Consider the following 57,671-nt stretch of genomic DNA (forward strand, 5'->3'; position numbering starts at 1 on the left):
AGTTTTGGTCAACAAACGCCGCAAGAATCGGATTTAGCGGTATTAACCCCAGAAATGGAATTGCTGCTGGATATTTGTAGTTTTGAGGGCAATGCGCAAGCCATTCGGGTTATTCATACCTTGTCTGAGCTTAATCTCACCTATTCGCAAACCGCCACCATTTTAAAATATACCCGCGCGGCGACAACGCCTAAGTCTACGGTGGCCGATGCCTTTAGTACGCTGCAAAAGAAAGTAGGATATTACTACAGCGAGAGCGAGTTTATTTCGGAGCTGTGCGACAAGCTGCAAATGCCGCTGGGTCATCGCCATCCTGTGGCTTATATTATGGAAGCGGCTGATGACATCGCTTATTGCCTTGCCGATATGGAAGATGCGGTAGAAAAAGGTATTTTAGGGGTCGATGAGCTCACCGCCCTGTTAATTGAAGAATATCAGACCATTGCCACCCGCTTTGGGATCAGTGACGACAAGCACTTGGAGCTGATGAGTAAAAAGCTTCATTATGCTAACGATAAGGCCAGTAAGCACCCGGATAACTTTGAAAACGAGTTCTTTATTTGGTTGCGGGTGGGGTTGTTGCATCCTTTGGTTGAGCATGCCAAAGACCGCTTTATTACTAATCTTGAGGCCGTATACGACGGCAGCTTTAATGGGGCTTTGCTAGAAGACAAAAGTCACCTGCACGCCATTGCCAAAGCGTTAAAAGTGGTGGCGGCGAAACGGGTGTTTTCTGATAAGGAAGTTGAGCAGCTAGAGCTGCAGGGATACAAGATCACCAGTGGTATTTTAAATGAATACCAACGGGTGTTGGATTTGGATGAGTCGGCCTTTCAAGCTGCGCTTGCTGGTGATAATGGTTTTGCTGTGGAGTCGCGGTTATTAAATCGCATTTCGAAAAAGTATGTTGCCGTGTATCGGGCTGCGGTTGCCGAGTTGAGCGAGTCGCAGCGTGAGCAGGCTGTTTATGAGTTTTATTATCGCTGCCGCTTGTTGCAAGACTTTATTAGCGGCATGACTGACCAATTTGCTTACGATACCTATCGGGTGTTGACTGCGATTGATTAGGTTTTATCGCCGCGTAAAGCGGCGCCTACCTTCTTCTGTTGCCCTCATTATTTTCTGGTGGCTTTGTAGTCACTCTTTTCGCTTTCGCTTGTGGACCCTGAATTAAGTTCAGGGCGACGGTGTTTTTTAGTTTAGAGTGGGTGTCCTTATAACGCTTTGCTTCCTGATAACGCTGTGCTCTATAAAAGATCGCCGCGTAAAGCGGCTCCTACCATCACCTGTTGCTTTCGTTGTTTTGGGCTTGATGCGGAGTCACTCTTTTCGCTTTCGCTTATGGACCCTGAATCAAGTTCAGGGTGACGGTGTTTTTTCAGGTTTTAGTTGGTTTATTTAAGGTGATAGTTGTTAATACGGAATGGCCTTGCAAGCTATAAAGATCGCAGTGTTAAGCGGCTCCTACCCTGCTTTTTTATTAATTGCTTTGTGAATTGAGAATTTGTTTTATATAAAGCTCAAAGTCGCCCAAATGATGTTTAACCACCGCAATAACAATGTCGATGTTGAGTGCCTGATAATCATGGACGGCAATGTTTCTTAGGCCGACCATTTTTTGTAAGTTTTGGGCCACGGTGGCATCGATAAAGTTACCTGTCTCTATTAGTTCGAAACAATGTCTTGAAGATTGTGGAATGCCAAGCTGGTGCTGTTTTATTAATACATTAGCGATATCGATTGCCGCCTCACAGGCGCGCTGGAGGTTTAGAATAACAGAGTCTTGCTTGGTAAAGTTGGTTTTAAACTCAGCTTCATCGCTAAACTCTTCGTTTATGCGTGTTAAACAGCGTTTAATGTTGGCTATTTTATTGAGGATGACATCATTCATCTTTAACACCTTGAATGTATGCATCAACCACATCGCGACGCTGCTCTTGCAAATGCGCATACATTGAATAAGCTGCGGCACTGAATGTATCGTCTTCGATCTTCTCGCCAAATAGTAGCCTTCCTGTACTTGCGACCTGCATTTTTAGCACCGTACTTGCCTGGCGTAAATCGACTAAGTCAACATCGCAGTCTAGTCTAATGGCGAGCTCTTGAGCAATTGTGAACCTTTGATAGTTATCAAGTGGTTGGCTGGTTAATATTGCCACGTCGTAGTCGCTTTTAGTGGTGTTAGAGCCATCAGCGCGAGAGCCAAATAAATACACCAAAGTCAGTGTGGGGATCTTTTCGCGTAAGCACTGAACAATGATTTTTTCTTTTTCTATCATAGCCTTCACTTTTGCTCGTTTACTTTGGTAAGTATACCGCTTTTTGCTAAAAAGATAAGCCTTGTTAGGAGTTCGGTCAGATAGTGATTTTGTGGCTTTTAGTTTTTGGAAGCGATTTATGAAAACAATGTCCATTTTAGGTTTGGTTATGATTGCTTGTTTATAGGTAGCACCTTGATTGATAGCTGGTTTCACCAGGTGAAGCGGTGCAAAATTGGGGTTTTTAATACTTGGTTAAAAGTGGGTGTCTTGATAACGCTTTGCTCTATAAAAGATCGCCGCGTAAAGCATCGCCTTCTTTACAGTTTGGTGCTTAGCTTTTAACGGGTGTCCTGACAGTTTATTCTAAAGCTGCCACTTCAAGTGGGTGTCCTGATAAAATCATCCCTGACTATAAAAGCTCGCCGCATAAAGCGGCGCCTACCTTGCAGTTATGGTAATTAGCTTTTGATGATGTCCTGGCAATTAGCTTTAAGGTTTCACAGACTCCAAGTGAACTTTTAAGTCATCTCGAATATACTCATAGTCCAGTGCGCCATTTTTGGCTTGTGCAACATAAACCGGTAATCCAAACTTGTCATAAACTGAAACTTGAACACTCTGGCTTTGTTTTGCATTTAAAGTGCGCTTTATCCATACACCGTTCTCAAACTCAATATTGTATTGAGTGCGGCGAGTGCTAGTTTCTCCTGACGGAAACCGTCTTGTTATATTTTCAGTACATTTACCCAGCTGAAATCGGCACTTACTGCCCTTATGTGTATTATTAACATATGTACTTAAAATTTTACTGGGCTCAGAAATTTGCTTACCTGATGCCGTAAATTCAGCTTTCATTACTGCATAAACATCAGGGTGAAAAACATTATAAGTAATTAGTTCATCGCCTTGCTGTGCAAGTACATAAGTGTAGCCTTTTGAAAATAGCCCAGTTGGAGATAAAACAAAACTTTTGGGTAAACCGGGTTGTGTAAGATTTATGTCTTTCACTGATTTAGGGCTGAGTAAATTGTCACCTAAATAAGACACTGCTTGAGACAACAAGTATGCTTGATTTTCAAGTGATGCTTTGCGTATCACTCGGTTTTGTATTAACCACTTAGCAGCCAGTTTCGAGGCAGCTTCATCAAGCTCAGCTTTGGATTTATATTTTTTTGCCGTTGGTTTATTTGGCATTGGGTTATCACAATCAACCTTTTGCTCTTTTATATAGCAATGGTTATTGTCTTTCGCATCTATTTTACTCCAACCGCTTAATGTGCTGAACGAAGATGGATCAGATCCAACAATCAATTTATCTTCATAAAAAGCGTGATTATTATCGATACCGTAGTTTAAGTTTAGTACTTCGAAAGAATCAGGATCTGCATCATCAACTTTTTTACCCTGATAATGTACACATAATTTATCTTTTGACCAGCCATAAGAGGGATCACCATCGTATTCGTAAGCAACAGATAATGAGTCAAGGTCGCATGCATAAAACTGAACTGCGTTTATATAAGCGAATTGGTTATCTTTTCCAAGCGAGTCACCGTATAAAGGATGCCCACCTACAAATTGGAAAGTACTGGCCTTTGCACCCTTTACGACTTTTCCGTCATGAAAAACATGCTTATCATCAGCGTAAAATTCACCACCAAGATGCTTAAAACTCTTGCCATCTGCAAAAGGTATCGGTACACCAGAATAATATGCATGAGCGTTATCTTTCGCAAACTTTGGATCTGTCATAACTTGAAAAGACTTAACATCGGCACCATAAATTTCTTGGGTAACTACTTTATTATTCATAAAGCGCGCTGGCTTTACCCAATAAGCCTTGTGTTCGTCAACTTTGTAGACATAAGCACTATTTGATTTGCAGCCTGCGATAAATAAAAAGAGCAAGGTTAGCATTAAGGCCAGGATATGATTCTTGTTTGTCATGTAGGTTTAATCCAGAGTTGTAAATGAATTATCGGCTTATTCAAATAAGCACTTCAAGCAAATATATAATTGAAGGAAATAGGAGCTGGTGAGGTTACAGTAGAGGCACCACTTTTTAGGTACATATCATATCAACTAACCACCACACTATCAATTATGTGGTGAACCTTGTTAGAAGGTGTTATGACACGTAAACAAGTTGGCGACATCAGCACAAAGCTAAAGGTTACTTCAGTCTTAAATTTCGCTTGTAGCTCTTAACAGGCGTCCATTCAGAGCTCCATCTCTCAGAGCCCCAGATAGGCTATTTATATCAAGATTTAAACGATTCGATAAATCTAAAGACCACACAGGAAAGTTTTCCTCTTAATAGATGTACTTTTGATATTTGCAGTTTTCGTCATTTCAAACGTACTCTTAGGCTTAGATATTAACAATAAAGCTCGGCGCTCCGCACTTAATTTGCATAATAGAGCTCATGTGCTTCTGAGCATCTGAATCAAGTTCAGGGTGACGGTGGTGGTTTTATAACTGGCGTGAAGTTGATGGTTTTTAGTGGGTGTCTTAATAAAAGCATCGCTAGCTTTAAGAGAGCGGCGCATAAAGCGGCGCCTACGTTGCAGTTTGGTGCTTAGCTTTCGATGGGTGTCCTATCAATTCGTCCTTTGCTCTATAAAAGATCGCCGCATAAAGCGGCTCCTACCATTACCTGTTACTTTCGTTATTCTGGGCTTGCTCCGGAGCCAAACTTTTCGCTTTCGCTTATGGACCCTGAATCAAGTTCAGGGTGACGGTGGTTTTTGATTTTAAGTAGGTGTCTTGATAACGCTTTGCTCAGTAAAAGATCGCCGCGTAAAGCGGCTCCTACGTTGCAGTTTGGTGCTTAGTTTTCGATGGGTGTCCTATCAATTCGTCCTATCAATTAATTCTAAAACCACCACCTCAAGTGGGTGTCCTGTTAAAAACGCCCTCTGTAAAAGATCGCCGCGTAAAGCGGCTCCTACTCCTTTGGCTGGTATTATGTTTTTTTGGTTTAGGTTTTGTTAGTTGCAGAGGTTGCTGGTAGAACGCTGAATGTCTGCGCTAAATCAATGCAATGCTGGTGAGGTTTGCTATATTTTTTGGTAAAAAATAAGGGATTGAGTATGGCTTCTATTGTGGCGGCATTGCCAAGTACACGTCCGCCGTTTTTAGTTTTGGCGCCGCTTTGCGTTTGTTTGGGTACGGCGGTGGCTCATTATCATGGTTTAAGCTTTAACCTACTGCACTTTGTGCTGGCGGTGGTGGGGGCAACGCTGTCGGCGGTGGCGGTGAACACGCTTAATGAGTACCAAGATTTTCATAGCGGTTTAGATTTAGTGACTCAGCGCACGCCTTTTAGTGGCGGCAGTGGGCTGTTAAAAGAGCAAGGGGAATTGTCGCAGGCGGTGTTGCGTTTATTTCAAGGCTCACTGGTTGGTGTCATAGTCATTGGCCTCTATTTTGTCAGCCAATACGGTGTTGCTATGGCGGCCATTGGTTTGCTCGGTTTAGCGGTTGTGGTGAGTTACACCCAATACCTCAATCGCAGGCCCTGGATCTGTTTTATTTCGCCGGGGCTTGGCTTTGGTTTACTCATGGTGCTAGGAAGTTATTTGGTGCAAGGTGGTGAGCTTAACGGCGCGGTGTTTCTGATTGCCCTGATCCCCTTTTTCACTATCAATAACTTACTGTTGGTGAATCAACTCCCCGATATTCAGGCCGATAAACAAGTTGGTCGTAATCACCTTGCAATCGCTTATGGCGTCAATACTGCGGTGATCACCTTTGTTGTCAGCGCGGTTTTGGCAATCAATGCTTTGCTTGGGGCCGTGGTGGTTAAGGTATTGCCACTTAGCGCGTTGATTGTGTTTCCGGTGTTGTTGCTCAGTTTTGCGGCCATACCTAAGCTCCGTGACCTGGGCGCAAATATCGCCGAGCACCCACCTAGCATGGCGGTTAATGCCGTTGTTGCCAATGTCGCGCCGCTTTTATTAACTATCAGCTTAGTGCTTTAACACCAGATTACTTCACTTCGCGAGCAGATTAAACGGTAAACTCTCTGGCGTTTTCGTTTAGTCGCTCGCTGGTTTGTTCCAGTTGCTCAACAATGGTCATAAACTCGTTCATGCGTTTTACCACCTCTTTTGAGATGTCACTGAGCCCGGTAATGTTGGCATTAATATCTTCCGTTACTGAGAGTTGCTGCTGTGAGGCGGTGGCAATCCCTTGTGTAAGATCTTTAATTTTGCTCACCGCTTCAAAAATGCTGTCTAACACCTCTGCCGATACCATTACTTGCTCTTTGGTGGCTTCAACTTGTTGCTGGCTCTGTTGAATGGCGTTATTGGCCCCTCCCGCTTTGCTTTGCAGCAACTGGATAATGTCGCGAATTTCTTCGGTTGATTGCTGAGTGCGCTGTGCTAAGGTTCTTACTTCGTCGGCAACCACGGCAAAACCACGACCTTGCTCACCTGCCCTGGCCGCTTCAATGGCTGCGTTTAAGGCCAGCAAGTTGGTTTGCTCGGCAATGGCTTGGATCACACTCACCACATTAGAGACCTGATCGCTTTGTTGGGTTAACTCTGAAATGATATTGGCCGTGTCATCAAAGCGCTCCGACAAGTCATTAAACTGCTCGCTGGTTTGCGCCATAACCTCCATGCCACGCTGTGCTTCTTGCTCTACCTGATTGGCATAGTCTGCCGTGCTCACGGTGTTTTCAGTTACTTCGTTGAGGGTGACGGTCATCTGCTCCGCAGCGGTGGCAATGGTATCTAAGCGGGTATTTTGCTCTTCGCTGATCTCTTTATTACTGCGAATAAAGTGCGCCACTTCTTGCGACGATTGCGACATCTGCCCGCCCGCGGCACCTATGTTCGAGACCGTATTTTTAAAGCTTCCTAGCATGCGGTTCACTATGCTGGCTACGCTTTTAATTTCAATGGCGCCGCTTTCATCCACGGTTTTGCGTAAATCGTTGCTGTTGCCAATTTCTTCAAAAGCATGCCCTAACACTTCAATGGGTTTAACAATGCGGCGGCGTACCAAATACACCCCAAATAAACTAAAACATACAGTGCCCACCAGCATGATCACCACCCAAGTTAAATTGCTTTCTACTGCTTTGTGGGCGTTTAACACGTTTTGCTGAGTACGTTGCTCGAGCTCAGAGAAAAAAGCATCCACTGGCTTCATAATATTGGCTTTATAACGGTGGTAAGCCTCACTGTGAGTGAGTTGAATGGCTTTGTTGAGGTCGGGTTGTCCTTGCACTGTGTAGTTGCCGGCGCTGTCTTTAAATTTACCTTTTACGGCGTTCATGGCCTCTACTTCTAATGCCACAAGGCCATCTGAGTTGGCTTGCGCTTTGGCTAATAGCTGTAACTCTTTTTGGCTAAAACCTGCGGCTTTCATGGCCTCCAGCAGCTCCACCTTTCGGCCATTGGGTTTGGGTTGATCGCCATATTCCAACACCAGATCCCAGTAAACTTTGTGATAGCCCTCTGGCCGTGGCTTTTCACCATTGCGAATGGCCAATACATCCATGTACATCTTTTCGTATTTGTCTTTGCCTGTCACGGCGTAGGTTCTGCCTAAACGGGTAAGGTCGTCTGAGCTTTGTCTTAGCTCATCAGCAAGTTGATAGGCTTGATAGCGATTATCGGCCATTTTCTCTACTTGCAGCAGTGCGTTATACATATTAATAACGAGTATGGTGACAATCACCACAAACACGATAATGCCACCAAACACGGCGGTCATTAGAGCACGGATGGAGTTTAGCTTCATTGTTAACGCCTTTTTTCAGCATTTCACAATAAAGGGTAGTGCAAAAATGACCATTGGGCTATAAAATATCTCGCCGCAGCCAAATGGTCATAGGGAAAAGCTTAAATACTTGCGGGCAGCCCCATACAGCTGGCGTAGTAAGTGGTGGTAGCAGGCCAATCAGAGAACACACCAATTACTCCTACGTCTTGAGCAAGTACATGTAAGAGTTCAAAGGCATCGCCCTCTTTGCTAATGACATTATCGCCACCCAGGGTGCCGTTTAGGCTTTGATAATACCAGCCGCCGCCCTCCACTAAGTGACCAGAACGCTCTAATGTCCAAGTAATAATATCCAGCCCAGCTGCTTTTGCCGCTGTGGCGTAAGGTGACGGGATTATTTTGTTATTATCAACAGTTACCAACATCCATAACGGTGGCGCTATAACATTAACGCCAGCCGCCTTTAACTCGGCCATGGTGGGTTTAAGCAGCTCGGGGTTGTGAATGATTTGCTCTGCTGCTAAGGCGTTTTCAGCACTGGCTGATTGGTTGCTGTATCTATCGTCGAGGTAAACCGCTTGTTGGCCAAATTCCGGCGTTTGGTTTATCCAATATTTTACATCGGCCAAGTTAAAGGATTGCGGCCACACCTGCGACGGCGATACGCCCGCGGCTTTGTATTCATCTATCATTTTTTGGGCGTAATCTTGTTGGCTAAAGCCATCAAATGGCATGCTAACCGCGGGGGTTTTTAGCTCCGGCGTCATTTTCACACCTAGCTGTTTAAATAACTCGATGCTCTCGCTGTGGGTCATCAAAGTGCCCCGACTGGCGTACAGATCAGTGCGCCAATCTGCGGTGCCTTGCATGTACTCTGCTACCGTGGTGGCATTGGGGTTGGCGGCATCCATTTTTCCTTGCAAGGTTTTAAACTCGGCCAAAGTAATATCGCTGGTGCAACACTGCGCCTGCGCCGCTACGCCATTGTCAGGGTCGGCTGGCACAAAGGGAGTGCTGCATTTTTCTGCTAAGTCTGTGGCCAATATGTTAGTGGTGGTATGAAGGTCGCATTGCGAGTGACGACACACCAGCTCTTTGTCTTTGGTGAAGGCAACATCGCATTCCACAATACCTGCGCCCATTTTGGCTGCCGCCACATACGACTCTTTAGTGTGCTCAGGAAATTGTAACGGCGCGCCGCGGTGGCCAATTGAAAAGTCGGTTTTGTAGAGATTATTGTTGCTACACTCGGCTAAGGTATTTTTAAGCGCGCTGTCAGCCATGTCGGCAATTAAAAACTGCGGTCGCGCGCCAACCTGCATGGTACTTGCACTGCCAGCGGGCACTTCTACAATTACTGGCACTTCCACTACTTGTGTCTTAGTTTCAGTGATCACCACCGGCTTTTCAACGCTCACCAGTTCGACGCTATCATCATCACAGCCCATCAGTAATATGGCTGCACTTAGGGCTGTTACAATGCTTACTTTATTCATCTTAATAACCATGGTCCTTGCATTGGGTGGTAAAGGTTACTGAATTTTAATCAGTATAGGGGCCAAGGATGATAACTTGGTGACAAAGGGGTAATTAATATTAACTCGTCCGTGAATTCAGGCCCACATTGCGCAGGCCTGAATTTGGTGTTTTATTGAATTTGCCCGCGCAGCTCACCGCTTGGGTTGGCTGGGGTGTGAACGTTAACGTAATGACCGCCACTGGCAAGTACAGCAAAAATTTCTGCCGTTAATGCCGCATCAGCAGGTGCCATCCAGCGGTTAACATCACTTTGGCTTTGCTCTAGCCCCAACAATACCGGGCCATTTTCCCCGGCAAAGCCGGTATGAATATGTGCCATGGTAGCGTCTTCGACTCCTGACGTAAGTACCTGTAACTCTAGGGCAAAGTCGTTACGATTAACTAATGCATAGCCACTGCCCATGGCGGTGGTGGTTACCGCAGGCACTTCTTGTTCGCCACTTAAAGGAAACGCCACCAGGGTGTAGTTGTCGGTTAAAATCTGCCCACGCAGTTCACCACCGGTGTGTGCAGGAGTATGGACATTAACATAATGGCCACCGGATGCGAGCACCGCAAAGGTTTCAGCGTCAATGGTTAAGTTCTCTGGACTCATCCAGACATTCATGTCGTCACTGCTTTGCTCTAAACCAACCAGCACATCACCGTTCATGCCAATACGGCCGGTGTGTATGTGTGCTGCCGTGGCATCTTCCACACCCGAGGTGACTACGCGTAGCTCAACACCGTAGTTAGTTGTATTCACCAAGGCATAGCCATCGCCCGATCCCATGGTAGACACTGCAGGCACTTCTTGCTGGCCCGACAGCTTAAACGTGGCTAAGGCATAATTGTCGGTTAAGATTTGTCCGCGCAGCTCACCACTTGAGTTAGCTGGAGTATGCACATTAACGTAATGTCCGCCAGAGGCCAGCACTGCAAAGGTTTCAGCGTCAATGGTTAAGTTCTCTGGGCTCATCCAGACATTCATGTCCTCGCTGCTTTGCTCTAAGCCCACCAGTACATCGCCGTTCATGCCAATACGGCCGGTGTGTATGTGGGCTGCCGTGGCATCTTCTACACCCGAGGTCACTACACGTAATTCAATGCCATAGTTATTGGTGTTAACCAGTGCGTACCCATCGCCAGAAGCAGAAGTGCTCACCGCAGGGACTTCTTGGTCGCCGGCCAGCTTGAATGTAGCTAAGGCATAATTATCAGTTAAGATTTGTCCACGTAGCTCACCACTTGAGTTTGCTGGAGTATGCACGTTAACGTAATGTCCGCCAGAGGCAAGCACTGAGAACGTCTCAGCGTCAATCATGGTATTCTCTGGTGTCATCCAGACATTCATGTCGTCCATGCTTTGCTCCAGCGCAACCAGCACATCGCCGTTCATACCTACACGGCCAGTGTGAATATGAGCAGCAGACGCGTCTTCAACTCCCGAGGTGTTTACTCTTAGCTCTACTTCATAATCGTCGGTATTTACCAGTGCATAGCCTTCACCAGAGGCCATGGTGTTTATAGCTGGCACTTCTTGCTCGCCTGAGAGCTTAAAGGTTGCTAGAGCATAGTTATCGGTAACAATTTGGCCGCGTATTTCACCGTCTGGAAATTCTGGAGAATGAACGTTGACATAATGCCCTCCGGAAAGCAGCACGTTTAATGTCTCTTCATCAATCATGGTGCCTTCTGGTGTTACCCAGTCCGACATGACTTGGTCGTCTTGCTCTAGCACCACCAGCACATCACCGTTGGCGCCAATACGGCCAGTGTGAATGTGCGCTGCGCTGGCATCGTCCACTCCTGAAGTGACCGCACGAAGATATAACTCGCCACTAGTGCTGTCGTAGGCGGCATAGCCATCCCCCATGGCACTGGATTGGTTCATCGGCACTTGCTGCGCGGCGTTTAATTTAAAGGTAATAATGCTCGTGGTGTCTGGCACAATTTGTGCGCGTAGCTCACCATTTGGGAAGCGCTCGGTGTGTAGGTTAATGTACCAATCACCGTCTAACATATCTGCCATTAGCGCTTCTGAAAGCTCAGTTTCAGGAATGCTCACTTGGTTCTCACTGGCCGCTTCAAAAGCAAACGCCACATCACCATTTTCGCCTAGGTCGCCATCATGAATGTGTGCAGCACTAAAACCTTCCACACCATCGTAATCCAAAGTAGCGCGGAACTGCATTAAGTTCTCGTCCAGCTCAACGCTGGCAGTGGCCGTTTGCATGGAATCGTTCATGGGTACTTCTTGCTTGCCGCTTAGGGTTAGCTCGAAGGTTTTAGTCGCTGAAAACTCAGGGGCCGGTGGCGGCGTTGGTGGGGTTACGGTTACGTCGTCATCGCTATCACTGCATGCTGCTAGCAGCATCAGGCTAGCGCTTACTATATACTTTTTCATTATACTCATCCTGTAGATTCGATTAAAAAGGATGACTTTTTAGTCATCCTCTCAAACCCTACGGGAGGTAATGAACAAAAGTTCATCAAAATAATAATAAATTTTATTACCACTTTAATTATTTTGTTGCTGGGCTCAGCAGCCAAACACTTTCCTCAGCCTCTTTTAATCCTTTAAGGCCACCTTCTACCGGAGCTCGGGCCAATAAGTCTAGCTGGTAATGGGGGTGATAGTAGTCCGTCACCATGCTCGGCATAATGGCAAAAGGAGGACCCGACATGGCGGTTTGATCATATTCAAAGCAAATCAGCAGTTGCTTTGCGTTATTGCTTAACCGCATTAACTGTTTGCTGTAAGCCGCTCTCATGGTGTCGGGTAATGCCACCAGCGCCGCCCTATCGTAAATCGCGTCTATGGACTGAATTTGCTCGGGGGTTAAGGTAAAGAGATCGCCCACAAAAACACACAGATTGCCGTATTGGTATTGTTTATGTTCGCCACAGGTGGTGACGTGGGGATTGAGTCCTAACTCTTGAAATAACGCCACTATAGCCGACTCGTTCAGCTCGACGCCCACGACCTCATGACCTCGAGATAAGAACCAGCTTATATCTAGGCTTTTACCACATAATGGCACCAATATTCTGCTATTTGCTGCTAAGTTTAACTTTTCACCAAAACTGGCCAGCATTCGATTTACCTTGCCTTCGTGGAAACCTATGTCGCCCTTTTCCCACATTTGATGCCAAAACTCTGCTTCCATCTTTTTCTCCTTTAACGTTTCTGAACCAGCACTGTAAAACCTCAAGCTTACTATAGGTCAAGTGGGTATTTTCAAATTCTCGCAATAATTTTGACAACTTGCTGCCACATCAAAGTCATCTCAATGTGATTAAGTACCAGCAACGATAATAATATGCAGGAAATCACCATGTTTAAACATTCAGTTATTGCTTTAGCGCTGTCTTCTTTATTAGTGGGTTGTTCACTGGACGGAGACGATGGCGCTCCAGGACCGCAAGGGCCTCAAGGTAATGCCGGCGTCGATGGCAGCAATGGCCAAAATGGCGTTGATGGCCAAAACGGCAGCGATGGTGCCGACGGTCAAGATGGTCAGGACGGCGTTGATGGCAAAGATGCCAACAGCCGATTGAATATCAACCTTATTGGTCGCGCCGTATTAAACGCACAAAGCCCTGAAGGCGCAGCAGAAATTGTCGCTTATCAGGCTTCTAAGCAGTGGATATATGCCATTAATAGCTCTGGCGATGCCGCAGTGGTGGATATTATCCCGGCGACAAGCTTTGATAGCGCCGCCTTGGTGAAAAACAATCAAGGGGTGATCACAGCAACCAACCTCAACTCAGCCATCACCCTTGAGCTCAACGCCAACACGCCCGGAGAGGCCAACAGCATCGCCATTGATGAAAATAACCAATTACTAGCGGTGGCCATGGCGGCAAAAACCACAGGTGAAAATGGCCAGATTGCGTTTTACGACATCTCAGGCGAAACGCCTAGCTTTATTAAAAACGTTATGGTTGGCGCTTTGCCAGATATGGTGACCTTTAGCCACGATGGCAACAAGGTGGTCGTGGCTAACGAGGGCGAGCCTGCAGGGGATTACAGTGTTGACCCCGAAGGCAGCATCAGTGTTATTGATATCAATAATGGTGTTATTAGCAATACTGCCATCCAAATCGATTTTACCGTTTTTAATGGCCAACAAGCTGAACTAGAAGCAAAAGGCATGGTGTTTGCCAATCCGACCGGCCGCACCATTAATGGCAAGCTTATCAATACCACGGTGGCGATGGACCTTGAACCTGAGTACGTCAGTATTTCTAAAGATAACCGCTATGCTTACGTTTCTATTCAAGAAAACAATGGCCTAGCAGTAGTTGATTTAAGCGATAACAGCCTCTCTTTAATGGGTCTTGGCTTTAAAGATTGGTCCAATTTAGTGATGGATGCGTCTGACAAAGACGGTAAAATAAACCTCAAACAATACCCTGGTCTGTACGGCATGTATCAGCCCGATACGATTTCAAGTTACACCTGGAAAGGTGCAAACTTTATTGTGACGGCAAACGAAGGGGACGGTCGCGAGTACTTTTTCGACGCCACAGATGCAGCTGATTGTACAGCCAAAGGCGGCCTTGACTATGATGCAGACGATGGCTGTCTTGCTTATATTGATGAGTCACGCACTGAAGATTTAACTCTTGCCAGCAATTTCGCTTATTTGAACAATGATGACGACGACATTGGTCGCTTAAAAGTCACCACTGTAAAGGGGGATGACAATAATGATGGCCAATATGAAACACTATATACCTATGGCGCGCGTTCTTTCACTATTTGGGATAGCAATGGCTTAGTGGTATTCGACTCCGGTGATGACATGGAGCGCATCACGGCATCCGTGCACGGTGCCAGCTTCAATAACGACGAAGATGAAAACGAAGGCGACACTCGCTCAGACGCGAAAGGCCCAGAGCCTGAAGCATTAGCACTCGGTGAAGTTGGCGACCGTACGTTTGCCTTTATTGGTCTTGAGCGAATGGGTGGGATCATGGTGTATGACATTACCAACCCTTATGATGTTCAGTTTGAAGATTACTTTTATAACCGTGGGGTGATTGAGGGCGAAGACATTAGCGGAGACCTAGCCCCAGAAGGGATGCGCTTTATCCCCGCCGCACAAAGTGCCACCGGCGAAGCGTTATTGGTGATCGGAAATGAAATTTCCGGCTCTGTTGCCGTGTGGCAAATCGCAGAAAAATAATCATTATCGAACCCTATGTGGCGCGAAGCAATTTGCGCCACACTTTTATCAAGCCACACCTTAATCAATTGATGATTTAGCGCTCTAGTAAGGTCCGTATTGTGTCTGAAAGCTGCTCAGCGCTGGTTCTTATCTCGGTCATCACATCACTTACTGCGTGAATATTTTCTAAGCCGTGCTCTGTACTTTCCGATACCAACTTCATCATGTCATTCACTTGATTAGTCAGTACTTCGTTGTTCTTGACGACCTCATTAATTTCATCGGTTGAGGTTGTTGTTCTAGCCGCAAGGTTTCTAACCTCATCTGCTACCACCGCAAAACCGCGACCTTGTTCCCCTGCTCTTGCCGCTTCAATTGCTGCATTAAGAGCTAACAAATTGGTTTGCTCCGCGATAGCACTGATAGTAGATACGATTGCAGAGATCTCTTTTGATTGCTCGTTGAGCTGCATTATTAGGTTAGAGGCATCGAGCACCTTTTTACTGGTCGTGCTTGCTTCATCCACAGCATCAGCTAATTGTATTACCGCGTCTTTTGCAGTCTCTTCAGTCTTTTCTGATGTTTGTTGGGCAATCAATGTTGCCTCTTTGATTTGCTCGGCATTTTCAACACGTGATGTTATATCGGTTGCAAATTTGATGACTTTTTCAACTCGCCCATCACTGTCAAAAATAGGGTTGTATGTGGCTTCTATCCAGGCGTCACTGCCGTTTTTACATACTCTTTGAAAACGGCCAGACTTATGCTCGCCACGCGCTAGCTCTTGCCAAAAGTTGGGATGTTGCTGATAAAAGGATTCTGTGCAGAATATTTTATGATGTTGCCCTTTGACTTCTTGCTCGGTGTAACCCATCAGGTTAAGAAAGTTTTGATTCGCAGTTACGATTGTACCATCTGGCATAAACTCAATAGTGGCCATTGATTTATCTAACGCTTTTGCCAACGCTTGTTGCGCTGCTAACTGCTGCTTTTCTTTAGTAATATCCGAAGCTATCTTTACTACTTTGGTAACAATGCCATTTTCTGCTATTGGGAAATAGGTAGCGTCGAGCCATATGACCTCGCCATCCTGTTTTATACGCTCAAAATGACCAAACTTCGCTGTGCCTTTTTTGAGGTCTTGCCAAAAGGCGCGATACTCTGCCGTCTTGGCGTAACTGGGTAGACAAAAAATACGATGATGCTGACCAAGCACTTGTTCTTGGCGATAGCCCACCGCAGCTAAAAATAAGTCATTCACGGCGATGATTTCACCATCTGGTGTAAACTCAATCTTCGCAACGCAATTTTCAACAGCTTTAATAAATGCTTTTGCATCATTTAACTCTTTGACTAGCGCCTGTGTTTCAAGGGGCTGCTTTCTAAATATGTTCACACGCTATCCCAACGTAAAATTACGAAAAAAGTATTACACACAAACTAGCCATCAGCAACTAATTATAGATAAAACCCAGAATTAAAGCGTTATTTTTCACAAGTAGTTAGGTCAATTCCGAGCCATTTTGAATAAGCTTGATAGAAGAGATAAAAGACACCCACTTTAAAGTGCTGGCAAAGAATAAAAGAAGAGTTAAAGATAGAAAATTTAATAAGACACTGACCTCGAGTTTAGGTTCGAGTTAAATAAGTTAGGAAGACAACCACCTCCCCCCTCATCGAATAAAAAAACTGCAATTAAGACAAATACCAAAAATAAATGTTTACAACTGATAAACAATAAATTAGCATTGTTTTGTTCCATTGAGACAATCCCTGATTGGATATTTAACCGTCACAATTGGACTCCCGAGAAGTAGAGCTTGCTGACTAGGATGTTGGCATTATTGGGATTTCCTTGGCACGGCTTGTTGCTATTGGAGTTTTTATGCAGGCCAGGTTGGCCTGCTTTTTTCGTTGTTGATGACATTGGATAAGGCTTGCTCAGCACTAACGACCTAGTTACACTTGTACCTGCGTTTCTTAAACTTAAGTGAATAATGTCTGTACTAAGAAAACCTTTCTCAGTCCTCGTTGTTATTTATAATGACGCAGGACGATTTCTATTGCTGCAGCGGGCCGACGACCCAAACTTTTGGCAATCGGTAACAGGAGGAATAGACGAAGGTGAAACACCGTTACAAACGGCTTATCGAGAGCTGAAGGAAGAAACGGGTATTGACTGCCATGCTCTAAACCTATCGCTCACGGATCATCAAAGAACGCACCATTATGAAATTCGCCCACAATGGCGACATCGTTATCAACCAGGGAGTTTGATAAACACCGAACATGTTTTTAGCGTTAAGGTGCCCAATTCAATCACCATCACGCTAGCAGCTGCTGAACACCTCCAATTTGAATGGTTAAGCGCCGCTGAAGCTCATCAACGCGCATGGTCGGACAGTAATAAAATGGAAATTATGCAGTTATCTTCTGGCTTATTTATAGCTGAGTAGATTTCAATTTATTATGACAGGAGAAATACAATGCTCCCCACCTTTCAAACGCTTGAGACGCCCTGTTTACTGGTAGATAAGGTCGCTTTTTTACATAACATATCAATGCTGGAGTCACACTTGGACCACTTTGAGGTCGCCTTTCGCCCACACCTTAAAACCGTCAAATCCATCGATGCCGCCAGCTATATCACACAGCCTAACGGTGGCTGTACCGTTTCTACCTTAAAAGAAGCTGAAGTATTTTCCGCAGCTGGATATAAGGATTTCACTTATGCAGTTGGTATTACTGAAGATAAATTACCTCGTGTGCTCGACCTAATTAATCAAGGTAGCCGAGTGACCATTTTGCTCGATAGCCTTGCACAAGCTCAATTTATGCACCGTTTTTGTGAGCAACAAGACTGCACAATCCCATGCTTAATAGAAATAGACTGTGACGGTAAACGCGCGGGGCTGAATGCCAGTGATAAGAGTCTTATTGCGATTGCAAAAATACTTGCAAACAAAGGGTTATATCAAGGTTTACTCACACATGCTGGCGGCGCTTATAGCTGTACCAGTAAAGAAGAAGTAGCACAATTTGCTGAACGCGAGCGCAGTGCTGTAGCAACTGCGGCCAAACTGCTTGAAAATGCCGGCATAGCCACCTCGATTACCAGTATTGGTTCTACCCCAACCGCCCTTTGCACAGAAAACCTCGACGGTATTTCTGAGGTTCGAGCCGGTGTCTATCCGTTTTTTGATTTGGTGATGGCTGGAGTGGGTGTCTGTGATATTGAAGATATTGCGTTATCGGTGTTAACTCGCGTAACTGGGGTGCATAGCCAAGATAAGCGTTTGTTTATTGATGCCGGTTGGATGGCTCTTTCTCGAGACCGTGGTACGGCGTCACAACAATACGATTGTGGCTATGGCCTAGTATGTGACGCGCAAGGTACTCTTATTCCAGGTTTAAAGGTAGTTAGTGCGAGTCAAGAACATGGCATTATAGAGTGCGAGCCTGGTTTTCCATTACCCGATATTCAACACGGAGAGTTGCTGCGGATATTGCCAAACCACGCCTGTGCAACCGCCGCTCAGCACCAAGGTTACCATGTTTATAGTCACGATGAAGTGACATATTGGCCACGATTTACCGGCTGGTAACAGCATTGAGTAATACTTTAGCCAGCTGTGGGAGAAAAGCTGTAAACACATTAAACCTGCAGTTTTTTCTTAAGTAAGCATTAATTACTCAGCTTTAAAGATGAGATAGTCTGCTTTATTAGTTGTTTAATTTGCGGATGATCTTGCTCTGGTAAAAAATTCAGGTGCGCATTTAAAAACTCAGGTTGTTGATACAGCTTATTGAGGGCAACATTTATGCTCCTTAAAAACGCTTCGCTGTGACTATGCTTGTTGCACATGAGATGGCCAATGCTGGACTTTGGCGCACCAGCCACCGTGTAGGCTTGGTACATAGCTTGATTATTTTTGCCATAACGCAACACTTCCACGGGAAAAGCCAAGATAAAATCCACTCTTCGCGATTCAAACATACGATGGGTGGTTTCGTAGTAACTGCTTCCACCTCTGAAAGTTTTATTTTTGCTATCGAGTGCCGCTAGAGCTTGATCATAAAAAACTCCATACGAGATAGTGTCGGAGATCACCAGTAGTTTGTCCGGATAAGCTTGAAAAAGCTTTTCGAGAGAAATGATTTCGCCGTCTTCATTTAGCACCTCCTTTGATAGGGGCGGTAAGCTTGCGTGTTGGTATAGCCGCCTGCTTATATATATATTTACTGGTTGACTGAACATATACTTTGCTTCCCGCTGGGTGTTTTTCACTTTGTTTAAGGTACACGCAGCGAAGCGACTAGAGTCTAAAGCTATCAAGGTACGATTATAACTGCCACCAATGAATTCGATATCAACGCTGTTTAACCTTGAGAAAAGTAAATAGTTGGTCGCCGCAGCAATATTTTGTGGCTGAGCCTTATTGGAGAGCACCGCAAGATCCTCCTCATCATCCAAGTAAATACGGATCGAAATGGGCTCAGCGTATACCGACCAAGCAGTAAGACAATATAGTGACACTATCCATGTTATACGAAGAACGTATTTTATAGTAGACACATTGGAGCCGCTGACTTTGCTAAATATTAACTAAAATTTAGTTCAATGCTGGTTGCTTGTAAAAGTTCGCAGCATTATTGGCCTGATAGGATGGTTTTAGAAAATACTAACCGTCTGGTTACGATAGCTTTTTTATATTGATTATTCTATATTAGGAACGGGCAAAAAATTATGCCTTGTATTTTAGGAGTTTTAACATGGATCCAGTCACACTTATTTTTCAATACTTGCTCACTATTGAAGCCTTCTTATTGGTTTTAGTTATTGTCACATTAAAAGGCAGTATCAAGTTTGTGCCGCAAAACCGCGCATGGCTAATAGAGCGCTTTGGCAAATATCAATCGACCAAAGAAGCGGGTTTAAACTTTATTGTTCCTTTTATCGATCGCGTAGCAGCTGATCGCAGCCTTAAAGAGCAGGCGGTAGATGTGCCATCGCAGTCGGCCATCACCAAAGATAACATTTCGCTGATAGTCGATGGCGTATTGTATTTTCGTGTTATGGATCCCTACAAGGCCACTTATGGCGTCGACGATTACATCTTTGCCGTAACACAGTTGGCGCAAACCACCATGCGTAGTGAACTTGGCAAGATGGAGCTCGATAAGACCTTTGAAGAGCGTGACCTGCTAAACACCAACATTGTGACGGCCATCAATGCTGCTTCTGATCCCTGGGGGATCCAGGTACTGCGTTATGAGATCAAAGACATAGTGCCTCCTAATTCTGTAATGGAAGCCATGGAAGCGCAAATGAAAGCCGAGCGGGTAAAACGTGCACAAATTCTTGAGTCTGAAGGTGATCGTCAAGCTGCCATCAATGTTGCCGAAGGTAAAAAGCAAGCACAAGTCCTTGCCGCTGAAGCGGAGAAAGCGGAGCAAATCCTAAGCGCTGAAGGTGAAGCAAAAGCCATTTTAGCAGTTGCAGAAGCCCAAGCAGACGCCTTGCGCAAGGTAGGTGAAGCGGCTAATACCGAAGAAGGCCAAAAAGCCATTCAATTGGATTTGGCCACCAAAGCAATAACGGCCAAAGAAGCCATCGCCAAAGAGTCTTCTGTGGTCCTGCTACCAGAAAATGGCACCGATCCAAGTTCTTTAGTAGCGCAGGGGATGTCTATCATTAATTCGCTGAATAAAAAACAAGGCTAGTCACCATGGAACTACTACTCGATTATTTACCGCAAACCCTTGTCGTGCTGGGTATTGCCTGCTTAATTGTTGAAGTGGTGGTTCTTGGCTTTGCCACCTTTGTGTTATTTTTCCTGGGGATGTCATTGGTGATCAGTGGCGGCCTCATGTACGCAGATGTCCTTGAGGCATCATGGCTAACCGCTTTGTGGTTTAATGCGCTCGTCACCACTTTATTGGCAGTATTTCTTTGGAAGCCCTTAAAGCGCACGCAAGAAACCTCTGATAATAAAGAAGTTCACAGTGACTTTGCCGAACTGACGTTTACTCTTGAAAAAGATCTTAATGCCGATAGCCGCACCTTTCATAGTTACTCTGGTGTTGCTTGGCAACTAAAAAGTAAACAGCCAATTGCTGCAGGTACAGAGGTCAAAGTAGTAAAAAAAGAAGTCGGAGCCTTTTGGGTAGAGCCTGTATGAGGTAATAACACTGTTGCAGGGATTAGTTAACGACTTCCTAAAAAAGGTGCTATACCTTCCAAAGTTATATAGACACCCACTGCAAATAATGGAAATAAAAATCAACTTCCTAGAATTTCGACTTAGCAAAAGTTATCTGGACACCCACTACAAGCAACACTAATTTGCAAAGTAAGTTGGTTTAACAATTAGTTTTGTCGAAAAATATAGCCATTACATATAGAAAGTAACTTGCACACTACCCAAACAGTACTTCTTTGATTAGTAGATACTTAGGGTGTGAGTAATCTAGCCACAGACTGTAAACTGAGTATGCTTGGCTTGTTATGCAAGTAGACGTTCAGAGTTTTTAATATCTTTTCGTCGTTTTTTACTCATGGTTTCGCAATAGCTGGTGATTGCTTGTGGCCGGCCTGCAGCGCCATGAAATACATGGGAAAACTGCGTTGTGAGTTTAGCCCAATTCTCGGGTTCAATGTTTAACCTTGCAAGAATGGGTTGTGTTTCGTCGATGTACCCGGCTTTATCGCTCCGTATGCTTTGCCCTGTTAATTCAATTAGCTCCAAGTAATACTCGAATTCAAAGGGAATTCCTTTCGTCATGTGTTTTTTAGGGTTTCCGGCAAAACGCAATAAACTGCTTGGCTGCTTACCATGCTTTGCATGCTCGATGCGTTTTTTAATGCTGGTGTAATCTGAAGTTTCAGGTGTTTTGGCCATGTCAGCACGAATAGGATTCAAGTCTACATATGCCATACAAGCGGCAAGTGCGGCTTCATCGAGTAATGCTTGTGACTTAAATCGCCCTTCCCAAAAGCGCCCTTTACAGCCATCTTCTTTATTTGCTCTTCGAGCAATGTCTTCATTGAGTACACGCATAAACCAACTGATACTCGCCAGCCTTTCCCTGTATTGACTGATTTGCACAGCAAGCATGACGCGCTCTGACTCATTGAGAGCCTCACCATTGATAAACTTGTTCGTGAGCCAACTTCCTTTATATAGCTTATGCCAACGCATAACTATGGCCCTATCTGACAAGCGTTTTGCTTTGTTATCATCGACATACAGAACAATATGAGTGTGGTTGCTCATCACGGCATAAGCACAAACATCAATGCAAAAAGCATTGGCCAGAAGTAAGAGCTTTTGTTCCACCCAATTGCGGCGGTGCTCATAAGATTTGCCAGTGACCATGTCTTTACCACACAAGTAGGCTTGCCTTACGCAGCGAGAAATACAGTGGTAGTACTTGGTATCGGCTAAACTGATCTGTCTTTTTCTGGCTGTTGCCATGGTGATGTCTCCTCAATCCTTGAGTACATAGCTAACAGTAGACAAGTTTTCGAAAAGGAACAAATTAGAGGTGGGTGTCTAAATAAAAGCTTTTCAACTTAACGCTAAACATAACAAGTAAAAAAAGCCACGCATTTGCGTGGCTTTGGAGCATTGCATGGGTGTATTATCAAATGGCTCGCATTTGATGTTGCAATGATTCTTTCCGTTAATGAGTTAAGCGGCTTGCTCGTCTTCTTGTCCTGAGCGGATCAAGTGGTCAAAAGCACCTAGGCTTGCCGTTGCTCCAGCCCCCATTGCAATAATAATTTGCTTAAATGGTGTGGTAGTGGCATCTCCGGCGGCAAACACGCCTGGAACATTGGTGGCGCCTTTGTCATCAATTTCTATTTCACCAAAGCGGTTTAATGTCACAGCGCTTTCTTTTAACCACTCTGTGTTTGGTACTAAGCCAATTTGAACAAAAATGCCAGCAAGCGTTAGTGACTTTGCCTTGCCTGTCACACGGTCAGTGTAATTAAGCCCGGTGACTTTATTGCCATCCCCTACCACTTCTGTGGTTTGGGCATTTTTAATAATCGTCACATTGGCAAGGCTCTTAGCTTTTTTGATCAAGACTTCATCGGCTCTTAAGCTGTCAGCAAACTCCAATACCGTAACGTGCTCAACAATGTTCGCAAGGTCTATGGCCGCCTCAATTCCTGAGTTACCACCGCCAATCACTGCAACCGGCTTGCCTTTAAATAACGGGCCATCGCAATGTGGGCAATAAGCAACGCCGCGACCTTTGTATTCAGCCTCGCCTGGCACATTCATGCTTCTCCAGCGAGCGCCGGTGGCTAATACCACCGATTTGGCTTTGAGAACTGCGCCGTTTTCCAGTGTAATGTCTAGGGTGTCCCCTTTGGTAATACCAGCAGCGCGCTGGTTTTTCATTACATCGACCTGATACTCATTAACATGCTCTTCAAGCTGAGCGACAAGCTTAGGCCCTTCGGTTTTCTGCACTGAAATAAAGTTTTCAATTCCGAGTGTATCGGCTACTTGACCACCAAAACGATCAGCCACTACCCCAGTATTCAATCCCTTACGAGCGGAATAAATTGCAGCGGAAGCGCCAGCGGGCCCGCCTCCCACAACCAGAACGTCGAACACGTCTTTGTCATTAAGTTTGGCCGCTTGCTTTTCGCCCGCTTTACTGTCTAATTTAAGGAGGATGTCCGCCAATGTTACCGCGCCTTGACTAAACTGCTCGCCATTAAGATACACCGTTGGCACAGCCATGATATTGCGCTCATCCACTTCTTGCTGGAACAAAGCACCATCAATCATAGTGGCTTTAACATTAGGGTTTAGCGCCGCCATGAGGTTTAGCGCCTGCACCACTTGCGGGCAAGTTTGGCAACTTAATGATATATAAACCTCGAAATTAAGCGGCCTATCGATAGTGGCAATTTGCTCAAGCTCATCGGCACTGGCTTTAGTTTCATGACCGCCTGAGTGCAATAGTGCCAACACTAGGCTGGTGAACTCATGCCCCATAGGCACACCGGAAAAGGTGATCTCACTTCCAGACTGCACACCTTTTACCACCATTTGTGGAATGCGTTCAGCCCCTTCAGCTTTGGTTACTGTAATTTTTTCACTTAGCGTTGCTAAGTCTTCAGCCAAGCTTTTTAGCTCTTGCGATTTTTTACTGTCATCAACAGCTATGCTCAGTTCAATCGGGTGTTGTAGAGAGCTAAAGTGGCTTTGTAATTGAGTTTTAATTTGATTGTCTAACATGTCGGGAAACCCTCTAAGTAAAAATTCGCAAAAACTAAATTAAGTAATGTGGAGCGCGCGAGGCGCTCCGTTTGGCTATTTAGATTTTGCCAACTAGGTCTAGTGAAGGTGCTAATGTTTCTTCACCTGGCTGCCAAGATGCTGGGCAAACTTCGCCATCGTGCTGAGCGATGTATTGTGCCGCCTGCACTTTACGAACCAGCTCTTTGGCGCTACGGCCGATGCCTAAGTCGTGGGTTTCAACTACTTTGATTTCACCTTCTGGGTTAATTACAAAAGTACCGCGTAATGCTAGGCCTTCTTCTTCAATCATCACACCGAAGTTGCGAGTGATTTTGCCAGTTGGGTCGCCAATCATTGGGAACTGGATTTTCTTGATGGTTTCAGAGGCATCGTGCCATGCTTTGTGCGTGAAGTGGGTGTCTGTTGAAACTGAGTACACTTCAACGCCCATTTCTTGAAGCTGTGCATAGTAGTCTGCAAGGTCGCCTAGCTCAGTTGGGCAAACAAACGTGAAGTCTGCTGGATAAAAGAATACGATTGACCATTTACCAAGTAGGCTTTTTTCTGATACATCAATAAAATCACCATTGTGATACGCGGTTGCATTGAATGGTTTGATTGTTGTGTTGATTAATGAATTGCTCATTGTTTTCCTCACTATGGTTTAGTTTGAATTAAGTTAGCGAGTCATCTCGCCTTGGCTTGATTACTAAGATAAGGAATGCTGAGCTTTAAATAAAACAGATTGTTTGGATTGTGGTAATCGAAAAAACTGATTACCTAACTTTGTCATGGGAAATAAGTGATCACAGAAGGCCCCTTTGCGGTATAAATGCCTAACAGATAAGGTATGATCACCTTGCAATCTAACTGCTGAGAGAATTTATGCACCCCTACTTCAATCATATTCAATTGGGATACCTAGGTTTTTTACCTTTTTTAGCCTGTATCGCTGGCACGCTGATGCTCGGTGCCACCAGTGAAATCCTCAATGCTTTTGTGTTTTACAGTTTAGGCATTTTAGCCTTTATGGCTGGCAGTTTGTGGCGCGCAGGCGAGCAAAGTCAAAGCCATGCCATCCTAGCCGTATTAGTGGTGATCCCCTACCCATTGATCAGCGCGCTGGCGCCACAGTGGCTCTTATCTTACTTAGCGGTGGCTTACTGGATTGTGTATGGCATCGAGCGCGCCATGCCGCGCTGGCAAGACTACCATAAAGATTATTGTAAGATGCGCACGGTATTAACCTCGTTGGTGTTTGTCAGTCACTTATTTATGATTTCGCAAGCATTAGAATTAACATAATAGGTGCTTACAACCAGTGAAACGTTTACTGATTGCCTTAACTTAGCTATACCTAAGATTACCTAGTCACGATTTTCGTCGACCTCGATGCCATGAAATATTACTTTCCGCTGTTGTTTATTTGGCTTATTGTTGCCGCTCTGCTGTGGCTGCAGTGGTCCATTGGGGTCGGACATTTTGAAAGTTATGAAGAAGTCATTTGGCTAGGCTTATCACTCACTTTACTTCGGATTATGCTCTATACCATAAGTAACCGCTTGATAAAAATCGCCATTGCCATTTACACAGCGGGGCTCGCCTTAGATGTTGCTGAAGATTTCTATGCAGGCCAAACCATTTCCTTGTTTTTGTTAGATACTTCCCTGAAAAACATTGGTTTTCTGCTGCTCAGTTACAGCCTTTTTGGGCTCTTTAAAAAACAAAAACAGATTAACCAAGAGTTGCAACAAGAGATTGTCAAACGCAAAGAGCTTGAAGCAAAAATGCACTATGAAGCCAACCATGATGCCATGACCGGTGTTGGCAGTCGCAAGTCTTGCTTTGAACATTTGCGCGACCACAGCTTCGACAATCAGTGGCTGCTGTATTTGGATCTCGATAACTTTAAACAAGTGAACGACACTCATGGTCACCACGCAGGCGATCAGGTATTAGTGCAATTTTGCGACAATATGCGGGCATTTTTTGGTGATAAGCAAGGCTTTCGGATTGGCGGTGATGAATTTATCGCGTTTGCCGATGGCGCTCGCCCCAAATTAGATGATGTAAGAGCGGCACTGATGAAGGGATTAGAAGATTACGACATCAATGTCAGTGTCGGCGTTGTCAGAGTCGAGCCTGGCCAGCCGCCCGATGTAATCATCCATGCGGCAGATGAAAAAATGTACCGTGACAAAAGCGGTAAAAATGTCCGCTCTAGCATTCGCAACTCTTCTGACTGAAATTAAAAAAACACTAGGTTCAACTAAAAAGTAATACATTGGTATGGTAGAGGTAATCAAACATTGCTAAGCTTCCGTTAATACCCAGTTAGTAGGAACAATCCGGTGTTTGCAAAACTCTTCTCAAATAATGAATCAGAACAAGCGCTTGTCGCAGCACAACAAGAAATCCTCCAGCTTCGTCAAGACAATGAACAGTTGGCAGCAGAAAACGAAAGCTTAAAGCAACAAGTTATCGAAGCCCAAAGTGAGCTCAACGACAACACCGACAACCAACTCTTGCAGTGTGCCTTAACAGGGCTCAGTCAAATTCAAGGGATCAGAGAAACCGTACTTGCCAGTTTTATGCACATCGAGCAAGAGAGTCAATCCATAGAGCAAGTTAACCAAGCTTTTGATAAATCAGAAAAAGCCCTAAAGAATATTTTAACTGGCATGGATGGGCTCACCAGCAATATGGATAGAATGACAGAGAACATTTCTGGGTTGTCGGAAATGGCAGACAACATCAACACCTTTGTTACTACCATCTCAAAAATTTCTGATCAAACTAACTTGCTGGCTCTAAACGCCGCAATTGAAGCTGCACGAGCTGGTGAAGCCGGACGTGGCTTCTCTGTAGTAGCAGATGAAGTCAGGGCCTTGGCCAATAACACCAATGAATCGGCCAATGAAGTGTCCGATTTGGTGAAAAAAATCATTGATACCACCCACACCACCGTCGGTGCGGTTGAGGAAATTCAAGCTGCAAACATTAATTTGTCAGACAGCATTGGTCATTTAAATGATGAGTATGAAGGGATCACCCGCTCTTGTGATTCGATGAAAAACACCATTTCCAGCTCGACCACGCAAACTTTTGTGCAAACGGTGAAACTTGATCATGTGGTATGGAAAGGCGATGTCTATAACGTCATTATTGGTAATAGCCACAAAAGCATTGATGACTTTGCCGACCACACAATGTGCCGATTGGGGCAGTGGTACGGTCAACAAGGTGCTCAGCAATTTGGTAACCACAATGCCTATAAGCGCCTTGAGTCTCCCCATCGTGAAGTACACCGCGCCGGAGTTGAAGCCATGAAACGCTTTCAGGCTGGTGACACACAAGCTGCAGTCAAGTTACTGAACCAGATGGAACACGCCAGCATGGAAGTAATGGAGCTTCTGGACCAACTAGCACATTAAGCGTTTCGCATGTGAACACCACCCGCTTCTCAATCAACTCGTGTGGGTAAGACAGCATTGTTGCTGTTTCCCACCATCGCAGATGTGCGTTGGTTTATTGCCGGCGCAGTATGTTTAATAGGCTATCGCTGTACGCTAAAAGCAGGTCATGAATAACCAGTGCTACCCTGATCTGTACAGGTTTGCTAAAGTAGCCCTTTTTTAGATTGACGAGCATTATGATTGTAGATAAACAGTGGCGTATTCTTACGGTGGGAGATGGCGACTTAAGCTTTTCACTGTCTTTGGCTAAACACCTTAAACCCGCTTATTTATGTGCCAGTGTCTACGACAGTGAAACCACTCTAAAACAAAAATATCGTCACAACGCCTTCGATGCGCTGCGCGCGCTGAATATTGAGGTACTCACAGGCTTTGATGTCACGCAACCGAGTAGCTGGCAACAATTAGGCACACAGCGCTTTGATGCCGTTATTTTTCAATTCCCATTACTGCCTGGGTTTGCTTCACACGCAGAATTTCAACAGCAAGCATTAACCATTAACACCCTAAACCGTCGCTTATTGCGACTGTTTTTACTGAACTCGACTCACTATGCCCTTGACCCCGATGGCCAGCAGCTGAGCATCATCACTTCTAAAGACGTTAAGCCTTATTTAGAGTGGAATATTGAGGGCAGCTTAACGCAAGACACAACACAACATTACCTGGGTCAATCTGCTTTTGATATTCACCAATTTCCAGAATATAAAATCCGCAATGTTGACCGTGATAAACACGTTAAAGACACCAGTGGAATTAGCTATTATTGGTCGCCGCTGGCTTTGCATCCGCTGCGCCAACAATTACATCAGCCGCCCTACCTAGAAGACGGCTTTTGTACTATTTGCCGTGCCGGGCCATTTCTCACGGATAAAGACCGTGAGGCACATTTTGGCGCTAAAAAACATCGCACAATGGCGGCACACGAACAGGCTTGGCAAGATTACTTGCAAGACAAGTCGCCTTTGTGCTCACGCATCTCAAAGGATAACAAGCTGAAATATTAGCAAACAAAAAGTAAGTAAATTACTAAATAAAGATTAGCTTTAAAAATAAAAGCATAAAATATACAAAATTCATTGAGCCATGTAATGCTCCCTATTAGACTACGGCCATTGATGCTTTTTGCTACCAGTGATTTGGTTTATTTGGGGTGCTGATGCCATTACTTAATCGCGATTTTATCATCGCAATACTTTGCTTATTGTGTGCCATGGTGACGATCCAATCTGGTGCTTCCATTGCAAAACAGCTCTTTCCTTTTGTCGGGCCAGAGGGCACCACGGCCTATCGACTGGGGTTTTCTGCCTTAATACTCTGCTTAGTATTTAAGCCTTGGCGCAAACTACCGAAAAACTGGCGGCCTTTTATTGTCTACGGTTTGTGTTTAGGTGGCATGAATATCACCTTTTATTACGCCATTGCCCGCATTCCCATCGGTATTGGGGTGGCGTTAGAGTTCACCGGCCCTCTGGCTGTAGCGCTCTTTTCATCTAAGCGCAAACGCGACTATTTATGGGTGGCCTTTGCCCTAGCCGGAATTTTGTTACTACTGCCCGACTTAGGTGATGTCAATGGCCTTGATCCGGTGGGTGTCCTGCTAGCGCTCGTCGCTGGGGCATGCTGGGCTGGCTATATTTTATATGGTAAACGTTCTGGTACCGAGGGCTCTGGTGGCACCACGGTGGCCATTGGCATGACGGTGGCAGCCTTGGCGGTAGTGCCATTTGGTGTCGTTTCACAAGGCAGTGCGTTACTGGATTGGTCACTCATTCCTCTGGGCATTGCCATTGGTTTACTTTCCAGTGCCCTGCCCTACAGTTTAGAAATGGTGGCGCTGCGCAAAATGCCGGCTCAGGGGTTTAGTATTTTAATGAGTGTGGAACCTGCCGTAGCGGCGTTGGCGGGTTTTCTTATTTTGGGCGAACTACTGACGCTGTGGCAATGGCTGGCAATTTTAATGGTTATTACCGCCTCAGTGGGCAGCTCAGTGTCTAATAAGGCTTAATAATATAATGCTATAAAGGTTGCCCCAGAGGGCAACCTCTCATGTTACCTTAATTCACCGTTGCTGCTGGCTTTGCTCAAGCGTTGGAGCTACCTCTGGTAATGGTGGCTCTTCAGCTGGTGGAAATAAAAACCGCTCTAACCACTGCTCTTGCTCCCAAAGCACATGCAAAATGCTCTCTCTGGCTTTATAGCTGTGCCCCTCTTGGGGCAGCATAACCAACCTTGCTTCACCGCCCAAACCATTGATGGCTGCAAACATCCGCTTTGACTGCATTGGAAAAGTGCCGGAGTTGGGATCTTCATCACCGTGGATCATCAACATGGGTTCGTTGATTTTCTCGGCATGGAAAAACGGCGACATCTTGGCATAGACATCTTGAGCCTGCCAAAAGTTACGTGACTCTCCTTGAAAACCAAACGGTGTTAATGAGCGATTATAAGCACCACTGCGGGCAATTCCGGTGGCGAACAAGTCACTGTGGGCTAACAAGTTGGCCACCATAAACGCGCCATACGAATGGCCTGCAATAGCAATTCGCTGCGGATCGGCAATGCCTTTTTCTACCAAGGTATCCACCGCCGCTTTAGCACTGGCCACTAATTGCGCTCTAAAGTTATCGTTAGGCTCTTCATTGCCCTCACCGACAATGGGCATGGTTGGGTTGTCAAAAATAGCAATGCCTTTGGCCAAGTATGGCATTGGCCCCCAGTAACCAATGTAGGGAAATTGATAAGGCGACTCACGCACTTGCGAAGCCACAGCTTTATCTTTGTACTCTAGAGGATAGGCCCACATCAGCACTGGTATGCGCCCTTTAGTGGGGTCATAATCGGTGGGCAAATAGAGGTTGCCGCTGAGCTCAACTCCATCTTCTCTTTGGTATTTGATCTGCTCTTTCACCACGCCCTTAAAAGCCGGGTAAGGATGTGCAAAGCGCGTTAACTGTTCTATGGTGTTAAACTGCTGATCACGAACAAAAAAGTTTGGTTGCTCTTGTCGCGACTCGCGCACCGTAATAAAGCGCATGCCTTCGTCGTCAAGCATCGCGCGAACACGCTCGTAATAAGGCGCCTCAGACTGCCAAAGGCGCGTGGTGGTATTGGTTTTTATGTCGTAACGGGACAAAAATGGCACATTGCCATTCTCTGAAGCGCCATCACCTGTCAAAAATAAATAGCGCCCGCCAACTAACTTTAACACCCTTGTGCCTAGGTCACTGTTTTCAAATACAAAGCGGCCAGGATCTTGGTAGGCGTCATTGTAACTGCGCTGTGAAAACACCACCCGATTGCGCTGCGGGCTTAACGGCGAAAACACCGATGTCCGTACACTACGGTCGCTAAAACGCCACTCTTTGAGCAGTGCCACGCTGTTATTAGCCCAATAAATACTGGAAAAGCGATGTTCAACCTTGGCAAAAAGCTTAGGCGCTTTTTTAAAGGGCGCACTGATACTATAGAGATAATCATGATGCTCTACTGTGGCTGACATATCACCGCCGTCTTGGGCTTCGGCCCAGATCAGAGTAGCGCCTTCATCCGCACGCCAGTGAATTTTGCGCGGCCCTGTGATCACACTGTCAAATCCTGCTGGTAATGAGTCGGCGAGCGGCTGTCTGGCCACTTCATACAATGGGAAGCCGCGCATGCCCCACACTTGCCAAACCGCAGGGAAGCGGCTGTAAGGCACCAGATAAGAAAACGGCTCGTCCATCATGCTTACCAGCAAGTTGGTGGAATCCGGTGAAACCGAAAAATGTTTTAGGTAAGTGGGGTTACCAATTTGCTGAGCATTGGCATTGAGGTTGAGCTTTATCAGCTGCCCTTGGGCATAAAACTTAAATAGTTTGATATCGAATGGATCTTGCAGCAAGTTTTGATACGTTCGAGTCGCGCCTTTTTTCCCCGCAGTGGTTTGGATCACCGGAGTCAATGCCGCCTTGGTTTTGGCTTCTGGCTGCTTGCCGTGATTAAAAGCAATATTCACAATCAACGCGCTGCTATCGGGTAACCACTGATAAGGCGTACTGGTCACCACGCCATTAAGGGTTGACTGCGTCAGCTGAGTTAATTTGCGTTTTTCAATGTCGTAAGCCCACAAGGTGGATTGCGTTGACTGCTCTAGAATAAACGCCAGGTAGCGACTGTCTGGGCTCCAATGTGGTGCGCGGATTTTTCCCTGGGGTAAGCCCGATACCTTAATCAAGGCGCCAGTGTCCACGTGCTTAAACTCAATGCCACTGTATTGTTGGCCGTTGCTACGCATAAAGGTATTGGGGTTAAACTTAATGCCAGCCAAAGCCTGCTCAGGTTGATCAAGCTCAGCCAAGCTGACAACTCTCTTGCGCTCTAACAATGCCAACCATTTACCGTTAGCGCTTAAGCGGCTCGCCGGGATCAGTGGCGCATCGACCAATTTAGCCAACTCAGCGGAGGGCGTTTGATACCCCTGAGTTTGTGCCAATACTGAGCTCATTGTTGACGTTATCAGAACGAGAAAAGCGAATAATTTTATGACGTTCACAGTGCTTACCTTAGTTCGACATTCAATCTGTGATGATATCTTGATTTTTACTCTATGTGCAGGGGTTTACGATTTATTGCCAAGAAAAGTTGCGGTACACTGAGCAATCCCATAAGCCATATCAGTCTTTATCACGATGAACAGCGATAAAAAGCCCGCTAAAGTAACTATTTTTGATGTTGCCGCCGAAGCGCAAGTGTCAAAGTCCACCGTGTCGTTAGTGCTCACCAACAGCGACAAAGTGAGCGACGTTCGTAAACAGCGGGTATTAGCTGCTATGGATAAACTTGGATATATCTACAATCGTGGGGCTGCGGCTTTACGGAGTAAGCGCTCAAATTTAGTCGCCGTGGTGATCAATGACCTTACCAACCCTTACTCGGCCCAATTGGCCGTGGGACTAGAAAAACACATTTACAGCCTGGGTTTGGTGCCCATGTTAGTGAACAGTGGCGAGTGTGTTCAACGCCAACAAGACTTAATTAAGACGCTGAAAGAATACAATGTCCGCGCTTATATTATGGTGCCAGCGCCCAACACCACTCGCGAGAGCCTAGATCAATTAATTGCAGAGGGCACTCCGGTTATTACTATGATGCGCGAAGTCGCCTTTGCCAGCGCGCCATGTGTATTACCCGACAATCAAAGAGGCTGTCACCTGGCAACCAACTACTTAATTGAGCAAGGCCACACGCAATTGGCTTTTATTGGTGGCAATGATGGTATTTCTGATTTTGCCGAGCGCCTTAACGGCTTTAAAACCGCACTGGCGGCACACCAGCTCAGCGAGGCCCCAGTGATACCCAGCCCCACCACCCGAGCAGGTGGACGAGACGCTTTCCACACTTTGCACGGCAGCCATCAAATCAGCGCCATTGTTTGCTTTAACGACGTGGTAGCTTATGGTGTGATTGAAGCCATGACCAGCGTCGGGATCATACCCGGTAAAGACATCAAGGTGGTGGGCTTTGACGACCTCGATGATTCGCAAATGATGCAGCCGGCACTGACAACGGTTCGCGTTGCGGCCGAGGACATTGGCAAACGGGTATGTGATGCCTTGGCTGATATGCTCAATGGCACGCCACCTGCAGCCAGAACGCTGGTGGGTGTCTCGTTAAAAATCAGAGACTCAGCCTAGTTTAGCGCGCTTTTTATCGCTTACATGTCTTGCCATTTAATCTAGCGCAAAAAAAGCCCCAATTGCTGACAAAAGTAATAGACATCGGCAGCAAACTGGATAGAATTCGCGTCAGTGCTGAGGCTGCTTTATTTTCCAACAACCCCACCTCAGCAAAACACTTCTACGCTTGATAATTTACCACTTTCCTTAGTAAAAACATTTATATGTTCCATACTGGGGAGGTGTTATGGTGAGTGTGTAATTGCAAATTAATATTGAGTCATAGGGTGCTTTGGCTCAGTGCAAACAAAATTAAGGCTTAGGTTCGTTGAATAACGCCACTTTTACAGAAAAACGTCGCTTCTTAGTGAAGCTTGGCAAAATGTTGCATAAATACGGTACTCCAGCATACCGCTTAGAGGCGCACTTAATGGAAGTCGCCACTCGGCTCGGGTTGAAGTCGTCTTTTGTCATGTCACCTACGTCCGTGACTTTTGTTATATGGACAGAAGGCCATGAAGACGAATACACCCATGTTGCTCGAGTCGACCCTGGCGATCATGATTTAGGTTCGCTCTCAGATACGGACGATGTCGCCACAAAAGTGCTTTCTGGTGAAATGTCGTTGTTTGATGCCGAGCAGCGTTTGGACGAGATCCTCAATGCCAAAGCGCCCTACAATCGAGTATTAACTGGCGTTGCCTTTGCCACCTCAGGTGGTGCTTTTGCCATGCTTATGGGCACCAGCTGGAACGATGTGCTTTGGTCGGGTCTGTTGTCGTTGATGGTTTATCTGTTTGTGCTTTGGGCGGGTTACTCTAAGCGTGTCACGCACATGTTAGAGCCTTTAGTTGCCATTGTGTCTGCCGTTGCAGCTTGTGCCATATCGGCTTACATTGACCCACAGATAAATATTCGTCTAGTGGTGCTTTCAGCGATTATTGTGTTTATTCCAGGTCTTGCTTTAGCGCTGGGCTTTGCTGAGCTTTCAGCTCGGCATTTAGTGTCTGGCACCGCTCGGGTGATGGACTCAATCATGCTACTGTTTAAGCTGTATTTTGGTGCGTTTTTAGGGATCAGTTTAGGTTTTGGCTTGTTTGGTCAGGTCGACTTTGTTCAGCCTTTGCCACTCCCCCGCTGGACCGCGTGGCTTGCCGTGCTGCTTTTATGTACCAGCCTAGTGGTGATGTTTCGCACTAAGCTTAAACATGCCAGCTGGTCGATTGCTTCTGGGTTTATTGCTTACGCCGCCAGCATCAGTGCTGCTGTGTACTTTGATTACGCCCTAGGCACCTTCGTTGGCGCTTTTGCTGTGGGGGTATTTAGCAATATCTTTAACCGTGTGGTGAATGCACCGGCCTCCATCGTGGCGATGCAGGGCTTAATCGTCTTGGTTCCCGGGTCAAAAACTTACATTGGTCTTAACTCGCTTATTGAAGGGCAAAGCTTTGTCTATGCCGATCATATCGGCCAGCAAACCTTTTTGATTTTCATGTCGCTCATCGCAGGACTCATCTTTGCTAATGTGGTGCTACCACCGAAAAAGAGCTTATAGTACCATTCTGACTTAATACTTGCTCAATTTGAGAGATTAAATCTGACGCTAGCTGCGTTAAAAATTTCTTATTTAGAACAAATAAATAGCAAAATTTTTGCCTTGCCTACACGGATGTAGGTACCTTGGCGGTAGCAGGACGCGAGAGCGGTGCTATCGACAAGATTTTCTCGCCTCAAAGTAGACCACTCAACTAAGCAAAATGGTAACCTTTGCGCCTCAGGCGGGCACAGTGCCGCCTGAGGCGAGCTCTCGCCTGCCACTGACCCCACTTAATGCTCGCTTAATCGCAAACATTGGTTTTTACAGCGTTGCCAAGTAGAATACCTTGAAGCTTCATCTTGAAGTTCCCTATAACAACAAGTGAATGAAATTTAGGACAAATAATGAAACTACTTAAGTCTGCATTGGCACTGGCGATGGGCCTAAGCTGCACGGCATACGCCAGCAGTGATACCATCACAGTTGAAGATATTCCAAAAATTCAATCGGTTAGCTCAACCGCGATCAGCCCAGATGGGGAAATGGTGGCATTCACCCGAGCAGTCCCTCGTGAGCTGTATGTGGATAAAAATGGCTCCCATTACCGTGAACTCTATGTGGTTGATGACGATGGCGTTGAACGCCCGTTTATTACCGGTAAAGTTAGCATTTCAAGTATTTCTTGGTCTGCTGATGGTCAGTTTATTTACTTCTTAACGAAGAAAAAAGACGACAAACAGCGCGCTTTATATCGCATCGCCGTCAATGGTGGTGAGGCGCAAAAAGTCATGTCGCTAAAAGGCACCAATATTTCATCTTACCGCTTGAGCCCAGATGGTAAAAAAGTGGCCATTTTAGCCATGCCAGCGGCGGACAAGTCTGAAAAAGAGCTGAAAAAGCTTGGCTTCATGGCTGAAGTGTATGAAATGGGTCTGAAAAACAAGCAACTTCACATTGTTGATTTAGCCCAAGCTGGCAAGCCACTGTCGCCTGACGCGCTTAACATTGAAGGTTACGTCAGCGATATTAACTGGGCTGATGACGCTTCTAAGTTATTAGTGAAAACGCAACCTACTGCACTTATCGACGATAAGTACATGAAATCGCAATGGCATGTGCTTGATGCAAACAGCCAAAAAGTCACTATGTCGTTCAAAACCGAAGGTAAACTAGGTGCGGCTGAGTTTTCTCATGATGGCAAATACATCGCTATCTTAGGTGCTGAAGACAAACACGACCCGGCAACGGGCCGCTTATATCTAGCGGATGCACAAAGTGGCGAAATTAAAGAGTGGATCCCGAACTTTATGGGTCACATTGGCGACTTTGAGTGGTCTAACCGCAAAAACCAGCTTACCTTTGTTGCCAATGTTGGCGTGGAAAGCTTTGTTGGCCAAATCAAGGTTGGCTCGAACGACTACAAGAAGTTGATCAAAGAAGGCAAGTTTATTGCGTCAAACCTGTCTATTTCGGATTCTGACAAAACCATTGCTCTGCGCGCCAACACCGCTAAGCACCCTAACGAAGTGTTTATGGTTCGTGGTAAAAAGGCCACTCGCCTATCAAACTCTAACCCTTGGCTAGATGGCAAACGCTTTGCTAAACAAGAGTCAATTACTCTAAAAGCCCGCGATGGCGTTGAAATTGGTGGCGTACTTATCTACCCATTGGATTACCAAGAAGGTCAACGTTACCCATTGATCATGGCGGTACACGGCGGACCAGAAAGCCATGATAAAAACGGCTGGTTAACTAGCTACTCAGATCCAGGTCAAATGGGTGCTGCTCGAGGCTATGCGGTATTTTATCCTAACTACCGTGGCTCAACAGGTAAAGGCGTTGATTACTCTAAGCTTGGCCAAGGTGACTATGCCGGCAAAGAGTTTGACGACCTAGTGGATATGAAAACACACCTAGTTGAGATGGGACTGGTTGATAGCAAGCGCGTTGGTATCACAGGTGGCTCGTATGGTGGTTATGCTTCCGCTTGGGGTGCCACTAAACTAACGGAACATTTTGCTGCCAGCGTAATGTTTGTTGGTATTGCTAACCAGCTATCTAAATTTGGTACCACAGACATCTCTAACGAAATGCACTTAGTGCATGCGCGTTCATACCCTTGGGATAAGTGGCAATGGTACCTAGAGCGCAGCCCAATTTACTGGGCGGATCAATCTGAAACGCCGCTGCTTATTATGCATGGTAAAGAAGATCCCCGTGTACACCCTGCGCAATCTATGGAGCTTTACCGCTATATGAAGGTGCAAGGCAAAGATGTACGTTTGGTCTACTACCCTGGCGAAGGTCATGGTAACCGCAAAGTAGCTGCTCAGTATGACTACAGCTTACGCCTAATGCGTTGGATGGATAACTACCTAATTGATGGCAACAAAGAGATGCCGGATTATAAAATCGATCACGCTGCTAAACTAAAAGCGGTGAAAGAAGCGAATAAGTAAGCTATTACGTATAGCTATTGCTAATTAAATATAGGTTATTTATATTACCTATTATAGGTAGGCCGAGCGGTTGCTCGGCCTTTCTTTTGCGTATTACTTTTTATGTGCAATTCACAGCATCGATGCACACTATTAAATTATCTACAATGCAGAGATGCAATGACAATGACACAATAAGTTTGCTATGTGCCTGATTAGATGAAATAAACGCTAATAATATTAACGTCATGTATAAACTTGCATTGCAAACGTATTAAGTCAAAATAATACTATACTATTTCGCTTGGTCTGCTGCTTAATTGGATAAAGCAGGGGTCTGAGTGAACATCTTTATGCGCTCTGCGCTATATTATTCACAACACAAAAAATCAACAGAAAAGGACCAGCTATGAAACGGCTCTTCACTTATACCGCCGCTGCCATTGCTATATCATCACTTACTGCGTGTACTAGTAATGATAATAAAAACAGTCAATTAGAGACTACTCAGCCAGAAAATAACATCACAGCTCCAATCGCAAAAAAAATCCCTCATAAAATGTCTATTCATGGTGATACTCGGATAGACCATTATTACTGGATGCGCGATGACCAACGCAAAGATCCAGAAATATTAGCACATTTAGAAGCTGAAAATGCCTATACCAAAGCCAGTTTACGTCACACTGAAGCGTTACAGGAAAAGCTTTATAAAGAGCTAAAATCGCGGATCAAGAAAGACGATAATTCTGTACCAGTAAAAAATGGCAAGTTCTATTACTCATCGGAAATGCGCGGCAATAATGAGTACCCAATTTATGTTCGCAGTAGCGATTTTTCTGGTACCGACAAAGAGGTTATTTTAAACGTAAATGAATTAGCAAAAGGGCACAGCTATTTCAGCGCAGCAGGGCTAGCAACGAGTCCGAACAATAAGTTACTTGCTTATGGTGAAGACACCGTTAGTCGCAGAGTATATACGATTAAAATCAAGGATTTAAGTACAGGAAAGTGGCTTGAAGATGAAATTAATGGCGCGCAACCTAAAGTGGTTTGGGCTGCAGACAATCTGCACTTTTATTACATTAAAAAACACCCTGAAACACTTTTAGGCTATCAAGTCTACCGTCATAAACTAGGTACTGAACAAGAACAGGATCAGCTGGTTTATGAAGAAAAAGATAACACTTACTACACTTCTATCAGCAAATCTAAAGACGGCTCGTCTATTTTTATTCATCATTCAAGTACAGAATCTTCAGGAGTGAGCCTAATTGATGCGTATGATAGTAATGCTCAAGCACAGCGTTTTATCCCCCGTGAAGAAGGCTTAGAGTACCGCATTGCAAAGCACAAAGACGCCTATTATATCCTGACCAATTTGAACGCAATCAACTTTAGATTGATGAAAGTCAACGCGGATAGTCTAGGGGATAAAAGTAAATGGCAAGAAGTTATTGCTCACCGCCCTGAAGTCAAATTAGAGGACATTGAACTTTTCAACGAACACTTGGTATACCAAGAGCGTGAAATGGGACAAGTCCGTTTGACTATTCGCTCTTTGCTGGATGGCAGCGAGCAAACCTTGAAATTTAATGACGATGTATTCCTGGCAAATATGTATGGCAATAATGAGCTGGACAACGAAGCGGTGCGCGTTTTCTATACCAGTTTGACCACACCGGCAACCCATTATGATTTCGATTTAACTACTGCTAAAGCAAAACAGCTAAAACAAACCGAAGTGTTAGGCGACTTCGATGTCGATAATTATGCATCTAAGAGGATTTTCATTCCGGCTCGCGATGGCGCGCAAGTACCAGTAAGCTTAGTCTATCGCAAGGATATGTTTAATAAAGATGGTAGCAACCCGCTTTACTTGTGGGGCTATGGCTCTTATGGAGCGACCATAGATCCTAACTTTTCTAGTACTCGATTAAGCCTGCTAGATCGTGGTTTTGTTGTTGCACTTGCTCATATTCGAGGCTCTCAAATGCTTGGCAGGCCTTGGTATGAAGATGGTAAAAAGCTGGCAAAGAAAAATACCTTTAACGATTTCATAGACGTTACAAAATCTTTAGTGGACTTAGGCTATGCTGATAAAGAACGTGTCTACGCTGTCGGCGGCAGTGCCGGGGGCCTATTAATGGGCGCGATAGTCAATCAAGCACCACAATTGTATGATGGAGTCGCAGCACATGTTCCTTTTGTAGATGTTGTTACCACAATGCTTGATGAAAGCATTCCACTAACGACCGGGGAGTATGATGAATGGGGTAACCCTAATGAAGAGAAATACTATCGCTATATGCTTAGCTATTCACCCTATGATCAAGTGAAGCAGCAAGACTACCCTAACATGCTGGTAACGACAGGCCTTCATGACTCACAGGTACAGTATTTTGAGCCAGCGAAATGGGTTGCCAAACTGCGTGAGTTAAAAACTGATGACAATAAGCTGCTGTTTAAGGTGGACATGACAGCCGGCCACGGTGGTGCGTCTGGACGCTTCAAACGCCTCCACGACAAAGCACTGGAGTATGCGTTTTTCCTAGATTTGGCAGGGAAAAATAAACTCTAAGTAACTCGTTTTGCGTAATCAGTAAAATGTTAAAGATGAGAAAAAGTTTGATAGCGTGAATAATTGGGCTTGTTTTTTAGAGCCCAGTGTTTTCATTATCAACACATAAAAGCTGTTCCTCATCTGCCCATTACCAATTGGGTTGACTACAGAAGGGCTAGTAGATCGAGCCCTTTACAGTCTAACCTTCACCTATGTTTATACTGGGTCGGGCAGTAACCGCGTTCAATTTCTTTCGGTCTTAGTTTTTTATGTTTTGTGTTGCGTCCACTTACGCGCTGTCTCCATAGCTTAAAGCTACTTGGTTTCAATGACTTTCGCATAAATTTAATGACTTCAGACTCGGATAATGAAAATTGTTGCTTGATGGCTTCGAAGGGAGTTCTGTCTTCCCAAGCCATTTCTATGATCCTAGAAGCATCTTCTTCGCTAAATTTCATACATCTCATCAACTTGTTTAAGAGGTCAGTTATACGGTTCAATTAAACAATCTGATTAACGTATTGCTCTTCCTTTTCATTTTCTTCTAATAATGTCATTTCGCTAATTAAGGAGTCTGTTTGAGGCAAGAAAATATTTAACCTAGTGAGCGGCAAATATACTCCCTCAAAGTGAGCAAGTATTAACTCAAATGACATCACCATAGCGAATACGACACCCACAGCTCAACTTAATGTTACTTACTGGCAAACCATTGGCGTAAAAACTCTATACACTGCATAACTGCATTTGGAACATGATGTCGTGCTGGGTATAAAGCGTAAAGGGTGAGTTTTGGTTTCTTGCTGTGCGCTAAAATACTAACAACCTCTTGATTGTCAATCGCTTCTCGACAAGCAAATTCGGGCAACATGCCAATTCCGTGTCCAAGTTTGATAGCCTGTAGCATAAATAAAACATTATTTGCTTTTAAAGTGCCTTTAATACGCACGCCATTGTCTAGCGGCCAGACGTTCTTTCGCTTAGCGTAACTATATTCAAAGCAGTTATGGTAGCTTAAGTCTTGCGGTATTTTTATTTTGGGATTGTTGTCTAGGTAAGATTGAGATACACAAATATGATAATCAAATTGAGCGATTTGTTTACCAATATAATTGCTGTCAAATGGTTGACTTGACGCACGAAATCCTAAATCAAAGCCTTGTTTGACTAGGTCTATGTCTTCATCACCTAAATGCACTTCAAGCTCTATTTCAGGATAGGCTTGCATAAAATCTGCAAACATGAGCGCCAAATCAGTCAAGCCTAGTACCATAGGGACGTTAACTTTTAACTTGCCTTTCGCCCGCTGCCCTGATTCTAAAACACAGTGCTCGGCCTCATCTAGCGAGTTGAGGATATTCTTCGCTCGCTGTAAATATTCTTCACCAGTGTAGGTTAGCTGCAAATTGCGAGTGGTGCGATGTAATAGCCTGCCCCCTAATGCTAACTCTAATTTACTGATCTCTTTACTAATTACCGATTTAGAGGTGTTAAAGTGTTGAGCCGCTTGGGTAAAGCTTCCTAGGTTCGCCACACTTACGAACATCTCCATCGCTCGGAGTTTATTCAACTTTTCAGCCACTATTGTTTCCCTAGAGGGAACACAGGGTTCTAATTGTAGCTATATATGAAACTTAAACAAGCTTTTACACTGACCTTGTCAATGCAAAACAATTAAGGAGATACCCTTTGTACACTTTATATTATTTACCTGGCGCTTGCGCTTTAGCAACACAAGTAGTACTACGAGAACTCAATCAAACATTTGAACTTATCGACAAGCGAACCGTTAAAGACTTTCAAAGCCTCAACCCAACTGCCACGATACCGGTTTTAGTTGATGGCCAACAAGTTCTGGTTGAAGGCGCAGCTATCATGCTTTACCTACTAGACAAACACGAAAATACGTTATTACCAGCCAACGCACCACGCGCTAGGCAGCAAGCAATAGAGAATATTATGTTTGCAAACGCTACCATGCATCCAGCTTACAACCGACTGTTCTTTGCAGCGGATAAATTTAATACTGAAAAGGAGCGCCAGCAATATTGGGAGCATTCTGCTCGTGCTATTAATGAACTCTGGCAAGTTGTCGCGCTAAAGTTGCAGTCGCAACCTTATTTAGGAGGAGAGCAAATCTCCGCTGCGGATATTCTATTAGCCGTTTATGCTCAGTGGGGCAATTACTTTCCTGTCGATATAGTGATACCAGATAGCGTAAACAAAATGATATCCAGTGTCAGCGAATTAGCCAGTTTTAAGTTATCTGTCGCCGCTGAATTAGAAAATGCTAAAAGTTAGAGTGTGTTATGACTCAAAGTTACCACGAAATGATAGAAATAGACCAAGTAAAGGCAACAGTTAAACAATACTTTACCGGCTTACATTACGGAGATACGACAAAATTAAAAGCAATTTTTCATCATGACACTCAACTCAAGGCACCTAATTTGAGAAGAAACATGTCGCAATGGCTAGCCCTAGTCGACACAAGGGTTTCTCCATACAGTAAAGGCAAGCCGTTTGCCTATCGCGTTTTGTCGATTGATATCGTACACCACCAGGCCATGGTGAAAGTATACTGTCCACTATTTGAACATCACTATATCGACTTTCTTGGCCTTTTAAAGGAAGACGGTAAGTGGAAAATTGTCAGCAAGATGTATGACGACATCGCTATAAAAGGAGTATAACAGTGCCCATTATTACCGTTAAAGTGACCAAAGAAGGGGTCACAACCGAACATAAAAGAGAGATAATTCATGGTGCTACACAGCTAATGGTGGATATACTGAATAAACCACCTGAAGCAACTTTTATTGTCATTGAGGAGGTGGATACCGATAATTGGGGCATAGGATATGAGCAAGTTACACAGCTCAGAAAAGCACAAAGTAACCTAGACTGCCAGTAGTGTATAAGCACTATCGCCAAACAAGTCAGCTCTGACTTGTTTGCCCTCAACCAAATAAAAGTAACTATATATCATCAACTTATAAAAAATTACTTTTTTTATAATTAAAAAGCTTGAAAACTATTTACCAGACCACACTTATTATTGTGAGGACGCCGTAAGGGTCCCAAACAATATAACTTAATGTTTTAAAAGCTATTTATTGGGTTCTATAGAAGCAATGAATAGTTCAATTATCGCTTTATGAGGATACAAATTATGCGTACAGTAGATTTATCACCACTATATCGTTCTTTCATCGGCTTTGACCACCTTGCTCAATTAATGGATGCGGCATCACGCAATGAAAAGCAACCAAGCTTTCCGCCCTATAACATTGAGGCAACCGGTGACGATACCTACCAAATCACCATGGCTGTTGCCGGATTCACTGAGCAAGAGCTAAGCCTAGAGTCAGAGAATAATACCTTGACTGTGAAGGGCGAAAAACAAAATAAAGAAGACAAGCCAGAACGTAAGTTTATTCACCAAGGCATTGCTGAGCGTAACTTTGAGCGCAAGTTCCAACTTGGTGATCACGTAAAAGTTATCGGTGCTGAGCTTGAAAATGGCTTGCTAATTATTGACTTAGAACGTGAAATTCCTGAAGCGTTAAAGCCAAGAAAAATTGAAATTGGTAAAGGCAACTTAATCGAAAATAAATAGCTAACCCTTCTCCCTGATTTTTGATGTTATGTTTTGGTCGCCCTTTTTGGGCGACTTTTTGTTTTTCAGCCACTTTTTTCCTAGGTCATGGCAAAACATCGTGCTAATTCATTAAACCAAGGTGCTGGTGGTTGTGTAATCGGCGTTGATGGTGTCGGTGCCTGCAGCTCAATGTTCAGCTTGGGGGCTAAATAGCGTGCCACCAATTGTTTTAGCTTTACACTATCGAGTTGATGATAGGCCTCTACGAGCTTCGTTCGTTTGCTGCTACTGATGAATTTACCTTGGTTATGCCAATCTGCCGCTTTTAACCATTGCATTAGGGCCTTTTTTGCCTGATCAGGGTGATGTCTGACATAGGTTTCAATGGGCCCCAGTAAGCGCTGAAAGTTAACCAAGTCGCCGTTAATGGCAAAAATCAGCAGCAAATTCGTTCCTGCGGTAATATTACCAGAGCGCTTATCCGTCTGTTGAAAACCGCCTAAGGCCTGACGGTAAAACTGTTCAGCGCCCTTCAAATCACCTAAATCCAGTTGCAGACTACCTAAATTGTTATAAATAGCAGCCAATGCCCGTTGATTATCATAGTACTTGGCTATTCGCTCTGCTTCTTTATAAAAGGCTCGGGCTTGCGGGTATTGTCCTTGATGCCTCGCCAACACCGCGCGATTAATCAATAATCCCACTCGCTCACTTTCTTTTGCGGTAAAGTTCAACGCACATTGATAACTTTGCTGTGCCTGCGGCCAGTATCCCATTTTTCTCAATAAAATACCGCTGAGTCTAAACGCTTCACGCACTTCTTGCTTAAACACAGTTTGCTCACCCAGGGCAAACAATTGTGTAATAAGTTTTAGGCCCTGATGGTTATGATTGGTGGCGATAGCGGCTCGCATTTTAGTGATGTGCCATTGCAACTGCAATGAAGGGTCTAGAGTAGAAATATCATGGGGCTGAAACAACAACTGATAAGAGTGGTCTGGCTTAACAATAAGGTAATCTTGCGCCTCTTTTAAGAGCTTAGCCAAAGAGGTTGCCTCGCCAGTCAATGCCTTAGCCGGTATTAAAAATACAATCCACAACAGACACACGACCCTTTTGATGGCAGTCAAAATGCATACTCCCACTCAATCACAGCACTGAGTTTTATTGCAAGAATAAGGCAAGTATAGCGTATCTAATCGTTATTATTTCTTCAGCTTGCTGCTTATTGAGGGAAAGTGATACGTAGACAAACCGCGCCGATAACCTTATTGGCTCAATAAACGGCACAGGCTAGCCATCACTGTTTCAGGTTCAGGTAAACAACATTAGCAACGCGATAAAGCAACAAATTGCCGCGACAAAAATGCCCATATGTTGTCAGTTAAGTGCCCTAAACTTGCCAATACTGCGTATAATTCTCATTTTACAACAATTCATTGCAACTATTAACACAGTGTTGCACTCAACAACCTAAGAGGCCAAGGCATGCTACAGCCACTTGCGCGACTCACCATCAGAAGCCGACTTTTCATCGGGTTTGGAACCATCTTAGCACTGCTGGTGTTATTGACTATTCAGGGCATTATTAAAGTTAATTTTATCGATCGTACGCTCTCTGAGATCACCGATATAAACTCGGTAAAACAGCGCTATGCCATTAACTTTCGCGGCAGTGTGCACGATAGAGCCATTGCCATTCGAGACATCGCCATTGCCAGAACCAATGCCGAAATAGCAGAGTTCGAGCGCGAAATACGCCGACTTGAGTCTTTTTATGAGAAATCAGAAAAGAACATGCAGGCCATGTTAGACGATGGCGTACAGTTTAGCCGTAAGGAACGGGCCATTCTCGCTGAAATTGCCAACATACAGCGTAAAACCTTACCGCTTATCGACACCATCATCGCCGCTAAAAAAGCTCAGCAACCAGTGACCGATACCGTGCTAGAACAAGCCCGCCCGGCCTTTATTGCTTGGCTGAATACCATTAATGAGTTTATCGATTACCAAGAGAATCAAAATCAGCTGGCCACTCCAGAGGCCAGAGAAGTTGCCGGTGGCTTTCAAAACTTTATGTTGATTTTATCGGCTTTTGCTTTGGCGATATCGGTGTTTATTGGGGTCTTAATTGAGCGCAGCCTAAGAGCGACTTTGGGTGCTGAACCGCTGGAGACTCAAAAGATTATTCAAACCATGGCAGATGGCGATCTAACCCAACCTATTCAATCGTCCTTTGCTAACAGCATTCTCAGCGCACTATCGGACATGAGTGAAAAGGTCACGGCCATTGTGCGCAATATTATCGGCGCCTCTAATAATGTCTCGGTGCAGGTCAACGAAGTAAAAGAAGGTTCGTCTGCGGTGCTAAGTGCTGCCCTTGAGCAAGCCAACTTAACCTCTGAAACCGCATCTAAGCTTGGAACCATGCGCTCAAGCATTGATCAGGTATCACAAATCGCCGCGGCAACAGAAGAGAACTCCACCTTGACCGTTGAGTACGCTGAGCAAGGCCGCCATGTGGTGAATACCGCAGCTGAGGAAATGGGAAAAATTGCAGAGACGGTAAACGTAACCGTTGAGCAGATAAAACTATTGGCCGAAAAAACCAAGCAAATTGGTGGTATTGCTAATGTCATCAGTGGCATTTCGGAACAAACCAATTTACTTGCGCTAAACGCAGCCATTGAAGCCGCTCGCGCTGGTGAATCAGGCCGTGGATTTGCTGTGGTTGCCGATGAAGTAAGGCAGCTGGCACAACGCACTGGTGAGGCCACTTCTGAAATTGAGGCCATGATCAATGAAGTGCAAACCCAAACGCAAGCGTCAGTGAGCGCCATGGAAACCACACAGCCGCAAGTAGAAAACGGTAAAGCGCAAACCTTGAACGCCACCGAGTTGCTGCAAAATATTGAACGCCAAGCAATGGACTCACTCAGCCGGGTAAAAGAAGTGGCACAGGCTGCGTCTGAGCAGGTTGAGTTTGTTAGTGATATTAACCTCGCTATGGAACAAATTGCCACGATGTCGGATGAAGCCATTAGCTCAATGAAAAATAACAATACCGCTACTGAAAAGCTCAGTCAGCTTTCCCAAGACTTAAAGCAAGAAGTTGAGTTTTTCCGAGTGTAATCACACACCTAACCATACAAAACAATCACAAAAAACGGCGCTAATGCGCCGTTTTTCATTTGCTGTGGTTAACGTCGGTTTGACTACCCGATACCATGCTTAACCTAGGTTAATTTGGTACGTTGGCGGCTGATTCAGGCGATTGCCTAGCCGTGATAGCCCCAGCCACCAAGCAAAGCCAAACAGCACCATGACGATGATCCACAATGACGCGCTAAGCGGTGCCACACTCAATTGGCTCAGTTGATACACTAGGGTCGCCATGATATAAGCAATTGAGGTCGTCCATCCTACCACCAGCCACATCCACTTTGCTCCAGATTCACGTTTAACCGCACCCAACACAGCTACACATGGGGTATAGAGCAGAATGAACACCAAATAGCTAAAGGCGCCAATCTGGCCATTAAATTGTGCGGCCATCGCCGTTAATAATTCCGTGCCATTTTGCGAGCCTGACTCCAACTCATTTAGGCCTAATGGATCACCTAAATTAGTAAGCAAGTCTTTGCTGTTGTCGACAATACTTATTAACGCTTGTTGCAGCGCAGCCCACAGCGAAAACTCAGCGTTGTCTTGCTCTTCCCCGGTGTACAAGGCATCTAGCGTGCCAACGATAGCCTCTTTAGCGAATAATCCCGTCACCACGCCTACGGTTGCAGGCCAGTTCTCCTCTTTTAACCCCAAGGGCTGCAGCGCAGGGGTAACCACTTGCGCCGTCTTCGCTAGCAAAGAATGCTCAGTATTTTCATTGCCCAGCGAGCCATCGGTGCCAATTGAATTTAAAGCACTAAGCAGTACAACAACCAGAATAATGGTCTTACCTGCACGTTTAATAAAACCACTTAAGCGCTGCCACGTGGTAATGACAATATTTCGCCAAATAGGCATATGGTAAGCGGGCATTTCGGTAAAAGAGGGGAGCTTTTCAGTTTTAAATACTTGTTTACGAAATAAAAACCCAGACCCCACGGCCACTAAAATCCCCAATAAATAGAGTCCGAACACCACATTGGCGCCGTTGCTGGGGAAAAATGCCGCGGCAAACAAGGCATAGACCGTCAGCCGAGCACCACAAGACATAAAAGGTGCCATAATAATCGTCAACAACCGGTCAGACTCGCGGCCCATGGTTCTTGCCGCCATTACCGCTGGGACATTACAGCCAAAGCCCACAATTAAGGGAACGAAGGCATTCCCCGGTAAACCAATCGATGACATTAATCTATCAATAACAAAGGCCGCTCGCGACAAATAACCACTGTCTTCAAGAATGGATAAACACAAATACAATACCGCGATAACGGGAATAAAGGTCGCCACTAACTGTACACCGGCACCAAAGCCATCGGCCAATAACACACCGAGCCAATGGGGAGCGCCTAGCTCAGCTAACAACACTTTGGTGCCATCAATTAACAGCGCGCCCACTGCTATATCGAAAAAATCGATAAAAACCGCCCCCACATTCACCGCAATGGTAAACATTAAGTACATCATGGCTAAGAATATAGGCACACCTAACCAGCGGTTGAGCACTATCCTATCTAGGGTTTCGGTGGTATCTGCGCGTTTAGGTGTTATGGTGCTCACGCCTTCAGCTAGCTTTTTCACCGTTTTGTTGCGGGCCACCGCCTTGGCAACAGGATCACTACCGTGCTGGTATGCCATGGTGGTGTTGGCGACTTGCTGATCACCATTGATATTCGCAAGCGCGTTGAGTAAATCCTCATATCCTGTGCCTTTGGCGCCATTAAAGCCCATCACAGGCAGCTCAAGTTGTTGTGATAAACGGGCTAAGTCAAGTTGACGACCGCGCTGCGTTGCCACATCCACCATATTGGCTACCACTAACATTGGCTTTCCCAGCTCCTTGAGCTGTGAAGTCAACACCAGATTGCGCTGCAAATTGGCGGCATCAATGATATTAACAATAATGTCGGCATCATTTTGCTTTAGGAAGTCACACGCGATTTGTTCATCTTGACTGGGTTCAACCTGCTCCATGCTATACAGACCAGGTAAATCCACCACTTCTACGTTTGTGTTTTCTAAAACAAAATAGCCGTACTTTTGCTCTACGGTTACCCCTGGCCAATTCCCTACTTTTTGTTTAGAGCCGGTCAGGCGGTTAAATAATGTGGTTTTACCACAATTGGGGTTGCCCACTAACGCAATTTTCATCGCTGCGTCCTTATTTACTAGATAATTTCTATTTCGATATGTTGTGCATCATTTTTACGCACGCTGACCAGAGTATCTCCCACCTTTACTTGGAGTGGGCAACCTAGCGGCGCAACATTAGTAATGGCGATAGGCTCACCGGGAATGATCCCCAGTGCCATAATACGGCTCAATAGTGCCGAATCGCTGTGCGTTAAGGCCGTGATAACGGCGGTTTTTTGTTGAGGTAATTGTTCTAGCGTCATTGAGTATGATAACAATTTGCAATAATGTTCCTTCAATAATACCGCACTGAAAAGCTTGAAAGAAATAGAATTGCGACAATCCACTATTTTTACTTGTTCTATTTCATACTTGCTCGGTATCATTAAATAAACCATTGCTTTTGCTTAACATTGAGCACATATAGGGTAACCACCGATGACAAAAGGTAACAATCAGAAATGGACATTGAAAAGCATTGCTGCAGAGCTCGGTGTGTCCAATGCCACCGTGTCCAATGCCTTTAATCGGCCTGATCAGCTGTCGCGTCAAAAGCGGCAAGAGATCCTCGATGCGTGCAAAAAACTAGGCTACTACGGCCCAAATAAAGCAGCCCAGTCACTGCGCAAAGGCTCTTTTAATATTGTTGCCATGGTACTCCCAGACAGTGTTGAGTACATGGTGTCAGATCCTGTTGCCAGCAGCTTTATGCGTGGAGTAGCCAGCGTGCTCGAAGCGCAAAACATCAACCTATTGCTGTTCTCAGGCACCGCCGACGATGTCACTAACATTATTGATTTTGTCGACGGTTTAATTTGTTATGGTCGCCCACGTAATCCTCAGCTAATTGAAAGTTTATCCAATATAAACAAACACGTAGTCACGGTAGACTTTGAGCTACCCGAGCGGGCCAGTGTTAATATTGATAATCAGCAAGCGGCATTTGAAGTGGCTTCTCATGCCTTGCACTCAGATAGCGATGTGGCTATTTTTGGCCTTAGGTTGTTAGACACTGATTTGCTATGCCGAGTGTATGAACAAAATCACAGTGATTACCATACCTCGATCGCACAACAGCGTCTTACCGGCTACCTCAATGCTATGGCTAAGAAAGGGCTGACATTAGGTAGTGATAGGATATGGAATATACCGGAAAGCAGCGAAAAGTACGCCGCCATCGCTGCCAAGGAGCTGTTAAGCCTCTCGCCGCGACCTAACACGGTACTGTGTATGAGTGACTTAATTGCCTTGTCATTGCTGCGAGAAGCCCAAAAACAATCCATTTCGGTGCCAGAGCAGCTGCGGATAGTGGGCTTTGATGGCGTTGATGAAGCATTTCGTTATCAACCCAGCTTAACCACCATTCACCAAAACAGCGAAGAAAAAGGCCGCCAGGCTGCTCAGCTATTTTTAGATAGAAGTAACAATAAAGTCACTTTAGCGTACACGTTAACCTTGGGGCAAAGCGGCTAACTTGCCCCTGATTATTATTGCAGTGCGGCTCTGGAGGGCAGTTTCAGCGAAATAATGCCCGCCAGCAGTAACATCATGCTAGAAGCAATTAAACAAGCAGGCAATCCGTATTCCAGGAATATCCAGCCTGATAACACCGTCCCCAATAAACGTCCCATGGCATTGGCCATGTAGTAAAAACCGACATCGAGAGAGACACCTTCGCTATCGGCCAAACTGACAATCAAATAACTGTGCAACGAAGAGTTGATGGCAAATACCACGCCAAATACCAACAAGCCAATAATGATTGCACTGCCTTGCCAAGATGATGCGGTAATGGCCAGAGCGATCAAAATAGGTACACCAGCCAGCAACAGTGCCCAAGGCGCAATGGTTTTCGGCTGCCGTGCAACGTGCTCGCGGTTGATATAACGTGGCGTGCTCGACTGTACTACGCCATAGGCAATCACCCAAACCGCCATAAAGCTGCCCACCCACCAGTGATCCCAGTTAAATTGCTGTGACAAGTAAACCGGCAAGGCCACCACAAACCACACGTCTCGTGCCGCAAACAGAAACAGCCTTGCTGCAGATAAGATGTTGATGGCGCGGCTTTTTGAAAAGACCTGGCTAAATTTAGGTTTGGCCTTGGCTTTACCGAGTTCGCTTTTCAACTTCATCACACTATAGAGCCAAACCACTAGCAGCACGGCGGCCATAAGCCACATGGCTCCGGCAAAGCCCAGCAGCGTTAACAGTACCCCGCCTAAGAAAAAGCCCACGCCTTTTAACGCATTTTTAGAGCCAGTTAAAATGGCCACCCACTTAAATAAGGTGCCCTCTTCACCGGATTTGACAATGGCTTTAATGGCACTTTTGGCACTCATTTTATTGAGGTCTTTCGCCACGCCAGACAATGCCTGCGCCGCCATCACATAGGCCACACTTAAATAGTTGACAGGAACCACGAGCATCAACAGCGCCACCACTTGCAACGCCAAGCCAATGTTCATGGTTCGATTAAGACCAATACGAGCCCCTAGCCAGCCGCCAACGAGGTTGGTGACAACGCCAAATATTTCATAAAACAGAAATAGCATGGCGATTTCCAAGCCGTTATAGCCAAGCTGATGAAAGTACAACACCACCAGCATACGCAATGCGCCATCGGTCAGCGTAAAAGTCCAGTAGTTGGCGGTAACAATTAAGTACTGCTTAATCTCTTGCGGTAATGTGCTTAACTGCATAACCCTTTACTCTGCGATAGACAGCCCGACTTTGCGCATTAACTCTGCGGTGCGGTTGGCATAACCCCACTCATTGTCATACCAAACGTACAGCTTCACTTGGGTGCCATTCACCACCATGGTAGACAGAGCATCGACAATACTCGAGCGCGGATCGGTTTTATAATCAATCGAAACCAATGGCTTCTCTTCATAGCCCAAAATGCCCTTGAGCTCATGCGCTGCGGCTTCTTTTAACCATTGATTGATTTCTTCTGTGGTGGTTGCTCGTGCCACTTCAAATACACAATCGGTCAGTGAGGCATTTGCCAACGGCACACGCACGGCATGACCATTTAATTTGCCCTTTAGCTCTGGGAAAATATGAGTGATGGCCGTAGCAGAGCCGGTGGTGGTGGGAATTAAGCTCATACCACAGGCTCTGGCACGACGTAAATCCTTATGCGGGGCGTCTAATATGGTTTGGGTATTGGTAATATCATGAATGGTGGTCATTGAGCCGTGTTTAATGCCGATCTTTTCTTGCAATACTTTCACTACCGGCGCTAGACAGTTGGTGGTGCAAGACGCAGCAGTGACAATTTGATGAGGCTCTTCATCATATAGATGCTCGTTGACCCCCATGACAATATTCAGCACCCCCTCTTCTTTTACTGGGGCGGTAACCACCACTCGTTTTACCCCTTGCTGAAGATACTGCTCTAACAACGCCTTTGATTTCATTTTGCCAGAAGCTTCAATGACCACATCGCAGTTAGACCAGTCTGTTGCTGCAATGTCTTTATTTTGCGTCACCTGAATAGGCTTGTTGGCAATAACGATATCATCGCCTTGATGTTCTACCGCGTGATGCCATCTACCGTGAACGGAATCAAACTCTAATAAATGCGCTAAGGTTTCAGCGTTACCTGCAGGGTCGTTAATGTGTACAAACTCAACTTCTGGCCAATCATAGCTGGCGCGTAATGCTAAACGCCCCATTCTGCCAAACCCATTAATGCCAACTTTAATCGTCATAATCGCTCCCAAGTTATAATGTGGCTGCGCTAATCACAGCAATTCGCTTGTCGTTGCGGGCGCTCGCCCATGGTGTGTAATCTTGCCAACTCAGTGGCAATAAAATCTGGTTGCTGCAACACCGTGGTGTTGATCACCGCGACCATCCACTGCGGTAAGGTCGGGTTAATGGCGTAGAAAACCCATTGTTTGTATTTGCGGTCACAGAGGATCCCAGCCTGTTTCAGCTGGGCTAAATGCCGTGATACCTTGGGCTGGCTTTGCTGCTCAAGTGCCACCAATAGTTCGCACACACATAACTCAGGCTCAACCATTAATAACGCCAAGGTCTTTAAGCGTATTTCGTCACTCAGTGCTTTGTAAAACGGTAACACCGAAGGAGCAGCCGACACCGGCGCATCCTCATTCACTAACGCCTTCACTTGCTCGTTGATATCAAATAAGGTTTGCTCATACTGGTTAATGCTTTCACGCTCGCTTGGGCTGGCAATGTCCCAAGCGAGAATACGATTGCCATCAATACGTCCTTCGCATTCCGCTTTGACTTCGTCACACAAGGTGACAACCACATCGAAATGCAGGGTGCGATATTCATCTAAGTGCTTACTGTAAAGTGAGTGGGTGTCTATTCCTGCACGGGCCAGCAAGCTCAGGGCCTTCGCATTGACTTGCCCAGGCTTTGAGCCAGCACTATAGGCCTTAACTTTGCCACCACCATGATAGTTGGCTAGGGCCTGCGCCATAATGGAGCGAGTTGAGTTTCCGCTGCAAAGAAAGAGGATCTTCATTTGAAACATAACAAAATAATTATATAACTTAATTGTTATATAACTACCAGGGTAAGTCAAGCCTTATCATTGCTTGACAGTGCTCTGTGCTGCAGTCAGAAAAAAGGTATTAGAAATTTGGCCATCACTTTCGCAATGGCCATAAACGCCAAGGTTTAAACTTGGGCGGCAAGATCAAAGATTTGCTCATCACCTTGATCAGAGGTGATAATTTTCGCTTGTTCACGAGGTAAGTCGACAATTAACTGGGCCTGCGACTGTCGCTGCTGCCAGGTTAAGGTCAAAACATTATTATCGTATGCCACATTAAACTCACCGCTAAAGGCCTCACAACTGTTACGAATTTTAATTAATTGGCAAAGCGCATTGACCACAGGCTTTTGCAGCGCCGATTCAACCTCTGCTGGAGTTAAGTATGGACGGTTAATATCGCGGCCGACATTGGTTTGCTGTAGCAAGGTTATATCGTTATGCATGGCCAACAAGCCAGCATAATACACTTGAGGCACACCGGGACAGAAAAATTGAATAGCTCTGGCAACTAAGTAGTGGAAGTCATCTCTAGCTAGCGCCTCGTAGTAACTGCAATTTACTTGGTATAAATCCACATTACTGGCGGCAGCCCCCGTTGCTTGACGACTGTCGCCATTACTATTGTGATGGATTTGCTCTACCAGCTGGTCGATTTGCTCTGCGTTTAACAAGCCAGGCTTATCTCCTTCAGGTCCAGCATCGATAATGCCAATACCATCATGAGTATCTAACACAGTTAAACAGTTTCTTGGCGAGATCGTTAGCCAATGGGTTAATGGCGCAAAGTCTTGGTTAAATAAGCCATGCAGGATAAGCGGTGGTAAAGCAAAGTCGTACACTCGGTCTACCCGGCTGGCAACGTCCACTTGGGTTTTGTAGTAACTGTGAATTTCCGCAATCGTCTCCATACCCAGTTCATTGGCACGGCGTGATAATTGATTGATAAACGCAAACGCATCATCGGTCATAAAACAGCTCGTGCCGGCTCGTTTAATTGCATAACCTGCGGCATCTAGGCGAATAGTTTTCACGCCACTGTCAGCAAACAGTTTTAACACTCTTTCTAAATAACCGGCTCCAGCTTCAGATTCGACATTGATGTCGACTTGGTTGTCGGTGAAGGTAGTCCAAAAATTCACTTTCTCACCGCTTGCCAACTGCTTAGCAGAAAAGCAACTGCCAGGACGGGGGCGATAAATAGCAGCGCTTTGCTCGGCTGTGATGCCATCAGGAAAAACATCCTGCTCTTTTAAAAACATCGACCAGTATGTTGAATCGCGACCATTGGCTATAACATCAATAAACTCCGGAGACTGTGCTGAGGCGTGATTGACAATAAGATCCGCCATCACCTCAGTATGACTGGCAATCTCTGCAACGTTCCGCCAATCACCTAAACGTTCATCGACTTTGCCATGATCAATAGGATCAAACCCTGCATCACTGCCGTCGATAGGGTAGTAAAATGGCAAAATATGCACCCCTGCGAACAGTCCAGCTAACGGGCCACGCAACATTGCATCTAATTGGGAAAGCCCACCACCGCTAAGGCGGTCGGCGTAGGTGATCAACTGAACTTGGTTTTTCATCATTTACTCGTTAAAAAAGTTGAGACTTAATCGATTAAGTTATATCTTTAATCATGAATAAACAATAATCAAGTTTTTTGTGACTATCTTGTTCCAGTTTCAGCGAGTGTCTTTATCACGGTTTGCACGCTACTATGCAATGAGTGTCAATCAATCGCCTGGCAACAAGCATACATAAAAACAATATCTACAGACTAAGCCCACAGCAGTGGCTTTAATGAGGTGTAAAATGAGCAGCAAGCCCGTGCCAACCCAGCTAAATACTCTACGCTGGCTGACCTATATGATGTTTTTAATGTTTGCCATGACATCCGATGCCGTAGGCGTGATCATCCCGACACTTATTGAGGAGTATCAGCTAAGCATGACTCAAGCCAGCGCTTTTCATTATGCGCCTATGATCCTGATTGCCATCAGTGGTCTTTGTTTGGGCTTTTTAGCTGACAAGATTGGCCGCAAGTCCACCGTACTCATTGGTTTAGTGCTTTTCTCAGCTGCCTGTTTTTTATTTGCTGTAGGCGATACCTTCGCCACTTTTTTATTACTGCTTTGTGTTATTGGTCTGGCCATTGGCCTGTTTAAAACCGGTGCACTGGCATTGTTAGGCGATATTTCTGATGGCGCCAAAGAGCACACCCAAACCATGAACAAGGTAGAAGGCTTCTTTGCCATTGGTGCTATTATTGGCCCTGCTATCGTCAGTTATATGCTGGTTCAGGGAGTGAGCTGGACGTATCTTTATATACTCGCCGGCGGGCTTTGCTTGTTGCTAAGTATCATGACATTAAAGACTCCTTTTCCTGAAACGCAGCACCATGAAAGCGAACAGTTAGCTGGTTTTTCGCAGTCATTGGCCATGTTAAAAAATAAGTATGCGCTGGGCTTTTCTTTGGCTATCGCGCTTTACGTTGCCACCGAAGTTGCCATTTATGTATGGATGCCAACGCTGCTGCAAGACTATCAAGGGGATCTGACTTGGCTTGCTACCTACGCGCTAACGTTGTTTTTTATTTTGCGAGCCATTGGTCGCTTTTTAGCTGTTTGGCTGCTTAATAAGTTTACTTGGCAAAGTGTTATGCTGGTGCTCAGCTTTGCCATTTTTGTCTGTTATTTTTTGACTTACCTTTATGGTGTCGATGCGGCTATTTATGTATTGCCACTGAGCGGCTTGTTTATGTCGATGATTTACCCCACTCTCAATTCCAAAGGCATTTCTTGCTTCGATAAAGCTCAGCACGGCTCTGTGGCTGGAGTGATGTTATTTTTTACGGCTTTATCTGCTGCTTTGGCGCCGTTATTAATGGGAATGGTAAGTGATTATTTTGGTCATGTAAGCTATGGCTTTATTTTGGCAACGGTTTTTGCTCTGCTGCTGTTTTTGGCCATGTTGTTCAACTGGCTGCGCGACCCGGCTCAGGCGCCCCTTAATAAGCCAACCGACCTGCAAAAAGTCTAATTAACTATCAATAACTTGTAAATTTCTTAAAAAGATTGATTAAATTTTGATTGCAACCGAATTAAATTATGCTAAAAATAAACTTAATCGATTAAGAGATCAAATACGAAGACAACACCTAGTTCGACAGCGAGAGGCACATGATGACAACAACAATGAAAACAACGCTATTTACATTGAGCGCTTTAACTTTGGCCATATCCCAACAAGTTCAAGCAGAAAACACCCAACAACAAGCTAAGCCTGATGATGGCTTTGAAAAAATTGTTGTCACTGGGGTGCCCAAACGCACCACCATCATGGAGTCGAGTGTTTCGGTGAGTAGTGTGGGCCTAGAACAAATCGCAGTGGCAACGCCAAGAACCACCGCCGAAGCATTTAAGTTAATCCCGGGCGTTCGCTCAGAGTCAACCGGAGGAGAAGGCAATGCCAATATTGCGGTGCGCGGACTACCGGTGGCCTCAGGAGGGGCTAAATTCTTACAACTGCAAGAAGATGGCCTGCCCATTCTTCAGTTTGGCGATATCGCTTTTGGTAATGCTGATATCTTTATGCGCTTAGACAACACCATCGAGTCAATAGAGTCGATCCGCGGTGGCTCAGCATCGACCGCTGCCAGTAACGCCCCTGGTGGTATTATTAACTTAATTTCGAAAACCGGTGACAGTGAATCTGGCAGTATCGCCACCACATTTGGTCTTGATTATGATGAATTCAGAACTGATTTTGAGTTTGGTAGCTACCTAAGCGATGATTTACGCTTTCACGTTGGTGGCTTTGTCCGCCAAGGGGAAGGCCCTCGTGACACTGGCTACACCGCCAATAAAGGCGGGCAAATTAAGGCCAACCTCACGAAAGACTTTGCCAGTGGCTATGTGCGTGTATATCTAAAGCACTTAGATGATAAAAGCGCCGGTTACTTACCGATGCCAATGTATGCCAATGGCGATTCGTTACCCGGCTTTAATGCCTTGTCTGACACGCCACACTCGGCTTACTTTATCAACACTCAAGGACTTGGTGGTGATAACCAAATTCGCCAAGGAGACATGCGTGATGGTATGCACCCAGAAGTGAATAGCATTGGTTTTGAAGCCAACTTTGACCTTGGCAACAATTGGCAAATTGAAAACCGCCTACGCCAAGCCAGTATTTCAGGCACATTTATGTCGCCCTTCCCTGCCGAAGTCGGTGAAAGTCAAGCCATTGCAAACAACATTGCAGGTGAAGGTGCCAGCTTAGCCTATGCTAATGACCCCCAAGCCGGACAAGCATTTAACCAAGACCTGCTGATGCGTGTGCACACCTTTGAAGTGGAGATGAACGATTTCGACAACCTCGTTAACGATTTAAAGTTAACCAAGTCATTTAACAATGACACTACGCTGACACTGGGCTACTTTATGTCGTCGCAAAACATTGATATGTCGTGGTTGTGGAACTCTTACTTGCTAGAGGTGAAGGGCGACAATGCGGCTTTAGTGAATGCCTCCGCAGCGGATGGCACTGCGTTTTCGGATAATGGCTTGTATGCCTATGGCACGCCATTTTGGGG

At 45.2% G+C, this 57,671-nt stretch carries 46 protein-coding genes (2 of these 46 only partly in view); 24 read left to right on the forward strand and 22 right to left on the reverse strand.

The window, feature by feature from the left end; translation table 11 throughout:
* Positions 1–1,068: the 3' portion of a dGTPase gene (gene dgt / locus R3P39_RS01135; protein ID WP_336565172.1), read on the forward strand. It extends 456 nt beyond the left edge of the window; the window shows 1,068 of its 1,524 coding nt (coding positions 457–1,524); the start codon falls outside the window, past its left edge; its stop codon occupies positions 1,066–1,068.
* 412 nt (positions 1,069–1,480) lie between these two features.
* Here dgt and hepT read toward each other — a convergent pair whose 3' ends face one another.
* From hepT to R3P39_RS01150, 3 genes are all read right to left on the reverse strand, one after another.
* Positions 1,481–1,891, reverse strand: coding sequence for a type VII toxin-antitoxin system HepT family RNase toxin (gene hepT, locus R3P39_RS01140; RefSeq protein WP_336565173.1), 411 nt, complete (start codon positions 1,889–1,891; stop codon positions 1,481–1,483).
* Entirely contained in the window at positions 1,884–2,279 is a 396-nt protein-coding gene (mntA, locus tag R3P39_RS01145; protein WP_336565174.1) for a type VII toxin-antitoxin system MntA family adenylyltransferase antitoxin, read from the reverse strand. Before mntA ends, hepT begins: the two co-directional genes overlap by 8 nt.
* Before the next feature lie 471 nt (positions 2,280–2,750).
* Positions 2,751–4,208, reverse strand: coding sequence for a DKNYY domain-containing protein (locus R3P39_RS01150; protein ID WP_336565175.1), 1,458 nt, complete (start codon positions 4,206–4,208; stop codon positions 2,751–2,753).
* A 1,145-nt stretch (positions 4,209–5,353) separates the two neighbouring features.
* On the opposite strand from R3P39_RS01150, the gene R3P39_RS01155 reads away from it, so the two are divergent.
* Positions 5,354–6,244: a prenyltransferase gene (locus R3P39_RS01155; RefSeq protein ID WP_336565176.1), complete on the forward strand. Its 891-nt coding sequence runs from the start codon at positions 5,354–5,356 to the stop codon at positions 6,242–6,244.
* A 28-nt stretch (positions 6,245–6,272) separates the two neighbouring features.
* On the opposite strand, the gene R3P39_RS01160 is transcribed toward R3P39_RS01155, so the two are convergent.
* The 4 genes from R3P39_RS01160 to tmpT all read right to left on the reverse strand — a co-directional run bounded on the left by R3P39_RS01160 (position 6,273) and on the right by tmpT (position 12,688).
* Positions 6,273–8,018 (reverse strand): methyl-accepting chemotaxis protein, encoded by a 1,746-nt coding sequence (locus R3P39_RS01160; RefSeq protein WP_336565177.1) that lies wholly within the window; start codon positions 8,016–8,018, stop codon positions 6,273–6,275.
* Between the two features lie 101 nt (positions 8,019–8,119).
* The gene (locus R3P39_RS01165; RefSeq protein WP_336565178.1) at positions 8,120–9,496 is read right to left on the reverse strand and encodes a glycerophosphodiester phosphodiesterase family protein; all 1,377 of its coding nucleotides are present in this window, start codon (positions 9,494–9,496) and stop codon (positions 8,120–8,122) included.
* Between the two features lie 152 nt (positions 9,497–9,648).
* Entirely contained in the window at positions 9,649–11,925 is a 2,277-nt protein-coding gene (locus tag R3P39_RS01170; protein ID WP_336565179.1) for a CHRD domain-containing protein, read from the reverse strand.
* 118 nt (positions 11,926–12,043) lie between these two features.
* Positions 12,044–12,688: a thiopurine S-methyltransferase gene (tmpT, locus tag R3P39_RS01175; protein ID WP_336565180.1), complete on the reverse strand. Its 645-nt coding sequence runs from the start codon at positions 12,686–12,688 to the stop codon at positions 12,044–12,046.
* Positions 12,689–12,856: 168 nt separating this feature from the next.
* Here tmpT and R3P39_RS01180 point away from each other — a divergent pair, with 168 nt between their 5' ends.
* Entirely contained in the window at positions 12,857–14,713 is a 1,857-nt protein-coding gene (locus R3P39_RS01180) for a choice-of-anchor I family protein (RefSeq protein WP_336565181.1), read from the forward strand.
* A 76-nt stretch (positions 14,714–14,789) separates the two neighbouring features.
* On the opposite strand, the gene R3P39_RS01185 is transcribed toward R3P39_RS01180, so the two are convergent.
* Positions 14,790–16,091, reverse strand: coding sequence for a methyl-accepting chemotaxis protein (locus R3P39_RS01185; RefSeq protein WP_336565182.1), 1,302 nt, complete (start codon positions 16,089–16,091; stop codon positions 14,790–14,792).
* A gap of 601 nt (positions 16,092–16,692) precedes the next feature.
* On the opposite strand from R3P39_RS01185, the gene nudB reads away from it, so the two are divergent.
* Together nudB and R3P39_RS01195 are read left to right on the forward strand one after the other, a co-directional pair.
* On the forward strand, positions 16,693–17,151 hold the full coding sequence (gene nudB / locus R3P39_RS01190) for a dihydroneopterin triphosphate diphosphatase (RefSeq protein WP_336565183.1): 459 nt from the start codon (positions 16,693–16,695) through the stop codon (positions 17,149–17,151).
* A 30-nt stretch (positions 17,152–17,181) separates the two neighbouring features.
* Positions 17,182–18,300 carry an alanine racemase gene (locus tag R3P39_RS01195; RefSeq protein WP_336565184.1) on the forward strand — a complete coding sequence of 373 codons (1,119 nt, stop codon included), beginning with the start codon at positions 17,182–17,184 and terminating at the stop codon, positions 18,298–18,300.
* A gap of 80 nt (positions 18,301–18,380) precedes the next feature.
* Here R3P39_RS01195 and R3P39_RS01200 read toward each other — a convergent pair whose 3' ends face one another.
* Positions 18,381–18,875 (reverse strand): hypothetical protein, encoded by a 495-nt coding sequence (locus R3P39_RS01200; RefSeq protein WP_336565185.1) that lies wholly within the window; start codon positions 18,873–18,875, stop codon positions 18,381–18,383.
* A 593-nt stretch (positions 18,876–19,468) separates the two neighbouring features.
* Between R3P39_RS01200 and R3P39_RS01205 the strand changes: the two genes are divergently transcribed.
* Positions 19,469–20,419 carry a slipin family protein gene (locus tag R3P39_RS01205; protein ID WP_336565186.1) on the forward strand — a complete coding sequence of 317 codons (951 nt, stop codon included), beginning with the start codon at positions 19,469–19,471 and terminating at the stop codon, positions 20,417–20,419.
* A gap of 5 nt (positions 20,420–20,424) precedes the next feature.
* Positions 20,425–20,877 (forward strand): NfeD family protein, encoded by a 453-nt coding sequence (locus R3P39_RS01210; protein WP_336565187.1) that lies wholly within the window; start codon positions 20,425–20,427, stop codon positions 20,875–20,877.
* 324 nt (positions 20,878–21,201) lie between these two features.
* Here the strand turns inward: R3P39_RS01210 and R3P39_RS01215 are convergent, their stop codons facing one another.
* The 3 genes from R3P39_RS01215 to ahpC all read right to left on the reverse strand — a co-directional run bounded on the left by R3P39_RS01215 (position 21,202) and on the right by ahpC (position 24,607).
* A complete protein-coding gene (locus R3P39_RS01215) occupies positions 21,202–22,173 on the reverse strand; it encodes a transposase (RefSeq protein ID WP_336565188.1) in 972 nt (323 codons plus the stop codon).
* 216 nt (positions 22,174–22,389) lie between these two features.
* A complete protein-coding gene (ahpF, locus tag R3P39_RS01220) occupies positions 22,390–23,958 on the reverse strand; it encodes an alkyl hydroperoxide reductase subunit F (RefSeq protein WP_336565189.1) in 1,569 nt (522 codons plus the stop codon).
* Positions 23,959–24,037: 79 nt separating this feature from the next.
* Positions 24,038–24,607: an alkyl hydroperoxide reductase subunit C gene (gene ahpC / locus R3P39_RS01225; protein ID WP_336565190.1), complete on the reverse strand. Its 570-nt coding sequence runs from the start codon at positions 24,605–24,607 to the stop codon at positions 24,038–24,040.
* Between the two features lie 239 nt (positions 24,608–24,846).
* Here ahpC and R3P39_RS01230 point away from each other — a divergent pair, with 239 nt between their 5' ends.
* The 5 genes from R3P39_RS01230 to R3P39_RS01250 all read left to right on the forward strand — a co-directional run bounded on the left by R3P39_RS01230 (position 24,847) and on the right by R3P39_RS01250 (position 29,445).
* The gene (locus tag R3P39_RS01230; protein ID WP_336565191.1) at positions 24,847–25,266 is read left to right on the forward strand and encodes a DUF3429 domain-containing protein; all 420 of its coding nucleotides are present in this window, start codon (positions 24,847–24,849) and stop codon (positions 25,264–25,266) included.
* Between the two features lie 92 nt (positions 25,267–25,358).
* Positions 25,359–26,207 (forward strand): GGDEF domain-containing protein, encoded by an 849-nt coding sequence (locus R3P39_RS01235; protein ID WP_336565192.1) that lies wholly within the window; start codon positions 25,359–25,361, stop codon positions 26,205–26,207.
* A 105-nt stretch (positions 26,208–26,312) separates the two neighbouring features.
* Positions 26,313–27,395: a methyl-accepting chemotaxis protein gene (locus R3P39_RS01240; protein ID WP_336565193.1), complete on the forward strand. Its 1,083-nt coding sequence runs from the start codon at positions 26,313–26,315 to the stop codon at positions 27,393–27,395.
* 218 nt (positions 27,396–27,613) lie between these two features.
* Entirely contained in the window at positions 27,614–28,444 is an 831-nt protein-coding gene (locus R3P39_RS01245) for a class I SAM-dependent methyltransferase (protein WP_336565194.1), read from the forward strand.
* Positions 28,445–28,596: 152 nt separating this feature from the next.
* Positions 28,597–29,445, forward strand: coding sequence for an EamA family transporter (locus R3P39_RS01250; RefSeq protein ID WP_336565195.1), 849 nt, complete (start codon positions 28,597–28,599; stop codon positions 29,443–29,445).
* Positions 29,446–29,499: 54 nt separating this feature from the next.
* Here R3P39_RS01250 and R3P39_RS01255 read toward each other — a convergent pair whose 3' ends face one another.
* On the reverse strand, positions 29,500–31,923 hold the full coding sequence (locus R3P39_RS01255) for a S9 family peptidase (protein WP_336565196.1): 2,424 nt from the start codon (positions 31,921–31,923) through the stop codon (positions 29,500–29,502).
* 184 nt (positions 31,924–32,107) lie between these two features.
* Between R3P39_RS01255 and R3P39_RS01260 the strand changes: the two genes are divergently transcribed.
* The 4 genes from R3P39_RS01260 to R3P39_RS01275 all read left to right on the forward strand — a co-directional run bounded on the left by R3P39_RS01260 (position 32,108) and on the right by R3P39_RS01275 (position 39,650).
* On the forward strand, positions 32,108–33,112 hold the full coding sequence (locus tag R3P39_RS01260; RefSeq protein ID WP_336565197.1) for a LacI family DNA-binding transcriptional regulator: 1,005 nt from the start codon (positions 32,108–32,110) through the stop codon (positions 33,110–33,112).
* 310 nt (positions 33,113–33,422) lie between these two features.
* Entirely contained in the window at positions 33,423–34,649 is a 1,227-nt protein-coding gene (locus tag R3P39_RS01265; protein WP_336565198.1) for a threonine/serine ThrE exporter family protein, read from the forward strand.
* A 386-nt stretch (positions 34,650–35,035) separates the two neighbouring features.
* A complete protein-coding gene (locus tag R3P39_RS01270; protein ID WP_336565199.1) occupies positions 35,036–37,090 on the forward strand; it encodes a S9 family peptidase in 2,055 nt (684 codons plus the stop codon).
* A gap of 388 nt (positions 37,091–37,478) precedes the next feature.
* The gene (locus R3P39_RS01275) at positions 37,479–39,650 is read left to right on the forward strand and encodes a S9 family peptidase (protein ID WP_336565200.1); all 2,172 of its coding nucleotides are present in this window, start codon (positions 37,479–37,481) and stop codon (positions 39,648–39,650) included.
* A gap of 188 nt (positions 39,651–39,838) precedes the next feature.
* Here R3P39_RS01275 and R3P39_RS01280 read toward each other — a convergent pair whose 3' ends face one another.
* Together R3P39_RS01280 and R3P39_RS01285 are read right to left on the reverse strand one after the other, a co-directional pair.
* The gene (locus tag R3P39_RS01280) at positions 39,839–40,090 is read right to left on the reverse strand and encodes a TIGR03643 family protein (protein WP_336565201.1); all 252 of its coding nucleotides are present in this window, start codon (positions 40,088–40,090) and stop codon (positions 39,839–39,841) included.
* A 236-nt stretch (positions 40,091–40,326) separates the two neighbouring features.
* Entirely contained in the window at positions 40,327–41,214 is an 888-nt protein-coding gene (locus tag R3P39_RS01285) for a LysR family transcriptional regulator (RefSeq protein ID WP_336565202.1), read from the reverse strand.
* A gap of 107 nt (positions 41,215–41,321) precedes the next feature.
* On the opposite strand from R3P39_RS01285, the gene R3P39_RS01290 reads away from it, so the two are divergent.
* The 4 genes from R3P39_RS01290 to R3P39_RS01305 all read left to right on the forward strand — a co-directional run bounded on the left by R3P39_RS01290 (position 41,322) and on the right by R3P39_RS01305 (position 43,251).
* Complete coding sequence (locus R3P39_RS01290) at positions 41,322–41,933, forward strand: glutathione S-transferase family protein (protein WP_336565203.1); 612 nt, start codon at positions 41,322–41,324, stop codon at positions 41,931–41,933.
* Between the two features lie 8 nt (positions 41,934–41,941).
* Entirely contained in the window at positions 41,942–42,325 is a 384-nt protein-coding gene (locus tag R3P39_RS01295; RefSeq protein WP_336565204.1) for a nuclear transport factor 2 family protein, read from the forward strand.
* Positions 42,326–42,327: 2 nt separating this feature from the next.
* Positions 42,328–42,546, forward strand: a complete 219-nt coding sequence (locus tag R3P39_RS01300) for a tautomerase family protein (RefSeq protein ID WP_336565205.1) — start codon at positions 42,328–42,330, stop codon at positions 42,544–42,546.
* A gap of 258 nt (positions 42,547–42,804) precedes the next feature.
* Positions 42,805–43,251 (forward strand): Hsp20 family protein, encoded by a 447-nt coding sequence (locus tag R3P39_RS01305; protein ID WP_336565206.1) that lies wholly within the window; start codon positions 42,805–42,807, stop codon positions 43,249–43,251.
* An 80-nt stretch (positions 43,252–43,331) separates the two neighbouring features.
* Here the strand turns inward: R3P39_RS01305 and R3P39_RS01310 are convergent, their stop codons facing one another.
* Positions 43,332–44,279, reverse strand: a complete 948-nt coding sequence (locus tag R3P39_RS01310) for a tetratricopeptide repeat protein (protein ID WP_336565207.1) — start codon at positions 44,277–44,279, stop codon at positions 43,332–43,334.
* Between the two features lie 442 nt (positions 44,280–44,721).
* On the opposite strand from R3P39_RS01310, the gene R3P39_RS01315 reads away from it, so the two are divergent.
* Positions 44,722–46,365, forward strand: coding sequence for a methyl-accepting chemotaxis protein (locus R3P39_RS01315; protein ID WP_336565208.1), 1,644 nt, complete (start codon positions 44,722–44,724; stop codon positions 46,363–46,365).
* Positions 46,366–46,464: 99 nt separating this feature from the next.
* On the opposite strand, the gene feoB is transcribed toward R3P39_RS01315, so the two are convergent.
* Together feoB and R3P39_RS01325 are read right to left on the reverse strand one after the other, a co-directional pair.
* A complete protein-coding gene (feoB, locus tag R3P39_RS01320) occupies positions 46,465–48,549 on the reverse strand; it encodes a ferrous iron transport protein B (RefSeq protein WP_336565209.1) in 2,085 nt (694 codons plus the stop codon).
* A 17-nt stretch (positions 48,550–48,566) separates the two neighbouring features.
* On the reverse strand, positions 48,567–48,794 hold the full coding sequence (locus tag R3P39_RS01325) for a FeoA family protein (RefSeq protein ID WP_336565210.1): 228 nt from the start codon (positions 48,792–48,794) through the stop codon (positions 48,567–48,569).
* A 175-nt stretch (positions 48,795–48,969) separates the two neighbouring features.
* Between R3P39_RS01325 and R3P39_RS01330 the strand changes: the two genes are divergently transcribed.
* Complete coding sequence (locus R3P39_RS01330; RefSeq protein WP_336565211.1) at positions 48,970–50,004, forward strand: LacI family DNA-binding transcriptional regulator; 1,035 nt, start codon at positions 48,970–48,972, stop codon at positions 50,002–50,004.
* Between the two features lie 14 nt (positions 50,005–50,018).
* Here R3P39_RS01330 and arsJ read toward each other — a convergent pair whose 3' ends face one another.
* The 4 genes from arsJ to gtfA form a co-directional block, all read right to left on the reverse strand.
* Positions 50,019–51,233, reverse strand: a complete 1,215-nt coding sequence (arsJ, locus tag R3P39_RS01335) for an organoarsenical effux MFS transporter ArsJ (RefSeq protein WP_336565212.1) — start codon at positions 51,231–51,233, stop codon at positions 50,019–50,021.
* A gap of 6 nt (positions 51,234–51,239) precedes the next feature.
* Complete coding sequence (locus R3P39_RS01340) at positions 51,240–52,250, reverse strand: ArsJ-associated glyceraldehyde-3-phosphate dehydrogenase (RefSeq protein WP_336565213.1); 1,011 nt, start codon at positions 52,248–52,250, stop codon at positions 51,240–51,242.
* A 29-nt stretch (positions 52,251–52,279) separates the two neighbouring features.
* Positions 52,280–53,038 (reverse strand): metalloregulator ArsR/SmtB family transcription factor, encoded by a 759-nt coding sequence (locus tag R3P39_RS01345; protein ID WP_336565214.1) that lies wholly within the window; start codon positions 53,036–53,038, stop codon positions 52,280–52,282.
* A gap of 155 nt (positions 53,039–53,193) precedes the next feature.
* On the reverse strand, positions 53,194–54,660 hold the full coding sequence (gene gtfA, locus R3P39_RS01350) for a sucrose phosphorylase (RefSeq protein ID WP_336565608.1): 1,467 nt from the start codon (positions 54,658–54,660) through the stop codon (positions 53,194–53,196).
* Between the two features lie 229 nt (positions 54,661–54,889).
* Here gtfA and R3P39_RS01355 point away from each other — a divergent pair, with 229 nt between their 5' ends.
* Together R3P39_RS01355 and R3P39_RS01360 are read left to right on the forward strand one after the other, a co-directional pair.
* A complete protein-coding gene (locus R3P39_RS01355) occupies positions 54,890–56,116 on the forward strand; it encodes an MFS transporter (RefSeq protein WP_336565215.1) in 1,227 nt (408 codons plus the stop codon).
* A 140-nt stretch (positions 56,117–56,256) separates the two neighbouring features.
* On the forward strand, positions 56,257–57,671 hold the 5' portion of the coding sequence (locus tag R3P39_RS01360; RefSeq protein ID WP_336565216.1) for a TonB-dependent receptor. The gene runs 985 nt beyond the window's last position; only the first 1,415 of its 2,400 coding nucleotides appear in the window; it begins with the start codon at positions 56,257–56,259; its stop codon lies beyond the right edge, outside the window.

Source organism: Pseudoalteromonas sp. UG3-2 (genome assembly GCF_037120705.1).
In the GTDB taxonomy this organism is placed as follows: Bacteria; Pseudomonadota; Gammaproteobacteria; order Enterobacterales; family Alteromonadaceae; genus Pseudoalteromonas.

What these genes read in the sequence shown, in the direction of transcription:
- R3P39_RS01255 (WP_336565196.1), bottom strand. Translation starts at nt 31,923, where the DNA reads ATGAGCTCAGTATTGGCACAAACTCAGGGGTATCAAACGCCCTCCGCT.
- ahpF (WP_336565189.1), bottom strand. Translation starts at nt 23,958, where the DNA reads ATGTTAGACAATCAAATTAAAACTCAATTACAAAGCCACTTTAGCTCT.
- R3P39_RS01235 (WP_336565192.1), top strand. Translation starts at nt 25,359, where the DNA reads ATGAAATATTACTTTCCGCTGTTGTTTATTTGGCTTATTGTTGCCGCT.
- R3P39_RS01150 (WP_336565175.1), bottom strand. Translation starts at nt 4,208, where the DNA reads ATGACAAACAAGAATCATATCCTGGCCTTAATGCTAACCTTGCTCTTT.
- R3P39_RS01295 (WP_336565204.1), top strand. Translation starts at nt 41,942, where the DNA reads ATGACTCAAAGTTACCACGAAATGATAGAAATAGACCAAGTAAAGGCA.
- R3P39_RS01165 (WP_336565178.1), bottom strand. Translation starts at nt 9,496, where the DNA reads ATGAATAAAGTAAGCATTGTAACAGCCCTAAGTGCAGCCATATTACTG.
- R3P39_RS01330 (WP_336565211.1), top strand. Translation starts at nt 48,970, where the DNA reads ATGACAAAAGGTAACAATCAGAAATGGACATTGAAAAGCATTGCTGCA.
- R3P39_RS01210 (WP_336565187.1), top strand. Translation starts at nt 20,425, where the DNA reads ATGGAACTACTACTCGATTATTTACCGCAAACCCTTGTCGTGCTGGGT.
- R3P39_RS01305 (WP_336565206.1), top strand. Translation starts at nt 42,805, where the DNA reads ATGCGTACAGTAGATTTATCACCACTATATCGTTCTTTCATCGGCTTT.
- R3P39_RS01160 (WP_336565177.1), bottom strand. Translation starts at nt 8,018, where the DNA reads ATGAAGCTAAACTCCATCCGTGCTCTAATGACCGCCGTGTTTGGTGGC.
- nudB (WP_336565183.1), top strand. Translation starts at nt 16,693, where the DNA reads ATGTCTGTACTAAGAAAACCTTTCTCAGTCCTCGTTGTTATTTATAAT.
- R3P39_RS01345 (WP_336565214.1), bottom strand. Translation starts at nt 53,038, where the DNA reads ATGAAGATCCTCTTTCTTTGCAGCGGAAACTCAACTCGCTCCATTATG.
- R3P39_RS01340 (WP_336565213.1), bottom strand. Translation starts at nt 52,250, where the DNA reads ATGACGATTAAAGTTGGCATTAATGGGTTTGGCAGAATGGGGCGTTTA.
- R3P39_RS01355 (WP_336565215.1), top strand. Translation starts at nt 54,890, where the DNA reads ATGAGCAGCAAGCCCGTGCCAACCCAGCTAAATACTCTACGCTGGCTG.
- R3P39_RS01215 (WP_336565188.1), bottom strand. Translation starts at nt 22,173, where the DNA reads ATGGCAACAGCCAGAAAAAGACAGATCAGTTTAGCCGATACCAAGTAC.
- R3P39_RS01170 (WP_336565179.1), bottom strand. Translation starts at nt 11,925, where the DNA reads ATGAAAAAGTATATAGTAAGCGCTAGCCTGATGCTGCTAGCAGCATGC.
- R3P39_RS01275 (WP_336565200.1), top strand. Translation starts at nt 37,479, where the DNA reads ATGAAACGGCTCTTCACTTATACCGCCGCTGCCATTGCTATATCATCA.
- arsJ (WP_336565212.1), bottom strand. Translation starts at nt 51,233, where the DNA reads ATGCAGTTAAGCACATTACCGCAAGAGATTAAGCAGTACTTAATTGTT.
- feoB (WP_336565209.1), bottom strand. Translation starts at nt 48,549, where the DNA reads ATGAAAATTGCGTTAGTGGGCAACCCCAATTGTGGTAAAACCACATTA.
- tmpT (WP_336565180.1), bottom strand. Translation starts at nt 12,688, where the DNA reads ATGGAAGCAGAGTTTTGGCATCAAATGTGGGAAAAGGGCGACATAGGT.
- R3P39_RS01315 (WP_336565208.1), top strand. Translation starts at nt 44,722, where the DNA reads ATGCTACAGCCACTTGCGCGACTCACCATCAGAAGCCGACTTTTCATC.
- mntA (WP_336565174.1), bottom strand. Translation starts at nt 2,279, where the DNA reads ATGATAGAAAAAGAAAAAATCATTGTTCAGTGCTTACGCGAAAAGATC.
- R3P39_RS01205 (WP_336565186.1), top strand. Translation starts at nt 19,469, where the DNA reads ATGGATCCAGTCACACTTATTTTTCAATACTTGCTCACTATTGAAGCC.
- R3P39_RS01270 (WP_336565199.1), top strand. Translation starts at nt 35,036, where the DNA reads ATGAAACTACTTAAGTCTGCATTGGCACTGGCGATGGGCCTAAGCTGC.
- R3P39_RS01180 (WP_336565181.1), top strand. Translation starts at nt 12,857, where the DNA reads ATGTTTAAACATTCAGTTATTGCTTTAGCGCTGTCTTCTTTATTAGTG.
- R3P39_RS01260 (WP_336565197.1), top strand. Translation starts at nt 32,108, where the DNA reads ATGAACAGCGATAAAAAGCCCGCTAAAGTAACTATTTTTGATGTTGCC.
- gtfA (WP_336565608.1), bottom strand. Translation starts at nt 54,660, where the DNA reads ATGAAAAACCAAGTTCAGTTGATCACCTACGCCGACCGCCTTAGCGGT.
- R3P39_RS01195 (WP_336565184.1), top strand. Translation starts at nt 17,182, where the DNA reads ATGCTCCCCACCTTTCAAACGCTTGAGACGCCCTGTTTACTGGTAGAT.
- R3P39_RS01230 (WP_336565191.1), top strand. Translation starts at nt 24,847, where the DNA reads ATGCACCCCTACTTCAATCATATTCAATTGGGATACCTAGGTTTTTTA.
- R3P39_RS01280 (WP_336565201.1), bottom strand. Translation starts at nt 40,090, where the DNA reads ATGAAATTTAGCGAAGAAGATGCTTCTAGGATCATAGAAATGGCTTGG.
- R3P39_RS01155 (WP_336565176.1), top strand. Translation starts at nt 5,354, where the DNA reads ATGGCTTCTATTGTGGCGGCATTGCCAAGTACACGTCCGCCGTTTTTA.
- R3P39_RS01245 (WP_336565194.1), top strand. Translation starts at nt 27,614, where the DNA reads ATGATTGTAGATAAACAGTGGCGTATTCTTACGGTGGGAGATGGCGAC.
- hepT (WP_336565173.1), bottom strand. Translation starts at nt 1,891, where the DNA reads ATGAATGATGTCATCCTCAATAAAATAGCCAACATTAAACGCTGTTTA.
- ahpC (WP_336565190.1), bottom strand. Translation starts at nt 24,607, where the DNA reads ATGAGCAATTCATTAATCAACACAACAATCAAACCATTCAATGCAACC.
- R3P39_RS01250 (WP_336565195.1), top strand. Translation starts at nt 28,597, where the DNA reads ATGCCATTACTTAATCGCGATTTTATCATCGCAATACTTTGCTTATTG.
- R3P39_RS01325 (WP_336565210.1), bottom strand. Translation starts at nt 48,794, where the DNA reads ATGACGCTAGAACAATTACCTCAACAAAAAACCGCCGTTATCACGGCC.